Origin of the sequence: Actinophytocola sp. (genome assembly GCF_050699935.1) — a bacterium.
In the GTDB taxonomy this organism is placed as follows: Bacteria; Actinomycetota; Actinomycetes; order Mycobacteriales; family Pseudonocardiaceae; genus Actinophytocola.
Window position 1 is genome coordinate 1 of record NZ_JBOHGB010000039.1, and the last position, 48,103, is coordinate 48,103.

Here is a 48,103-nt window from a genome sequence, read left to right on the forward strand (position 1 = left end):
CCTGGGCCTGCCCGCGCAGGGGCTGGCCGACCCGTACGTCCCGTCCGTGCTGCGACTGCCCCTGCAGACCGTGGCCGGCGGTGCCGCGGCCGGCTGCTTCGCCCTGGCCAGCTACGCCACGCCGCGTGCCGTGCTGGTCGCCGCGGTGGCCGGCGGCGCGGGCGCGGGCGGCTACAGCGCGCTCGTGCTGGCCGGGGTCGGCCCGATCGCCTCCTCCGCGGTCGCCGCCACCGTGATCGGCTTCTCCGGCGGCGTGATCTCCCGGCGGCTGCGGATCCCGCCCCTGGTCGTCGCCGTGTCCGGCATGGTGCCGCTGCTGCCCGGCCTGACCACCTACCGCGCGCTGTACGAGCTCGCCGTGGAGCGCTCGATCAGCGGGCTGCCCACGCTGATGATCGCCGGGTCGGTGGCGCTCGCGCTCGCGTCGGGCGTCGTGCTGGGGGAGTTCCTCGCCCAGCCGGTCCGCTACGGCCTCGGCCGGCTGGAGCGGCGGCTGTCCGGGCCCCGCATGGCCGGCCCGCTGCGCCCGACCCGGCGCCGGCTCGACTGAACGCCGCGAGCGAGCGCGTTCGCGCGCGTACGGAGCGTGCCGCGACTCCCGTGGACTTCCTTGTGTGACCCGGCACTTCTCATCACCCATGCCGGTCACAACGTGACTAATGTCGGGGTTCGAACGGGTTTCGAGGGAGGCATGCCCGGCATGAGCGCAGGCGCGTACCGCGCGACCGACGGATCGACCGAACTTCCCGAGAGTGGCGGGGCGGACTTCATCGTCGTCGCCAACCGGCTGCCGGTTGACCTGGAGCGCTTACCCGACGGCACCGAGCGGTGGAAGCACAGCCCGGGCGGTCTGGTCAGCGCGCTCACGCCGTTCCTGCGCTCACACAGCGGCGCCTGGGTCGGCTGGCCCGGCGTGCCCGACGTGGAGGCCGACAAGTTCACCGACGACGGCATCTGGCTGCACCCGGTGACGCTGTCCTCCGACGACGTGCGCGACTACTACGAGGGCTTCTCCAACGCCACCCTGTGGCCGCTCTACCACGACGTCGTGGCGACCCCGGTGTTCGACCGCGGCTGGTGGGACAGCTACGTCAAGGTCAACCGACGATTCGCCGAGGCCTGCGCCCAGATCGCCGCCGAGGGCGCGATCGTCTGGGTGCAGGACTACCAGCTGCAGCTCGTCCCGGCCATGCTCCGCGACCAGCGACCGGACCTGCGCATCGGCTTCTTCCTGCACATCCCGTTCCCCCCGACCGAGCTGTTCATGCAGCTGCCGTGGCGCGCGGAGATCATCCGCGGGCTGCTCGGCGCGGACCTCGTCGGCTTCCACCGCCCCGGCGGCGCGCAGAACTACCTGTGGCTCGCCCGCCGGCTCATCGGCCTCGAGCCCAGCCGCGGCGCGGTCGGCGTGCGCACCCGGCCGGGCGTGGTCCAGGTCGGCGACCGCTCGGTGCGGGTCGGCGCGTTCCCCATCTCGATCGACTCGTCGGGCCTGGACACGATGGCCCGCAGCCGCGACTGCATGGTGCGGGCCAAGCAGATCCGGGCCGACCTGGGCAACCCGAAGAAGATCATCCTGGGCGTGGACCGGCTCGACTACACGAAGGGCATCGACCTGCGCCTCTACGCGCTGCAGGAGCTGCTCAGCGAGGGCCGGGTCGACCCGGCCGACGTCGCGATGGTGCAGCTGGCCACCCCGAGCCGGGAGCGGGTCGAGCACTACCAGCGGATGCGCGGCGAGATCGAGCAGGTCGTGAGCCGCATCAACGGCGAGTTCGCCCGCGTCGGCCGGCCCGTCGTGCACTACCTGCACCAGTCCATCGACCGCGAGGAGCTCGTGGCGTTCTTCTCCGCGGCCGACGTCATGCTGGTCACCCCGGTCCGGGACGGCATGAACCTCGTCTGCAAGGAGTACGTCGCGTGCCGCCACGACCTCGGCGGCGTGCTCGTGCTGAGCGAGTTCGCGGGCGCCGCGGCGGAGCTGACCAGTGCGTTCCTGGTCAACCCGCACGACCTCGACGGGGTCAAGAACGCGATGCACGCCGCGCTCACGATCGACCCGGCCGAGGGCCGGCGGCGGATGCGCGCGCTGCGCCGCCAGGTGCTCACCCACGACGTCGACCGGTGGGCCCGCTCGTTCCTCGACGCGCTGCACCCAGCCACGCAGGAAGCGGTCACCTGATCTTGCCGAGGGCACGATCCCGGGCCGTGGACGGGCGATACAGTTCGGCTCTGCCGCCGTGTGCCAGGCTGAGACACGAGCGAGTGCACCCCCACCCTTCGCGAGAGAGTCGAACGACAGTGATCGTTGAACCCCTGCGCGCGGGCACGAGGTCCGCGCCATGACCGCTGAGGCCCTTCCCGCGGACCTGCGGCGCGCGATCGTGCAGATCGCCCGCACACCCCGCCTGCTGGTCGCCTGCGACTACGACGGCACGCTGGCGCCGATCGTGCCGGACCCCGAGCGGGCCCGGCCGATGACCGAGTCGGTGGGCGCGCTGCGCTCGCTCGCCGGCCTGCACGAGACCACGACCGCGGTGATCTCCGGCCGGGCCCTGCGCGACCTCGCGACGCTGTCCCGCCTGCCGTCCGAGGTGCACCTGGTCGGCAGCCACGGCTCGGAGTTCGACATCGGCTTCGTGCACGCGCTCGACGACCACGCCCGCCGGCTCCACCGTCGCCTCGAGACCGAGCTCGAGCGGCTGACCGCCGACGTCGAGGGCGTGTACCTCGAGGTCAAGCCGGCCAGCATCGCCATGCACACCCGGCGCGCGCGCCCCGAGGACTCCGAGCGCGTCCAGGCCACCATCCGGTCCGGGCCGTGCTCGTGGGAGGGCGTGCAGGTGACCGAGGGCAAGCAGGTCATCGAGCTCGCCGTGGTGCAGACCGACAAGGGCCGCGCGCTGGACGTGCTGCGCCACCAGGTCGGCGCCACCGCCGCGGTGTTCCTGGGCGACGACGTCACCGACGAGAAGGCGTTCGCCCGGCTGTCCGGCCCCGACCTGGGCGTCCGGGTCGGGCCGGGCGAGACCCTCGCCGGGTTCCACATCGCCGACCCGGCCGAGGTCGGCATGGTGCTCGCGTTCCTCTTGGAGGAGCGGCGCAACTGGCTCTACGGCGAGCAGGCCCCGCCGATCGAGCGGCTGACCATGCTCGCGAGCGAGCGGTCGGTGGCGTTGCTGACCCCGGACGCGCGGCTCACCTGGCTGTGCCACCCCGAGCCCGACTCCGCCGCGGTGTTCGCCGACCTGCTCGGCGGCCCCGGCGCCGGCCACTTCTCGATCATGCCCGAGCGCGACGGGCTGCCGCTGGGCCAGCGCTACCTGCCGGGCACGATGACCGTCGAGACCCGCTGGTCGGGCCTGTTGGTCACGGACTACCTCGACCACTACTCCTTCGGCCACCGCACGGACCTCGTCCGGGTCGTGTCCGGCACGGCGCCGGCGGTCGTCGAGTTCGCGCCCCGGCCGGAGTTCGCCCAGGTACAGGTCCGGCTGATCCCGTCCGACAGTGGTGACAGCGCCGGCCTGCGCGTGCTCGGCACCTCCGACCCGGTCGCGCTGCGCGCCCCCGGTGTCGCCTGGGAGATCACCTCCGACGGCATGCACGACACCGCCCGCGCCGTCGTCACGCCCACGTCCGAGGCGCCGGTCGTGCTGGAGCTGCGCTGCGGGACCAACGACCTCGACCCGCACCGGGTGCCGGAGCGCGAGCGGGCCGCGCGGTCGGCGGTGTACTGGACCGAGTGGCTGGACAGCCTGACGCTGCCACCGGTGGAGAAGGACCTGGTGGCGCGCTCGGCACTGACCCTGCGCGGCCTGTGCCACTCGGAGACCGGCGCGATCATGGCGGCGGCCACCACGTCGCTGCCCGAGGAGCTCGGCGGCATCCGCAACTGGGACTACCGCTACTGCTGGCTGCGCGACGGCGCGATGACCGCCAAGGCGCTCGTGTCGGTCGGCTCGACCGCCGAGGCCGAGGGCTTCCTGCGCTGGCTGCACGGCGTGCTCGCGACGCTGCCCGGTCCGGAGCTGCTGCACCCGCTGTACACGATCGCCGGCACGACGCTGCCCGCCGAGGCCGTGATCGACACGCTGCCCGGCTACGCCGGCTCGCGCCCGGTGCGGGTCGGCAACCTCGCCAACCAGCAGGTGCAGCTGGACGTCTTCGGCCCGGTCGCGGACCTCGTGGCGGCGCTGTCCGAGGCCCGCGGCAAGCTCACCGACGACGACTGGCGGATGGTCTGCGCGATGGCCGAGGCGGTCTCGCGGCGCTGGCACGAGCCCGACCACGGCATCTGGGAGGAGCGGCACCGGCCACGCCACCACGTGTACTCGAAGGTCATGTGCTGGCTGACGATCGACCACGCGGTGCGGCTCGCGGAGGCGTACGGCCGCGACATCGAGCCGAGCTGGCCGGGCCTGCGCGACCGGATCGCCGCGGACGTCCTCACGAACGGCTGGAACGAGGAGGTCCGCTCGTTCACCACGGCCTACGACGACACCGACCTGGACGCGGCGACCCTGCTGATCGGGATGGTCGGCCTGCTGGACCCGGGCGACGAGCGCTTCCACGCCACGGTCACCGCCACCGAGGCCGAGCTGCGCAGCGGCTCCACGGTCTACCGCTACCACCGCGACGACGGCCTGCCCGGCAACGAGGGCGGCTTCCACCTGTGCGCGGCGTGGATGATCGAGGCGTACCTGCTGACCGGTCGCCGCACCGAGGCGGAGGACCTGTTCGCCCAGATCGTCGACGCCGCCGGCCCGACGGGGCTGCTGCCGGAGGAGTACGACCCGGTGGCCGAGCGCTCGCTGGGCAACCACCCGCAGGCCTACTCCCACCTGGGCCTGATCCGCTGCGCGCAGCTGCTGTCCGGATAGCGCGAGGCGGGCATGAACGCGCACGGGGGCATCGGGCAACACAAGATGTGAGGACGATGCCCCAGCACTCGCTGGACGAGGTACCGGCGGAGCGGGATCGCCCCGACCTGGGCGGACCCGAACCGGCGGTCGAGTTCGGCAGGCTGTTCGACGACCACGCCCTGCCCCGGCACCGCTGTCTCGCCCGGCGCGTGGGCTCCGACGCCGCGCACGACCTGGTGAGCGAGACCTTCCTGGTGGCCCTCAACCAGCGGCACGCCTACGACCCCCGCCGCGGCGAGGTGCGCTCGTGGCTCTACGGGATCGCCACCAACCTGCCGCGCAGGCACGTGCGCCAGGAGAACCGCGATCTGCGGGGCGATCGCGCGCAGTGCCGGCCGCACGTCCGACCGAACCGCGAACCACGACAGCCGGGTCGCGGACCGGGTGGACGCCGCGGTGCTGGCCGCCCGCCACGCCGGTGCGCTGGCCCAACTGTCCGAGGGAGACAGAGATGTGCTGCTGCTGACCTGCTGGGCCGGCTTGAGCCAGATCGAGGTCGCCGACGCGCTCGCCATCCCCGCCGGAACGGTCCGATCACGACTGCACCGGGTGCGGAAATGGTTGCGCGCCAGCGCCCCCGCCACACCGAGGGCCGAGAGGAGGCCGACGATGCCTGAGGGGAACGTGCGCGAGATGTGGTCCGACGAGCAGCTGGACCACGCCCTGGCGACCTTGCGCTCCGATGTGGACACTGATGCCGAGAGGCTGGCGAAGGCCCGCGCGGACCTGGTCGCGGCGGGTGCGGGAGACGGAGCCGAGCCGGTCGTCCCCGCCGCGGCGCGGACCGCGCCCAGGCGTTGGCGGCGCTGGGCCACCGCGGCCAGCACCGTCGCGGCGGGCGTCCTGGTGGCCCGTTCGGCATCGGGGCCCGCCGGGGACGGTCCGCGCGAGCGGCAGCCGGTCGCCATGTCGAGCCACCCGAGTGCTACACCTGGCAGGCGGAGACCCTCCTGGAGACCTGGGTGCCGGCGGACGAGAAGCGGGTGTGGACGTGGCGCCGTGGCGAGACCGGCAAGCGCAAGTGGTTGCGGGGCACCGAGGCGCAGGCTCGCGCCGACGGCGTCGTCGGCGACGTCACGTGGCCCGAGGGCGTGTGGCGCGCACCGTGCGGTGACTGGTTCGCCGTGGAGGACGGCCGCGAGCCGTGCGGCAGGATCCCCGACTGGGGATCGCCGAACCAGGAGTTCATGGCGTCGCTGCCGCGTGACCCCGACAAGCTCCTGGCCCTGATCCGCGAGAGGTTCGAGGGAGCCACGAAGCACACGCCCGACCTGCTGGTGATGTTGACCGCCAGCGAGTTCCTGGGCACCGGGCTGGTGCCCGCCGACCTGCGGGCGACGGTGTACCGGATGCTGGCGAAGCTCCCCACCGTCGAGGTGACCGAGCAGTTCGCCAACGTCGACGGCCGCGAGGGCACGGCGTTCGGTGTCTCCGACGGCCGGGTACGGCTCGACGTGATCATCGACCCGAAGACCGGCCGGTACATCGGCGAGCGCAATGTCCTGGTGGCCCCCCGGAACGGGGTCGAGGCGGGGACCGTGTTCGACTACTCCGCCGTCGACATCGCGATCGTGGACGGCATGGGGGAGACGCCGGCCGGTTGAGCCGGTCGCGTAGAGGCCCGCACGCGCGTGCGGGCCCTCTCATGTCCGCCGGCGCTGCTTCTTGCCGCGGGCGACCTCGGTGGCCAGCGCGTCCAGGTGCGGGGTCCAGAAGCGGCGGAAGTGGTCGAGCCACCGGTCGGCCTCGCGCAGCGGCGCCGGGTCCACCGCGTAGAGCCGCCGCGTTCCCTCGGCGCGGACCCGGGCGAACCCGTTCTCCCGGAGTACCTTCAGGTGCTGGGAGACCGCGGGCTGGGTGATGCCGAACTCCTCCTGCACGACCGCCGAGACCTCGCCCGCCGCCCGTTCGCCGCCGGCGAGCAGCTCCAGGATGCGTCGGCGAACCGGGTCGCCGAGGACGTCGAAGGCGTGCATCCCACCAGAATAACAGTCTTGTCTTATATAAGGAGGGTACTGTGCGAGTCGTCGCCCTCGCCGACACGCACGCGCCGCGCCGGTGGCGGTCCTGCCCACCGCGCGTGGACGAGGAGCTGCGCGGCGCCGACGTGATCCTGCACGCCGGTGACGTGTGCGTGCCGTCCGTGCTCGACGAGCTGGCCGAGTACGCGCCGGTGCACGTGGTGGCCGGCAACAACGACGGGCCGGACGTGGTGACGTGGGGCGCGCCGGAGGCGCTGTCGCTGGAGCTCGACGGCCTGCGGGTCGCGATGATCCACGACAGCGGGCACAGGATCGGGCGCACGGCCCGGATGCGCCGCCGCTTTCCCGACGCCGACCTCGTGGTGTTCGGCCACTCGCACATCCCGCTCGACGAGACCGGCGACGGCGTGCGGATCTTCAACCCCGGTTCGCCGACCGACCGCCGCCGCCAGCCGCACGGCACGGTCGGCGTGCTCGACGTCGCCGGCGGCGAGCTGGTGTCCGCGCGGATCGTCGAGGTGACCTGAGCCGGTCTCGAGGGGGTTTCGAGTCGCGCGCGATGTCATGGTCGAGCGGTTCTCGACTCGACCAGGAGGTGCGGACATGGGACCGACGTTCGTCGACGTGCTGCGGGAGCGGGCCGCGGCGCCCGGCCCGGCCTTCGAGTACGTCGACGGTTCCGGGAGCGTGTTCCTCGGCCACCCGGAGCTGGACGCCCGCGCGCGCTCGATCGGCGCGTCGCTCACCGCGCACGGCCTGTCGGGGCACCGGATCCTCGTCCTGCTGCCGCGCGACCTGGACTACGTGGCGGCACTGTTCGGCTGCTGGTACGCCGGGGCGGTCGCGGTGCCGCGGCCGGACCGCGACCTGGCCGCCGTGCTCGAGGACGCCGACCCGGCGGCCGCGATCGTGCCGCCGGACACCGTGCTGCCGGGCGTGGCCACGCTGTCCATCGAGGAGCTGGCGGCCGCGCCGGACGACTGGCGCCGGCCGGACCTCGGGCCGGACTCGCTCGCGTTGCTGCACTACGCGGGCGAGCACGCGGTGATGGTGTCGCACGGCAACCTCGTCGCGGGCACGCGGCAGACCGGCCGGTGCTTCGGTGCCGGGCCGGACGCCGGGGTCGTGAGCCGCCTCGCCGAGCACCGGGACCTGCTGACCGGTGTGCTGCACCCGATCCTGGCCGGCAGCCGCGCCACGTTGCTGTCGCCGCGCGCGGGCGCGGCCGACTGGCTGCGGGCGATCTCCGACCGGCGCGCGCGGGTCAGCGGCGGCTCCGAGCGGGACTTCGCGCAGGCCGCGGTCACCGGCGGCCTCGACGAAGTCGACCTGTCCACATGGGACGTCGCGTTCACCGACGGCAGCACGTCGACGATGGACGCTTTCACGGATCGGTTCGCGCGCAACGGCTTCCGCCGCTCGTCGTTCTTCTCCTGCTACTGGCTGCCCGAGGCCACGGCGCTGGTCGCGGGCCGCCGCGGCCCGGTCGTCAGGTCGTTCGACGCGGACACGCTCGCGCCCGGCCGGCTGGCCCGGCCGCGTGCGGAGGGCACGCCGGTGCTCGACCGCGGGCGGCCCGCGGACGAGCTGGAGGTGGTGATCGTGGACCCGCTGACCGCGACCCGCTGCCCGGACGGCACGGCGGGGGAGATTTGGGTCGCCGGCCCGAACGTGGCGGCCGGCTACCTCGGCCGGCCGGGCGCGAGCGAGCGCACGTTCTGCGCGCGGTTACGCGGCTCCACGGACAACTTCCTGCGCACCGGTGACGTCGGGTTCGTGCACGACGGCGGCCTGCACGTCACCGATGCGCTCGCGGCCGCCTAGGAGTCGCGGCTAGAAGTCGAACACCACGCCGGTCTCGGAGTGCAGCGTGCACGGGTTGGAGAACTCGTGGCGCCAGCGCACCAGGTCACCGCGCCATATGCCCCGCGCGACGGCGACGACCGGCCGGTACTCGAGCGTGCAGGCCAGCACGTCCGGCGGGCCCGGTAGGTGGTCGAAGTCGCCGTCCGCGGCGGCCACGGCGACACAGGCGCGCAGTGGTTCGGGGTGCGAGCCGCCCGCGGGCCGGCAGTCCAGGCGCACGGTGCTGCTCGCGCCCGCCGAGGCGCGCACCGTGAGGTACAGCCTGGACTCCGGATGTTGGTCGGCGGTCGCGGCGCCGGTCGGGGTGTGGGTCGGCGCGTGGGTCGGCGTGCCGGTGGCGGTGCCGGTGAGGATCGTCGACAGCAGGGTCGCGGCGGCCAGCAGCGCGCCGCCGAGCCGGTACGAAGTCATGCCTCCACAGTGGACCTCCGGTTCTCGGAACGGCAGACCGACTGATCGGTAACGCCCGATCGTGTCGCGGTACGCGAAAACGGCTGGCGGAGCGTGACATGCTTGTGGCATGCGGATTCGTGGGGTCGCCAGCGAGGATTGGGTGCGGATCTGGCCGTTCCTGCGGGAGATCGTCGCCGCCGGGGACACCTATACGTGGGACCCGGACGTCACCGAAGAGCGTGCCCGCGAGCTGTGGATGCCGACGCCGCCGTGGCGGACCGTGGTCGCGGTGGACGGCGACACGGACGGCGACACGGTCCTCGGCACCGCGAAGCTGGGCCCGAACCACATGGGCCCGGCGTCGCACATCGCGAACGCGAGCTTCATGGTCGCGCCGGCGCACAGCGGTCGCGGGGTGGGCCGCGCGCTCGGCGAGTATGTGCTGGACCTGGCGCGCGCGGACGGCTACCGGGCGATGCAGTTCAACGCGGTCGTGGAGACCAACACCCGCGCGGTCGCCCTGTGGCGGTCCCTGGGGTTCGACGTGGTGGCGACCCTGCCCGAGGGGTTCGAGCATCCCACGAAGGGCTTCGTGGGGCTGCACATCATGTATCGGAGACTGTAGGCATGAGGATTTCGGTTGCCGCGGACGAGCGGGTGGGCGTGGCCGAGACGATCGTGGCGGAGCTGCGAAGCCGGGGCCACGACCCGGTCCCGCACGGTGCCCTGAACGACGCCGAACGGGACGACTGGGCGTGGGCGAGCGAGGCGGCGGCCCGCGACGTCGCCGAGGGCAGGGCCGAGCAGGCGATCGTCGCGTGCTGGACCGGCACGGGAGCGTCGATGGCGGCGAACAAGGTGCCCGGCGTGCGCGCGGCCCTGTGCGCCGACGCGGAGACCGCACGCGGCGCCCGCCGGTGGAACGACGCCAATGTCCTGGCGTTGTCGTTGCGGCTGACCAGCGCACCACTTCTGGCGGAGATCCTGGACGGCTGGTTCGCCGGCACCCCCAGCGACGACGACACCGACGTGGCCAACATCCGCCACGTCGACGACATCCAGTAGCCGTCCACAGCCCGCCGCAGCGCCACCGATTTCTGTCAGTGGTCACGAATAGACTGGAACGCGGGGGGCCCCGCGTGTCCGGGGTTGTCCACAGGCCGAGCCCTCGCGCGCTCGGTTCTGTCAGTGATCACCGGTAGCGTGGAAAGCAGGGGACCCCCTCGCGTTTGTCCACAGTGCGCGCGGCTGTCCACAGATTTCGTTGCGCCGGCCGGAATCGTCGGTGGTCGTCGGTACGCTGGGATTCGGGGGGCCGGAGGCCACGGCCGGGGTGAGCGCCGGGTCAGCCCATGGCCGGTGTCACGGCGTGCGGCCGGTACGGGGCCTCGAGCCTCGCCCGTTCCGCCTCGTCCAGGTTCAGCTCCGTGGCCGCGACCGCGTCGTCGACGTGATGCGGCTTCGTCGCGCCGATGATCGGGGCCGCCACCGCCGGGTCGCCCAGCAGCCACGCCAGCGAGACCCGCGCCGTGGGCACCCCGCGCTCCGCCGCCACCGCACGCACCGCGTCGACGACGTCGAAGTCGTCATCGGTGTACAGCTCCTCGGCGAGTTGGTCGCTGCCGGCCCGAGTCGTGCTCCGCACGCCGCCGCGTTCACGGTTGCCGGCCAGCATCCCGCGCGCGAGTGGGCTCCACGGCACCAACCCGACACCCTCGTCCACGCACAGCGGGATCATCTCCCGCTCCTCCTCGCGGTACAGCAGGTTGTAGTAGTTCTGCATCGACACGAACGGTGTCCACCCGTGCGCCCGCGCCGTGTACTGCGCCTTCGCGAAACGCCACGCCGGCATCGTCGACGCGCCGAGGTAGCGGGCCTTGCCGGACCGCACCACCTCGTGCAGCGCCTGCATGATCTCCTCGACCGGCGTGTCCACCTCCCACCGGTGGATCTGGTACATGTCCACGTCGTCCGTGCCCAGCCGGCGCAGCGAGCCGTCGATCGCCGACATCACGTGCTTGCGGGACAGCCCGCTGTCGTTCGGACCCGGGCCCGTCGGGAAGTAGACCTTCGTCGCGAGGACGTAGTCGTCACGGTTGGGCAACAGGCGGCCGAGCAGGCGGCCGGTGATCTCCTCGGTGAGGCCGTTCGAGTACATGTCCGCCGTGTCGAAGAAGTTGACCCCGGCCTCGACCGCGCGTTTCACGATCGGTTCGCCCTGTTCCTCGGTGAGGAACCATGCCCGCCGCCGCGGGTCGCCGTAGCTCATCATCCCGAGGCAGATCGGCGACACCTTCAGCCCGGACCTGCCCAGCCGCACGTACTTCACGTGCCGTTTATACCGGGACGATCACGCAGCCGCACCGCATTGCCGAGCAGCTCACCCGCCGCCGGGGTACGTGCTCGTTTGCGGGCGGCCTGCCGGCGCTATCGGCGCGGACGCTGTCGGAGCGGCGGTGGTGGCTCGCGATGCCGCTGCTCGACTCGCTGGCAATCAACAGTCTGGTGTCCACGGGCGTGTTCGACGCGTCCCGGGCCGGCACTTGCTCTACCTCACGCCGCCGACGACGATGCGGTGGGCACCCGGCGAGCGGGAGGTTCCGGTGGATCCCAGGCGAAGGCGACGCGGCTCCACGAGGCACGCCGTACCGGTGTCCCCGTCCCGCCGTTCACCGACGCGGAACCCACGCCCGGCGCGGACGAGGGTTACCTGATCCAGCAGGAGCTGGTGCGGCTGCTGCTGGCGGACGGCGACCGGATCGTGGGCACAAGGTCGGGTTGACGTCGAAGCCGATGCAACGGATGTTCGGCGTGGACTCGCCGGACTTCGCCCTGGTGTTCGAGTCCACTGTGTACCCCGACGGTACGGAGATCTCGGCCGGAGCGTTCATCCAGCCCAAGATCGAGGCGGGGATCGTGTTCGTGATGGGCTCGCGGTTGCGGGGGCCCGGCGTGACCGCCGCCGACGCGCGCGCCGCGGTCGCCGGGGTGGGCGCGTCCGTGGAGATCGTCGACTCGCGCATCGTCGACTGGCGGATCGTCGACTGGCGGATCAAGCTGGCCGACACCGTCGCCGACCTGGCGTCCAGCGGCGCGGTGGCCCGGTCCAATCGACTCGTCTCCTTGTCCGATGTGGACACGCGGCTCGTCGGGATGGTGTTGAGCCGCAACGGAGAGCTGGTGGACACGGGCGCCGGCGCGGCCGCGCTCGGCGACCCGGTCGACGTGGTCGCGTGGCTGGCCGACACGCTCGGGGATAGCGGCGTCGCGCTGGAACCGGGCCAGCTGATCATGACCGGCGCCCTGCACTCGGCCGTCCCCATGGCCGCGGGCGAGACGTACGTCGCCGGGTTCGACCGCTTGGGCTCGATCACCGTCCACATCGTCGACTAGACCCTGGTCGTCCACTTCGGACATCGCCCGGGAGTGGCCGGGTTGTCCACAACCGGCCGAGCTGTCCACAGCCGACCGCGCCCACCCCAGTTTGTCGGCGGGCGCCGGTAGGCTGGCACGTGAGGGTGGCCCCCGGGACAGGGTGGGGCTTTCGGTACTCGCGTTCCGCACGCGCGTGCGTGCGCGCGGGGGTTGTTGTGGGTCAGGTTCACGTGCTCGGGATGGGGGGTTGGGTCAGGGCGTCGGTTATCGCTTGGGTGTCCTGGTATTCGCGCCAGTGCACGATCAGCCCGTCGCGCACGCGCATCACCGCGATGAACGGGGCCGATGCCCGCCGGCCGGTCGTCAGCACCGTGCCGCCCAGCTCGTACTCCAGCACCGTCACCTCCGGGTCCGCCGTCCTGTGCGCGGCCGTCACCCGGAACGTCTCGAAGCGCACCGGCAGCGACTCCCGGCTCACGCGCGTCGCGGCCAGGAACTCCGCCGCCCCTCGAACCGCCGCGGTTGGCCGGGGCGGGCGAACGGCACCTCCACCACCACGTCCGGCGCCCACGGCTCGCTGTCCGCGCGGCCCAGAAAGTAGTCCTCGATCTCCTTGATCACCTCGGTCGTCATCGATCACTCCAGCTCGTTCGCTTAAGATGAGTGAGCGCTCACGTTAAGCATCATGAGTGGAGACTCACTTTGTCAAGCAAGCCGCTGCGGGCCGACGCCCGGCGCAACCGCGAACGGATCCTCGCCGCCGCCGAGGAGGTGTTCGTCAGCCGGGGGGCCGCGGCGTCCACGGAGGACGTCGCCGCGCGCGCCGGGGTCGCGATCGGCACCGTGTTCCGGCACTTCCCGACCAAGCGGAACCTGCTGTCGGCGATCGTGAAGGATCTGCTCGCCCGCCTCACCAGGGAGGTCACCGAGCTGGCCGACGGCGACCCGGCGACGGCGCTCTTCGACTTCTTCACCCGGGTCGTCGAGCAGGCGGCGGCGAAGCGGGCGGTGGTCGAACTCCTCGCGCGCCGCGGCGTCGAGGTCGGCGTGGCGGACCCGGTCAGCACGTTGCGCGACGCGATCGGCGTCCTGCTCGAGCGGGCCCAGCGGGCCGGGGCGGTTCGCGCGGAGGTCCGGCTCGACGAGGTCATGGCACTGCTCACGGCCGCCGCGCAGGGCGCTCTGCAGGGCGACTGGACCGCCGACCTACGGCGGCGGACGCTGGAGGTGATCTTCACGGGGCTGCGGCCGTAGGGCGGGTGGCCTCCGGCCCCCGATCACCAGCCTACGCGGGGGGCCGACGGTTTCGGTCGTGTGGCGTGGGCCTGTGGACAACCGCTACGAGCGAGCGCCCGTGTGCAGTGCCAGCATGCTGTTCGCGCCCACGGTCGCGGTGAAGCGGCCGTCCGCGCCGACCTGGACGGTCGGGCACGACGCGCCCGGGTCGCCCTGGGCCACGTCGCAGTACGTGCCCGCCGGAAGGCTCGTCTGGAACGCCTGCGACAGCGGTCCGCCCGAACGGTTGAACACCACGAAACCCTTGTCCCCACGGCCAAACGCCAGCTGATCGCCGCCGTTGGTCCACCAGTTCGTCACGTCGGTGCCCCACACCTCGTTGCGGAACCCGACCAGGTTCGCCGTCGTCCGCCAGCGGTGCTCGCACTCCCAGCCGTTGCCGCACGACACCGGGGAGGTCCGGCCGGAGGCGTCTGCGGGCGGGCCCTGGTCCGTGGCGCCGAAGGAGAAGCTCGACATGACCTTCGCGTGACCCCACGGCCAGGCCAGCATGAACGCCTCGGCGAGGGCGTAGGTCGAACCATCCTTATAGGACAGAACCGGACGGCCGTTGCGTTGGGTGTCGTGGTTGTCGACGAACGCGACGGCGTCGTCGCTCGCCAGCAGCATCGAGTCGGCCACCGACGCGGCCCGTGGCAGGTTGCCGTCGCGGAACGCGGCGCTCACGACGTCGCCGTACCGGAACTCGGTCACGTTGCCGACGCCGACGTACTCGGTCGGGCTGATCTCGCCCGGGCCGCCCTCGATGACCTCCTGGTAGATGTACGGGTCCCCGTTCAGCATGCCGTGCAACGCCGACAGGTCACCGGCTGGCATGTGCTTCGCCGCGTCGACCCGGAAACCGTCCACGCCGAGCGAGATCAGGTCGTTCAGGTACGCGGCGAGCTTGTCGCGCACATACTGCGCCTCGGTCTCCAGATCGGACAGGTCCACGAGCTCGCAGTTCTGCACCTCCCACCGGTCGCCCCAGTTCACGATGTCGTCGTTGCCGTTGCGGCCGCAGTGGTGGAAGTCGCCCTCGCCGTAGGGCACCGCCGGGTAGGCGTAGTGCGAGTACGTCGACCCGCCGCTGCCGGGCCCGCTGGACGCGCCGCCCGCCATGTGGTTGACGACCGCGTCGACGTAGATCTTCACGCCCGCCGAGTGGCACGTCTGCACCATCGACGCGAACGCCGCCCGGTCGCCCCGCCGCGTGTCGAGCTGGTAGCTCACCGGCTGGTAGTCCTGCCACCACGGAAATCCTTGCACCACAACGTGTTCCTGTGGTGGCGACACCTGCACCGCCGCGAAGCCCTTGGGCCCCAGCACGTTCTGGCACTCCGAGGCCACGGAATCCCACGGCCACTGGAAAAGGTGCACGATCACGTCGGTCGCCGGCGCCGCCCGCGGCACGGGTGCGGCGGACGGGGACGACGTGGTGAGCACGGTGGCCACGATGGCGGCGACCGCCCCGAGAGCGGCCATGGCGTGACGACGCATGGTTGGAACGTAACGCGACGCAAACGCCTGCCGTAACCGTCAAACGGCGGTATCGGCGACCAGCCGGTACCCGGTGACGATCTCCGGGTAGATCCGGATCGTCTCCACGCCCTCGGCCGCGACCAGCGGCGTCAGCCGCGCCTCGTACGCGGCGATCTCCTCCGGGTCGAGCACCCGCCGGGCCACACCCGTGACCGTCACGGTCCAGCTCACCGCGCTCTGGCCGAGCACGAGCTCGTCGGCCTGGTAGGCCACGACGGAGCCGGCGCACTCGGCGCCGACGTGCGTGCGCACCACGACCATGCCGTTGTCGACCAGGTGGCTCACCGGCACGATCGCCGGCAGCGCGCGGACGGTGTACACGATCCGCCCGATCGGCACCTGGTCCAGCAGCCGCAGGGACTCCGGACGCGACAGCTCCGCCATCGTGAGCGGCTGGCCGCGCAACCGGTCACCTCCCTTTTCCGTTCCCCGGGATCGCTAGAGCATGAGCGGGGAAGGGGGCCCGCACCAGGGCACAAGTACATCGTGCCAGTCGTGACCTTCGACCCTGGCGTTACGTCGCGGGCCGTACACCGATGACCGCGAAGCGTTCCACATCGGCGATGTGCCCGCCGGTGGATGCCACGATCGTGAGCACCGCACCGCTCGCACCGCGGTAGGTCACCGGCGTCGACCACGGGCTGTTCTCGCCGCCGGCCGGCAGGCAGCACGCCTCGCCGACCGGCCGCTGTGCGGCCGGGTCCCGCATCTGCACGCGGATGCTCTCGTCCACCCCGCTGATCAGCCCGCCGACGCGCACCGGCGAGGTGACCTCCACGCCCGGTGCGGGCTCGGTGATCGACATCGTGTCGTCGACCGTGCCGACGACCTCCCACGGCGCCTGCGGCCCGTCGCCGAAGCGGACCAGTGCAAGCGTGGCCGCGGGCGCCGGCCGGCCGCTCTCGCCCTGGTAGCCGACCTTGACGAGCGCCTCGGTCGCCTCGATCTCGCTGCGCACCACGGTGTCCACGTCCGTGAACCCGAGGTAGCCGGTGGTGAAGGCGAGCGCGGTGGCCTCGGCGTCGGCGTGCCAGGGCGAGTGGCCGGCCGGCGCCTGCTCGACCTGCCAGCGTCTCGCCTCCTCGAGCGTGCGGAACGGCCAGAGCGGCGGCTCGGCCTGGTCCGCGGGCGTGGTCGAGGTGGTCGGCGGGGCCGTGGTCGACGGCGGGTGGGACGGCGCCGACTGGTTCGCGGCGGCCCTCCTCGCCCGCGGCTCGTCGCCGAACACCCGGATCGCGAGCACGGTCCCGGCCGCGATGACGACGAGGATCACCAGCACGATCGGCAGCGCGGATCCGCGGCGCCGGCTCATGGTCACCACCCCCGAAATGGCGTCGTACACCAGGATGAGCGACCGCGGACGGGTTCGCAGCGCGACGCCGGCCGGCCCACTCGGACACGTTCCGTAGTCTTCGTAACGCTGCGTTGATATTCGCCGATAGGTGGATTGCCGGGAGTCGGCCTTTTCGAAAGGGCCGGCTCCGTCGTTACCTTCCCTGGACTGTCGGGGTCGCCATGCCGGACCAGCAGGTTCGATCGTCAGCCCGCGAGCGCGCGGACGCGCAGCCGGACGGGTTGATCCTCGATGGTCTGTTGGGCGACCTGCAGAACCGGCTGGCCGAGATCGTCCGCACCCGGGACCGCCTGCAGGGCCTGCTCGACGCCGTCGTGGCGGTCGGCGCCGGCCTCGAGCTCGAGGGCACGCTGAACCGGATCGTGCGGACCGCGGTCGAGCTCGTGGACGCCCGCTACGGCGCGCTCGGGGTGCTCGGCTCCGACGAGCGGGAGCGGCTAGCCGAGTTCGTGCACATCGGCGTGGACGAGGAGACCAGGTCGGTGATGGGCGACCTGCCGGAGGGCCGCGGTCTGCTGGGTGTGCTGATCGAGCACCCGTATCCGATCCGGGTCGCCGACCTCACCGAGCACCCGGCGTCGGTCGGCTTCCCGCCCAACCATCCGCCGATGCGCAGCTTCCTGGGCGCGCCGATCCGTGTCCGGGGCGAGATCTTCGGGAACCTCTACCTGACCGAGAAGCGCGGCGCCGGCGAGTTCACGTCCGACGACGAGGTCGTGCTGCAGGGCCTCGCCGCCGCGGCCGGTGTCGCGGTGGAGAACGCGCGGCTGTTCGAAGAGTCGCGGATGCGCGAGCGGTGGCTGGAGGCGTCGCGCGAGGTCAACGCGCTGCTGCTCGGTGGCGCGTCGAGCCAGGACGCGCTGGACATGATCGCCGAGAAGGCCCGCGTACTGTCCCAATCGGACTGTGCGCTGATCCTGCTCGCGGACCTGACCGGTCACGTGATGGTCCGGGCCGGCGCGGGGGAGCGCGGCGCCGAGCTGACGGGTGTGCGGATCAACGCGGCCGAGCCGGTGGTGGCGGGCGTGTTCCGCAGCCGGACGTCGGAGATCGTTCCGAACCTGGCGCACGTGGCGCCCGACGGCTGGGCCCCGGCCGGCGGCGACTTCGGTCCGGCGGTCGTGGTCGCGTTCGGCGCCGGGAACGTGGTGCGCGGCGTGCTGCTCGCGATGCGCGAGAAGGGGGCGCCACAGTACGTGCGTAACGGGGTGCCGCTGCTCGCGTCGTTCGCCGACCAGGTCGCGTTCGCGCTGGAGCTGGCGGAGAAGCATCGGGCGCAGCGGCAGCTCGACGTGCTCGCCGACCGCGACCGGATCGCCGGTGACCTGCACGATCACGTGATCCAGCGGCTGTTCGCGACCGGGATGAGTCTGCAGGGGACGGTGCGCCGGATCGTCGACCCGCAGGTGCGCGGGCGGGTGACGCGGGCGGTCGAGCAGCTGGACGAGACGGTGCGCGAGATCCGTACGTCGATCTTCGACCTGCAGACGGCGGGCTCGGACTCGCAGGCGAGCCTGCGCCGCCAGCTGCTGGACGTCATCGACGAGCTCTCGGCGGGTACCGAGGTGTCGCCGTCGGTGCGGATCTCGGGTGCGGTCGACACGCTGGTCGGCGAGGAGCTGGCGACACACGCGACGGCGGCGCTGCGGGAGGCGGTGAGCAACGCGGTGCGGCACTCGCACGCGGGCTCGATCGTGGTCGCCGTCGACGCGGACACGGACCTGGTGATCGAGGTGGTGGACGACGGCGTCGGCGTGCGGCCAGACGCCGCCCGCTCGGGCCTGCTGAACATCGAGCGCCGCGCGGCCAAGTTCGGCGGCTCACTGGCGGTGACGCCGGCTCCGGAAAGCGGCACCCACCTGACCTGGCGAGTCCCCCTACCACCCGAGTAAACCAAGCCCACCACCCCCGATGGACCTGGGCCACAACCTCCCCCGCGCGCACGCGCGTGCGGAACGCAAGAAACGAAAGCCCCACCCTGTCCCGGGGGCCACCCTCACGTGCCAGCCTACCGGCGCACGCTGACAAACGGGGATGGGCGCGGTCGGCTGTGGACAACCTCGTCGGTTGTGGACAAGTCCTGTCAGGAGTCGGGTGGCCGGCGGGACTTGAGCTCCGCGGCCAGGACCGCGGCCTGGGTACGGCGCTGCATACCCAGCTTCGCGAGCAGGTGCGACACGTAGTTCTTGACCGTCTTCTCCGCGAGGAACAGGCGCTCGGCGATCTGGCGGTTCGTCATGCCCTCGCCGATCAGGTCGAACACCGCCCGCTCCTGGTCGGTGAGGTCCGCGAGTGGGCCGTCTCCGTCGCGGCCGCGGCGCAGGCGCTTCATCAGCGCCTCCGTCGTCCGGCCGTCGAGCAGCGAGCCGCCCGCGCCGACCCGGCGGATCGCGCTGATCAGGTCGTTGCCGAGGACCTCCTTCAGCACGAATCCGGATGCGCCGGCCATGATCGCGTTGAGCAGTGCCTCGTCGTCGGAGTACGAGGTGAGGATGAGGCAGCGCAGCTCGGGCAGCTGCGAGCGCAGGTCACGGCACAGCTCCACGCCGTTGCCGTCGGGCATGCGCACGTCGAGGACGGCCACGTCGGCACCACTCGCCGGGATCCGTGCGGTGGCTTCGGCGACCGATGCCGCCTCGCCGACGATCTGGAGGTCCGAATGGTCCTCGAAGAGGTCCGCGATCCCGCGCCGGACGATTTCATGATCGTCAACGAGGAAGATCCTAATGGCCACTCGGCTATATACCATGTTTGTTGTTGTGATCGCAACAATCCTGCGAGGGTTGTCACAGGGTATATTCCGAACCCGCAGGTGATCCGCCCTCTCTGACCTGCCCCTTCTGAGCGCGGGAAAATTCTCTGTTACGTTCCTTTGATATGTCCGGAAAGCACGCCAACCGTGCCAACGGTGACATACGGAGGCCGTCGGGACGAGAGATCAACAAGCCGTCCACAAAGGATGGAAGGGCAATCTGGCGAATCGCTCGCGATTCCGGAAAGCTCGATCTGAACTCTTCCTACGCGTACCTCATGTGGTGCCACGATTTCGCCGACACATCGCTCGTCGCCCGGGTGGGCGATGACGTCGTCGGATTCGTGATCGGCTACCGCAGACCCACCGCACTCGACACGGTCGTGGTGTGGCAGATCGCGGTGGATCGCTCCCAGCGCGGCCGGGGCACGGCCGGTGCGCTGTTGGATGCGCTGGTGACCCGCCTCGCCGACGACGGCGTGCGGTACATGGAGACCACGATCACGGCTGACAACTCCGCCTCCAACGCCATGTTCGCCTCGCTGGCGCAGCGCTGGGGGGCGAGCATGGACCGGGCCGGTGTGTTCGACGCGGCTGAGTTCCCGGACGAGCACGAGTCCGAGCTGCGCTTCCGCATCGGACCGTTCGTCAATGCGCCGGGCATCAGATCAGTGTCCGCCTAGTCACCATTCCGCTAAATGGACGTCTGATCACGCGCCGAAAGCGCATCCATCATATGTCCCTGCGTTTGAGGAGAAACGTGAACGTTTTCGAGACGCTCGAGTCGGAGGTCCGCAGCTACTGCCGATCTTGGCCGGTCGTGTTCGACCGCGCCGTCGGTTCGTGGCTGTACCGGGAGGACGGCGAGCCCTACCTCGACTTCTTCGCCGGAGCGGGAGCGCTCAACTACGGCCACAACAACCCCGTGCTGAAGCAGGCCTTGATCGACTACCTGCAGCGCGACGGCGTCACGCACGCCCTGGACATGCAGACGGTCGCCAAGCGTGACTTCCTCGAGACTTTCACCGAGGTCGTCCTACAGCCGCGCCGGCTGGACTACAAGATCATGTTCCCCGGGCCGGCCGGGGCGAACGCGGTCGAGGCGGCGCTCAAGCTCGCCCGCAAGGTCACCGGCCGCGAGTCGATCATCAACTTCACGAACGCGTTCCACGGCATGACGCTGGGCGCGCTGTCGGTCACCGGCAACTCGATGAAGCGCGGCGGCGCCGGCATCCCGCTCGTGCACGCCACCCCGATGCCCTACGACAACTACCTCGACGGCAAGGTCGAGGACTTCCTCTGGTTCGAGCGGCTGCTCGAGGACAGCGGCTCGGGGCTCAACGAGCCGGCCGCGGTGATCGTCGAGACGGTGCAGGGCGAGGGCGGCGTCAACGTCGCGCGCGACGAGTGGCTGCGCGGCCTCGCCGCCCTGTGCAAGCGCCACGACATACTGCTGATCGTCGACGACGTGCAGATGGGCTGCGGGCGTACCGGCCCGTTCTTCAGCTTCGAGTCCGCCGGCATCACCCCGGACATCGTGTGCCTGTCCAAGTCGATCGGCGGCTACGGCCTGCCGCTCGCGCTCACGCTGTTCCGCCCGGACCTCGACATCTGGGAGCCCGGCGAGCACAACGGCACGTTCCGTGGCATCAACCCCGCGTTCGTCGCCTCGACAGAGGCGCTGCGCACGTACTGGAGCGACGACAAGCTCGAGAAGAGCACGCTCGCGAAGGGCGAGCAGGTCGACCGCGTGCTGAACGGGCTCGTCGAGGCGTTGCCGGGCACGCCGATGCGCGCCAAGGGCCGAGGGCTTGCCCGGGGTCTGTCGTTCGAGACCGGCGAGCTCGCGTCGACGGTCTGCCGCGCCGCGTTCGACCGTGGCCTGCTGATGGAGACCTCCGGCCCCGAGGGCGAGGTCGCCAAGGTCATGCCGCCGCTCACCGTGACCGACGAAGAGCTGGGTGACGGGCTCGACCGGCTCGTCGCCGCCGTGAACGAAGTCTGCGCCTGAGGAGGAGTAGTACATGCTGGTCAGATCGGTGCGGGAACTGGACGACACCGACCGCGACATCAAGACGCCGAACTGGCGCAGCAGGCGGCTCGTGCTGGCCAAGGAGGGCGTCGGCTTCTCCGTCCACGAGACGACGCTCTACGCCGGCACGGTCAACGACTTCTGGTACGCCAACCACGTCGAGGCGGTGTTCGTCATCGAGGGCGAGGGCGAGCTGCTCGACAAGGCGACCGGCACGACCCACGAGCTGCGGCCCGGCAGCCTCTACCTGCTGGACAAGCACGACCACCACCAGCTCCGGCCGCGCACCGACATGCGCACCGTGTGCGTGTTCAACCCCCCGGTGACCGGCCGCGAGGTGCATGACGAGAACGGCGTCTATCCGCTGATCAAAGAAAAACCCGAGATGGAGGGGACGAGCGCATGACGCTCACCGACACCGGGACCGCCGATCCGTATCCCACAAGGATGGCCGGCGAGCCCGACCTGCTCGACCGCACGGAGCCGACCGTGTGGACCACCGCGGCGGTCGGTCCGCTCGACCCGGCGACCCTGGCGGGACACGACAGCCGGGGCTACTCGATCCACAACGACCTGCTCAGCCCGCCGGAGGTAGACGCCTTCCGCCACGAGCTCGACCGGCTAGCCGCCGAGCGCCCGGCCGACGGCGTCGTCGTCGAGGACGGCGAGGTGCGCACGATCTTCGGCGTGCACCGGGCGTCCGCGCTCGTCGCCGAGCTCGTGCGGGACCCGCGGGTGCTCGACCGCGCCCGGCAGATCCTCGGTTCGGACGTGTACGTGCACCAGAGCCGGGCGACGTACCTCTCGGCGTTCGAGGGGCGCGGGCACTACTGGCACTCGGACTTCGAGACGTGGCACGCCGAGGACGGCATGCCCACGCCGCGGGCGGTCAGCATGTCGATCGCGCTGACCGACCACCACCCGTTCAACGGCGGGCTGATGCTGATGCCGGGCTCGCACCGGACGTTCGTGCCGTGCGCGGGCCGGACGCCGCCGGAGCACTACCGGACCGCGATCACCGACCACGAGATCGGGGTGCCGAGTGCCGAGCACCTGACCAACCTCGCGAGCGCGTACGGCATCGAGCAGTTCACCGCACCGGCGGGCTCGGCGATCATGTTCGACGCGAACCTGATGCACGGTGCGGGCAACAACATCACGCCGTTCCCGCGGTCGCACATCTTCCTGGTGTTCAACAGCGTGGAGAACACGCTGGTGGCCCCGTACGGCGGCACCCCACCACGCCCGGCGCACATGGCGGACCGCGACTTCACTCCGCTGAGCCGCTGAGCCGTTTAGGCGGACCGACGGACGGCCGGCGCACTCCACTCGCGCCGGCCGTTTGTCCCCAGCCGAGCCGCACCGGCCGAAACCGTCAGACCCGCCGAATAGACTGGAAATCGGGGGGCCCCCGCGTGCCGGCGGCACCTGCGGCTGATCGGCAGCGGGATCGCGCCAGCGAGAAACGACCCGTACGGCGTGATCCGTGGCGACGCGTGGGCGAGACGCGCCGAGGGAAGGACCAAAGCGGACAGAAGTGCTTGTCCACAGGGCCGGCTGTCGCCGGACGGGAGTGTCGGTCCCTCCGCGTAGGCTGGTGAACCGGGGGCGGAGGCCAAGCCGGCGCCAGTCACGCGCAGTCGTCGCGGCCGTTAGGCCATCTGGAGGACGCGCCTACCACGGAGATCGCTTCGCGGCGGGTTAGCCCGTACCTTGTGCACATCAACCGGGCGGAAGCGCCCGGTGTCACTGGGGGTGGTGACGTGGCCGACGACAACGGCTCGCGAGCCGCCGCGACGGTCGCCGGGCTGAGGTTCTGCCTGCTCGGTCCGGTGCAGGTCCTGGTCCACGGTCGCAACGTGCCGATCGGCGGGCCCGGCATGCGGGGCGTGCTCGCGATGTTGCTGCTCGAGCCGAACCAGGTGGTGCCGCTCGACCGCATGGTCGACGTGCTGTGGCGCCACGAGCCGCCGGCGAGCGCGCGGACCATGGTGCAGGGCTACGTGTCCCGGCTGCGCCAGCGCCTCGCGGAGATCGACGGCGGCACAGGCACGGGCACAGGCGCCGGGAGCGACGTACGGATCGCGACGGCCTCGCCGGGCTACCGGATCGAGGTGGACGAGGCGCTGATCGACGTGACCGTCGCGCGCTCGCTGCTCGCCGAGGCGCGCGGCACGCCCGCGGTGCGCCGGGCCGACCTGCTGCGCCAGGCGCAGGCGCTGTGGCGGGGCACCGAGCTCGCCGACCTCGGCGGCCGGCTCGTCGCGCCCGAGCTGACCGAGCTGCGACTCGCCGTGCTCGAGGCGCGCTTCGACGCCGACCTCGAGCTCGGCCGGCACCACGAGATCATCGGTGAGCTGACGCATCTGGTCGACGAACAGCCCTATCGCGAGCGGCTCGTCGGACAGCTCGTGCTCGCGCTCTACCGCTCGGGGCGCCGGGCCACCGCGCTCGCCGCGTACCAGAGCTTCGCGCACCGGGCCGCCGAAGAGCTGGGCATGGACCCCGGACCGCAGCTGCGCGGCCTGCACCTGCGGGTGCTGCGCGACGACACGACGCTGCTCGAGCCCTCGCCGGAGCCGGTGATCACGCCGCGGATCGGCGTGCTCGTGCCCGCGCAGCTGCCGCGCGCGCCGTCCGGGTTCGCCGGCCGGGAGGAGGAGCTCGCGTGGCTCGCGCGGCTGCTGCCGGGCGAGACGAAGCCGGCCGAGTCCGCCGTCGCCGTCCTCGCCGGACCGGCCGGGGTCGGCAAGACCGCGCTCGCGGTGCTGTGGGCGCACCGGGTCGCTGACCGGTTCCCGGACGGGCAGCTGTTCGCGAGCCTGCGCGGGTTCGACCCGCAGCACGCGCCGGCCTCCGCCGCCGACGTGCTCACGCAGTTCCTGCTGGCGCTCGGCGTGAGCGTGGACGACGTGCCGGTCGACGTCGACGACCGGGCGGCGCTGTACCGGTCGATCCTGGCCGACCGCCGGGTGCTGGTGGTGCTCGACGACGCGCGGGACTCCGAGCAGATCCGCCCGCTGCTGCCCGCGGGCTCGTCGTCGCTCGTCGTCGTGACGACGCGGGTACGGCTGGACGCGCTCGTGGCGTGGACCGGGGCGCGGCTGCTCGTGCTCGGCACGCTCGCGGCGGACGCGGCGGAGTCGCTGCTCGAGCACATGGCCGGCACGCCCGCGCAGGGCCGGGACCGTGAGCTGCGGCGTCGGCTCGCCCGGTTGTGCGGGCACCTGCCGCTCGCGCTGCGGATCGCGGGCGCGCGGCTCACCGGCGGTCCACAGTGGTCGGTCGCGGACCTGGTCGAGGAGCTCGCCGACGAGCGCGGCCGGCTGTCCGCACTGGACCTCGAGGAGGCCGACACCAGCGTGCGTGCCGCGCTCGACGTCACCTACCGCCGGCTGCGGCCCGAGCACGCGAAGACCGTGCGGGTGCTGGGGCTGTTCCCCGGCACGATGATCGGCCCGTACCCGGTGGCGGCGCTGTGCGGTGTGGACGTCGAACAGGCCCGGCGGTGGCTGCGGATGCTGGCCGGGTCCTTCGTGGTCACCGAGACCAGTCGCGACGTGTTCGTCATGCACGACCTGGTCCGGCTGCACGCCCAGGAGCTCGCCGAGCACGAGCTGTCCGGTGTGGACAAAGAGGCGGCGCGGGCGCGGCTGCGCCGTTACTACCTGATAGGTGCGGACCTGGCGAAACGTCAGCTACGCGCGGGAGCCGCTGACGAGAAGCCCGTGAGCGAGCGGTTCCCGGACGTGCCCTGCGCGGCGATGTCCTCCCCCGCGGACGCGATCGACTGGATCGACCAGGAGTGGGCGAACCTGCTCGCGGTGGTCGAGGCCGGACTGGAAACCGGGCAGGAGCAGGAGATCGTGTGGCTGGCGCGGCTGGCGAGCGAGTTCTCCGAGGGCACCCGGACGCTGGGGCCGGCGGTGATCGGGCGGACCGTGCGGCTGGTCGTTTAGCGAACGTTTAGCCGATCGGCGCCCCGGAGTGGGAGGCTGCGCGCGGGTGCTCGACGTCCGGAGCCTGATGTGAGCGCCGCGGCGGCACTACCAACGTGGGGGTGTGCTGCCCAGCGAGCCGGCCGGCGTGGATGGGGGACTGTGCCGGCCGGTTCTCGCTGCGGAAATGCCAGGAAGGACGCCTTCCGAGATCGCGGCCGCCCGGCCGTTTCCCGTGTTCTGGTTGACGAACGGCTCGAGCTCGGGCCGTTTGGGGACCAGTCCGTCGCCCATGGACTCGCCCCGTAACTGCCTGCGTACCCACGGCAACAGATGCGTGCGGGTCCACGCGAGATCGGCCTGGCGCGAGCGGAACCACGGCGTGGGATCGACCGGCGGCCAGGGCTCGCGCCAGTCCTCGGTGACCGCGACGCCCAGGACTTCCGACGTACGCAACGCGATCCGCCGGTGACCTTCCGAGGAGAAGTGCAGCCGGTCGTCGCTCCACGCGCGGAGGTCGATGAGCACGGGCATGGCCCAGAGGTCGACGAGCTTGGCGCCGTGCCGGTCGGCGATCGCGCGCAGGTGGGCGTTGTAGATGGCGACCTTGCCCCGGACGCGGCGTACGACGGGCTGCCCCTTCGGGTCCGGCCCGGTGAAGACGACGACCTCGCATCCGGCCTCCCGCAGCGTGATCACGGCCTGCTCGAACTGGTCGGCGAGCTGGTCGACGTCGCTGCCCGGCACGATCAGGTCGTTGCCGCCGGCGCAGATGGTCACCAGGTCGGGCCGTACCTGCCGCACCACCGGCACCTGCTCGTCGATGACCTCCCGCAGCAGCTTCCCGCGCAGGGCCAGGTTGGCGTACTGGAACCGCGGGTCCCGCACGGCAAGCGTCCGCGCCAGCCGGTCCGCCCACCCCACATAGGAGCCGTCCGGTGCGACATCGCTCAGTCCCTCGGTGAAGCTGTCCCCGATCGCCACCCAACTCGACAACCCTGGCACGGTCGCCTCCCCTCCCGGTTCCCCATCCTTTCGCAACGCTCAGGATGCCGTGTGATTCCCGACCTACGCCACCGTCGGTTGGCGGCACTCCACCGTGCGCCTGCCGGGGCTCCACACTGGCGCATCCACCTCGTACAACATTGGCACTTCGTCGTTCGGTCCGCGCCCGAATTTCGCGCGAACCGGCGGCGTCTCGTGACCGTCCGGTTACCGCGGCGAAATGCTCGTGGTCCGAACGGACCACTCGAGCCGAACGGACGAACCTACGCCAGCTCCAGGCCGCCGCGGACCAGGGCCATGGCCTCGGCCCGGGAGGACCCGGGCGGCGCGCGGTCCGGGTCCGACAGCATCAGGCTCGACACCAGCACCCGGCCGTCCGCGGTGCGGGCCAGGTGGTTCAGCGTCAGCACGCCCGGTTCCGAGCCACCCTTGAACCAGACCTCGGGAAAGCTCGCCCGGTCCAGACCGATGCCACCGTCCGTTATGGACAGTGCATGGCCCACCGCGGGGTCACCGGCCGTCCGGAGCCCGGCGAACGCCTCGCACATGTCGTGCGGGGAGCCGAACCACTCGATCTCCAGCGTACGCGGTTCGGTCCACGGCCGGATCCCGTTGCGGGGCACCGAGTCCACGACCGGCAGCAGGGCCGCGCGCAGCCCCGGGCGGCCGCGCGAGGTACGTCCCGGCGAGCACCTGGTAGCGGTAGCTGCGGGAGATCATCAGGTTCGCGTAGTCGCGTCGTCGCGCAGCGGCGACCGCGTCCCGGGCGGTTCGTCCTGCGGCGCGCCGCTCGGCAGGCTCTTCCGATCCTCGCGGATCGCGAGCTCCCGGTCCCAGCTCGGCCGCCCCTCGGCGACCGCGCCCAGCACGTACAGCTTGAAGGCCGAGCCCATTGGGCGGGCGTGCCGTCACGGCAGCCGCCGGTGAGGTCGTAGGTGCCGAAGGAGACCCGCGTGTCCGCGGCCGACTGTCCAGTTCGGACCACGACGCCGGTGACGGCACGTACGGGACGAAGCGCAGCGTGTGGATCAGGCCGCGCTCGTCCACCGACAGCGCGACCAGCCACGACGCCGACAGGTGCTCGCGTTGCTCCGCCTCGGAAACCGGCGGCCGCGTGGACGCCGACACCACCCAGTCCAGTGCCGGCAGCGGGTTCGCCACCGGAACCGAGGGCGCGGGCAGCGCCACGACGAGCATGCCCAGGACCAGCGATCGCCTCACGAGTACCTCCCACCTCGACAACGGACGTGAGGGAGGTCAGGCGGGCAGCAGGTACAGCCCGCCGACGCTGCCGTCGGCGTTGAACGCGACGCGACCGAGCACCTCGCCCGCCTCGCAGTGCAGCGGCACGTTGACCACGGTGAGCTCGCCGGCCCGCAGCGCGTACGGCTCGCCCATCCGCTCGTACCTCCCGACGCCGGCCGCCACCTGCGCCCACACCTCCGCCAGCCTCTCCGGCGTGATCTCCGCGAGCATCCGCTCGTCGAAGTCCGCCCGGACCGCGCTCCACCGCAGCGCCGCGACGTCGGCGAGCAACACGATCGCGCGCTCCACCACGCCGGACGGCACCGGGGGCCCGGCCGGCCGCCCGAAGCGCTGGAACACCGCCTGCCGTGAAGTACCGAGCACGTCGCCGATCTCCTGCCAGGTGTGGCCGGTCTCCCGGGCCCGCTCGACCGCCCGCCGCAGGGCCTCCTCGGCACTGCGCGCCCGATCGCGGGCCCGGGACACCCCGTCCAGCGGCGCCGGGCAGCGGCCTCCCTCGCCGTCAAGGTGCGTTTGACGCGGCGAATACGTCAAGCTGTCTTTGACAGAGGCGGCGCGAGAACGCCGCGCGGCACTACGGCAGGTCGCCGAGCAGTATCGGCGTCTCCTGCCCTTTCCGTGCTGTGCGGGAATTCGCCGACCGCAGACCGCGCAGGCCGACGAGGACGCGTTCGCCATGGACACCGCCAATTCCGTGCTTCGGGCACCAAGCACGGAATAACAAGACGTGCCACGTGGCAAGTTAGGGCTACCTAACTACGAGGCCATGAGGCAGGCTGGACACCGTGACCGACCAGGCGACCGGGACCTCCCTGCGCGAGCTGCTCGGCGGCCGGCGCGGAGCGGTCGACGCGACCATCCCACCGGCCGTGTTCGTGCTCGGCTGGCTCGCGTCGGGCCGGTCGATCGCCTGGGGTGCGCTCGCCGCGGTCGTCGCCGGCGCGCTGGTCGGCCTGCTGCGGCTGCTCCGCGGCGGCCGGGTGACCGCGGTGCTCGCGAGCGTCGCCGCCGTGTCCGCGGCCGCCCTGGTCGCGCTCTACACCGGGCGCGCGCAGGACTTCTTCCTCGTCCAGCTGCTGTCCAATGTGGCCAGCGCGCTCGCCTGGGCGGTCAGTATCCTGATCCGCTGGCCGCTGCTCGGCGTCGTCGTCGGCGTGCTGCTCGGCCAGAAGACCCGATGGCGCCGGGACCCTGACCTGCTGCGCGCGTACGGGCTGGCGAGCTGGGTGTGGGTGTTCGGCCAGTACACGCTGCGAGTCATCGTGTTCGGCCTGTTGTGGTGGTCCGGCTGGGTGGTCGCGCTCGGTGTCGCCCGTGTCGCGCTCAGTTGGCCGCTCGTCGCCGCGACCGTCGCGGCCAGCGCGGTTGTACTGCGAAGGTCACTTCCGGCGGACCATCCGGGGCTTCGGCACCCTAGGATGCGTTCGTGAGTGCGTTAACTGGGGCCCTCGGTAGCGAGGTCGGTCGCCGCTATCGGGCGAACTTCGATGTCGCGCACCTGGACCTCGACCCGCTGCTCGCCGTCGTCGTGGACGGCATGGGGGACAGCGACGGGAGCGCGCTCGCCGGACGGACCACTGTGGACACGTTCGTCGAGGGGATCACGGCCGCGCGGGGCAAGCTCGGGCCGCGGTCGATCCGCGAGGCGGTCGCCGCCGCGCAGGACCAGGTCTCCGAGATCGCGCGGCGCGACGTCGGCATGGCCGGCTGCACGCTGACCGCGCTGCTCGCCGCGGACGCGGAGGACGCGGAGGGCGTCGATGCCACGCTCTGGATCGCCCAGCTCGGCGACTCGCGCGTCTACCGATTCCGCGACGACCTGCTGGAGCTGCTGACCGTCGACCACACGATGGCCTGGCTCGGCGTGGCGCACGGGCTCTACCCACTCGACTCGCCGCAGGCCGACGCCGCCCGCTACCACCTGACCCGCTACGTCGGGCACGCCGCGCGGCCGGAGCCGGACGTGCTGAGCGTGGTGCCCGCGCCCGGCGACGTCTACCTGCTGTGCAGCGACGGCGTCGCCGAGCAGGTGCCCTACCCGCGCATCCGGGAGATCCTGCGGCTGCACATCGAGCCGGGCGCGATGGTCGAGCGCATCCTGGCCGCCGCGGACGTGGCCGGCGGCCAGGACAACGCCACCGCGATCGTGCTCAGGATCCCGTTCTAGGCCGCGGCGCGTCGGGACCCGAGACGTCGAGAGCGGCCAGCCACGCCGCGCCCACCGCCCCGTCCGGTGCGAACTCCACGGGCACCGGCGTGTACGCGGCGAGCGTGCGGCGCAGCGCCACGCCGACCGGGCTGTCCGGCCCGACCACGCTGCCGGCGAGCACGATGGGCGTGCGCTCGTCGGCGGGGCGGGCGTCCATCGCGAGCCGGGCGAGCAGCTCCGCGGCGTCGTCGACGATCTTCGCCGCCACCGGGTCGGTCTCGCAGTACTCGCTGACCGTCGACGCGAAGCGGGCCAGCCGGATCGGCGGCTCCGCGTTCGCCGCCGTGATCAGCTGGTTCGCCAGGCGGGGTCCGTCGGTCGACGTGCGCCCGGGCAACGACGCCCGCAGCACGGCCTCGCCCAGCGGGCTCGGTGGCTCCAGCGTCTGCAGTCGCCGCAACGTCACCCGCACCGCCTCGCGGCCCATCCAGTACGCCGAACCCTCGTCGCCGAGCATCCAGCCGAGGCCGCCGACCCAGGAGACCAGTTGGCGATCCACGATGCGGGCCGCGATCGAGCCGGTGCCGCCGATCAGCACCACGCCGTCCGGCTCCGCGGTGCCCGAGGCGAACGCCACCTCGGCGTCGCTCACGATCTCGATCCGGCAGCCGACACCGACCTGCCGCAGCGACGAGATGTAGGTCTCGACCACGTCCGCGTCGGTGAACTTGCTGACGCCGGCCATGCCCAGCACGCACGCGAGGACCTCGCCGCCACCGGCGATCGCGTCCCGGGCCGCCTCGGCGACCCGCTTGCCCGCGAGCTCCGGCGGGTGCGAGTTGGGGTTGCCGCCCCCGGCCGCCCCGCGCCCGACGACCGCGCCGTCCAACCCGATCGCGAGCGCCCGGGTGGACGTGGCACCGGCGTCGACCCCGACCACGCACATGCCAGGAAGGACGCCTTCCTGACGTTGAGTGTCCGGAAGGCGTCCTTCCATGCTTTCGCTCACGGTGCCTCCACAGTGGACAGTCCGGGGCCTGGCTCGAAGACCACCCGGTCCGCGTCGAGCGTGCCGCCGCAGTGCGCGCAGTGCACGTGGGCGGTCGTGTGCCGGTCGCAGTCGAGGTGGCGCAGCAGCGCGGGCGGGCCCGCGCCACCGTCGAGCCACTGGTCGCCCCACCGGATGATCGCGGCGAGCGCCGGGAAGAAGTCGCGGCCCATGTCCGTCAGCGGGTACTCGTAGCGGGCCGGGCGGTCCTGGTAGCGGACCCGGTCGAGCAGGCCGGCGCCGGTGAGGCGATCCAGCCGCTCGGTGAGCGTGTTGCGGGCGATGCCGAGCGAGGCCTGGAACTTGTCGAAGCGGCGGACACCGTAGTACGCCTCGCGGAGCACGAGCAGCGTCCACTGGTCACCGAGAAGGTCCATGGTTCTTGCGACGGAACACGGCCAGCGGGCGAACGATGTCCTTCGCACCCCGGAAAGTGTAGGGGTCGCCGCCACCGCGGGTAAGTAGTTGGTCACCGGGTTCGGGTCACCTTGCTCAGCCCGCGCGGCTGGTCCGGGTCGCCGCCGCGGGCCAGCGCGAGCTCCAGCGCGAGCCGCTGCAGCGGCAGGATCTCCAGGATCGGCGCGACCTCCTCGGCGGTCGCCGGCACGTCGATCCGCGCGGACGCCGGCACGTCGGCGGCCGCCGAGCCGACCGCGAGCACGTCCGCCCCGCGGTCGCGGACGGCGGGCACCACGTCGCGCATCGCGTCGCCGCCGCGGCCCCGGCTGGTCACCGCTATCACGCCGGTGCGCGAGTCGATCGCCGCGACCGGGCCGTGCAGCAGGTCCGCGCCGCTGTACGCGCGGGCGCCGAGGTAGCTGGTCTCCGCGAGCTTGAGCGCCGCCTCGGCCGCGGTGGCCGACGAGTAGCCGCGCCCCGTGGTCACCAGCCGCTCCACGTCCCGGTACCGCTCCATCGCCGCGGTCACCGCGCCGGCCGAGCCCGCGAGCGTGGCGCGGGCGAGCTCGCCGATGTTCGCCACCTCCTCGCCCGAGCCCCCGCGCGCGGCGTCGACCAGCAGGTAGGTGGTGAGCAGCGTGGCCGTGTAGGTCTTGGTGGCGGCGACCGCGCGCTCGGTGCCCGCGCCGATCTCCACCGCGTGCTCGGCGATCCGCGCGAGCGGCGAGTCCGGGGTGTTGGTCACCGCGACGGTCAGCGCGCCGCGGGCACGGGCCGCCTGCGTCGCCTCCACCAGGTCCGGCGAGCCGCCGCTCTGGCTGACGGTCACGTACAGCACGCCGGCCAGGTCCGGCTCGGCGCCGTAGAGGGTGGTCGTGGACGGGGACACGAGACCAGAGGGAAGTTGGAGGAGTACTTCGATCAGGTACTTCGTGTACAGCGCGGCGTGATCGCTCGAACCCCGCGCGGCGAGCAGCGCGAACCGCGGCCGGTGCGCGGCCAGCCGCTCGGCGACCGCGGCCAGCTCCGCGCGCCGCGTGACCACGGCGTCGAACACGGCCGGTTGCTCGGCGATCTCCGCGGCCATCAGCGCGCCCGCACCGGGCATTCGTCCTCCAGCTGCCGTCGTGCTCGTTCCTTGACCGGCGAGTAGGTCTAGACCAATCATGCTATCGCTGTAGGGTGGGCCAGCGCCATGGGAGCAGCCACGGGAGTAACGGATTTCCCACATCCGGCGGGTGTGATCGCGCCGCGGGCCGTTGGGAAGGCATCCTGTAGCAGGGAAGTCGTCGTCTGGAGGAGCCATGCTGGAAACGTCGGCCGCGCACGAGCCCGACACCGGTCGTGCGCTGCGTGAGCCCAAGTACTGGGGGCTCAAGCGGCACCTGTTGGAGCTGCTCAGCTCGCTGCCACCGGGCTCGCCGATCCCGACCGAACGTTCCCTGGCCGCCGAGTTCGACGTCTCTCGGACAACCGTTCGCCAGGCGCTCGCCGACCTGACGGTGGAAGGCCGGCTACTGCGGGTGCAGGGCAAGGGCACGTTCGCGGCGGAACCGAAGGTGGCGCAACGGCTCCAGCTGTCGTCGTACACAGAGGACATGCGCGCGCAGGGCCGCGAGCCGTCGTCCCGGCTGCTCGACATCGCCGAGATCCCGGCCGAGGGTGAGCTCTCGACGCTGCTCGGTGTCCGTACGGGTGCGAAGATCCTCCGCATGCAGCGGCTGCGCCTCGCCGACGGCGAGCCCATGGCGATCGAGACCTCGCACCTGCCGCTCGGCCGGTTCCGCGGCCTGCGAAAGTACGTCTCCGCGGGCGGCTCGCTGTACCAGGTGCTGCGCGAGCGCTACGACGTGGAGATGGGCCACGCGGAGGAGACCATCGAGACCGCGCTCGCCGGCCCGCACGAGGCCGAGCTGCTCGGCGCGGACGTCGGGATGCCGATGCTGCTGCTGTCCCGGCACTCTTACGACATGACGGAGCGCCCGGTGGAGTGGGTGCGCTCGGTGTACCGCGGCGACCGGTACAAGTTCGTGGCGGAGCTGAACCGGCCGACATGACCCGTGAGCGGGAGCGACGGAGCGTTCGCCGTCTGGACTGACGATCGCGCGCAGGTGCGTCAGCGCCGAGCACGTGAGGAGGGAAGACGGCGAGTAGCGGAGGAGTGGAGCGAACCGTGAGCGCCGTGAGCGGGAGCGACGGAGCGTTCGCCGTCTGGACTGACGATCGCGCGCAGGTGCGTCAGCGCCGAGCACGTGAGGAGGGAAGACGGCGAGTAGCGGAGGAGTGGAGCGAACCGTGAGCACAGCGCTGAGCCGGGGTGAGGTCCGCTGGGGCAGTCCGGCGGCCCGCGGCGTGCTCGCGGCGACGATCCTCGGCTCGGGGATGGCGTTCCTCGACGGCACGGTGGTCAACATCGCGCTGCCGCGGATCGGGCAGGAGTTCTCCGCGTCGGTGTCCGGGCTGCAGTGGATCCTCGACGGGTACCTGCTGTCGCTGGCCGCGCTGATCCTGATCGCCGGTTCGCTGGGGGACCGGTACGGCCGGCGGCGGATCTACCTGCTCGGCGTCGCCTGGTTCGGCGTCTCGTCGGTGCTGTGCGGGCTCGCGCAGTCGACGGAGATGCTCGTCGTGTCGCGCGTGCTGCAGGGCATCGGCGGTGCGCTGCTGACCCCGGGGGCACTCGCGATCATCCAGTCGTCGTTCGTGCGGACGGACCGGGCGCGGGCGATCGGCGCGTGGTCGGGGCTCGGTGGGATCGCCGGCGCGGTCGGCCCGCTGGTCGGCGGCATGCTGGTGCAGGTGTGGTCCTGGCGGCTGGCCTTCCTCGTGAACGTGCCGATCGCGCTGCTGTGCGTGTGGTTCACCCGGCGGTTCGTGCCGGAGTCGTGCGACCAGCAGATGGGCGGGCGCCCGGACCTGGCTGGCTCGGTCCTCGGCGCGCTCGGGCTGGCCGGGCTGACCGCGGCGCTGGTCGAGGGGCCCGGGCGCGGGTTCGCGGATCCGCTCGTGCTGGTGTCGGTGGTGGTCGGCGTCGGGTGCCTGGCCGCGTTCGTCGTGGTGCAGCGCCGCTCGCACGACCCGCTGGTGCCGCCGGACCTGTTCGCGAACCGGACCTTCCTGGTGTCGAACGCGCTGACGTTCGTCGTGTACGCGGCGCTCGGTGGCGTGATGATGCTGTTCGTCCTGCAGCTGCAGATCTCGCTCGGTTACTCGCCGACCGCCGCCGGGCTCGCCGGCCTGCCGATCTCGGCGCTGATGCTGTTGCTGTCCGCGCGCTCGGGCAAGGCGGCGCAGCGGTTCGGGCCGCGCTGGTTCCTCGTGGTGGGGCCGTTCCTGATAGCGGCGGCGATGCTGTGGTACACCCAGGTCACGCCGGGCGCGTCGTACCTGCTGGTGGTGGGGCCGGCGACGGTGCTCTTCGGGTTGGGCCTGGTGACGGTGGTGGCACCGGTGACCGCGACGGTGCTGGCGTCGGCCGCGGACCGGCACGCGGGCGTCGCGTCGGGCGTGAACAACGCGATCGCCCGGACCGGCAGCCTGCTGGCGGTGGCCGTGCTCCCGGCCGCGGCCGGGCTCAGCGGCGCGGCGTACGCGGACCCGGTGGCGCTGACCGCGGGCTGGCAGACGGCGATGTGGCTGTGTGCCGGCCTGTGCGTGGTGGGGGGCGTACTGGCGCTGGGCGTCCGCAACGACGTCCTGGGGCCGGCCGCTCCCGAACCTCGCCAGGCCGAGCCGCGCGCGGCCGAGTCGCGCCCGACCGAGCCGGTGTCCGCCGAGCAAGCGACCGAGGAGCCGGTTCCCGCGGAGCCGGCACCTGCCGAGCCCGAGCCGTTGGTGGCGGCCGGCCTTGCTCCGGAGACGGCGGCCGAGGCGCCGCGGCCGGGAGAGTGCCTCAGCTGTGGCATCGTCGGCCCGCCGACCCACATCGTCCCGCAGCGCCGCCGCTCGGCACCCGCGGCCAAGCCCGACGAGGCGGCCTGACCGAACCCGGGCGTCAGGTGGCGAGCAGGGCGGCCAGGTCCGTCGGGTCGATGTTGCCGCCCGACACGACGGCCACCGTGCGGCCGCGTGGTAGGTCGGCGGCGCGGTGCAGGTACGCGGCCGTCGTCACCGCGCCGCTCGGTTCCGCGACCAGGTGGGCTCGGCGGGCCAGCAGCGCCACCGCCGCGCGGATCTCCTCCTCCGACACCGTCACGATGCCGTCCACGAGCGTGCTCAGGTGCGCGAACGTCAGCTCCGACGGCTCGGCCCGCAGCCCGTCGGCGATCGTCCGTGCGCGGTCGGCCGCCGGCCAGCGCACCAGCCGGCCCGCGGCCAGGCTCTCCGCCGCATCGGCGGCCAGTGCCGGCTCGACGCCGACCACGCGCGCCGCCGGGCAGCGGGCCTTGATCGCCGTGGCGATGCCCGATGCCAGGCCGCCACCGCTCACCGGCACCAGCACCAGCTCGACGGACGGCAGCTCGGCGGCGATCTCGAGACCGATGGTGCCCTGGCCGGCGATGACGTCCGGGTGGTCGAACGGCGGGACCAGCGTCGCGCCGCGCTCGGTGACCAGCCGCTCGGCCACGATCTCCCGGTCGGTGATCGCCGCGACGACCACCTCCGCGCCATGCGACCGGGTGGCCTCGATCTTCACCGCCGGCGTGTTCTCCGGCACCACGATCGTCGCCGGCAGGCCGAACCGCTTCGCCACGTAGGCAACCGCCTGCGCATGGTTGCCGCTGGAGTAGGCGACCACCCCGCGTGGCCGCGCGGACTCCGGAATCCGAGCCATGGCATTGGCCGCGCCGCGGATCTTGAACGCGCCGATCGGCTGCAGGTTCTCCGGCTTGAGCCATAATGGACGGTCGGCATCCGCCCAGTCGCACGGCAGCAGCGGGGTGCGTACCGCGGTATCCACGATCCGCTCGGCAGCCGCGGCGATCTCCTCGACGGTCACCAGGTCCATCCCACGAGTATGCACTGTCCATAGTGGACTGTGTTGCTGCTCACCACGAGCCAACCCGGGGAGCAAACCGCCCGTCCTCGTCGTTGGGGAACGGTGGAAGTGGCGACCAGGCAAGGGATCATGAGCGAGAAGTCCGACACCGACAGCATCCGGTTCACCCAGGTCCTGGCCGGGGCCATGGCCGCGGTCACGGCGGCGGTGCTCGGCTCGACCATGGGCGTCGCGGGCACGGTGGTCGGGGCCGGGCTCGCGAGCGTCATCACCACCGTGGGCGGCGCGCTCTACCTGCGATCCATCCAGCGCACCAAGCAGAGCGTGCGCACCGTGCGGAACCTGGTGGTCACACGCGCCGGCCCGACCCGCGTCACGCTGGTCGAGGAGAAGGCCGAACCCGAGCCCGAAGCGCCGGCCGCCGCGGGAGCGGCGCCCGACCACGAGGCCGAGACCCTGACAGAGAATGAAGAGGAAGCCGGGGAGGACGAGAGCGACCAGCCACCGGCGCGGCGCCGGCTGCGCTGGCCGGCCCTGATCGCCGCGAGTGTGCTGGCGTTCGTGGTCGGCATGCTGGTGGTCACCGGCGTCGAGTGGGTGCGCGGCGAGCCGCTGTCCGGGGGGAACGGAACGACCGTCGGCGGCATCGTCCGGCAGCAGCCGGACGAGGGCGGCGTACGTGATGACGCGCCGGCGCCCACCCGTGAGTCGACGACGCCGCCGGCCACCGAGACGGTCACGGTCACGCCGCCACCGGCCGGCGAGGGCGAGGAGCCGACCGATCCGCCGAGCGAGCCGGGTGAGCCGAGCGAGCCCGGGACGAGTCCGCCGAGCACCACGACCGGCGCCGAGCCGACCGGTTCGGTGCCGGTGCCGGTGCCGCCGACCGGTCAGTCGGGCTGACTGTTAGTAGCGCGGCGGAGGACACAATGGCAATTGTTGTCCCCGAACGGCCGATATCCGAAAACAGCTTCGAGAAATAGTTTCATTATCGTCATCCGTCCCGGATGGCGAAAAAACCAGATCCCTCTTGCCCCGGGAGCGGATCTATCCCTTGCCGCTTTCGGGTTCCCTGCTACCCAAGTCGAGGGAGAACCGATGAAACGCAATTCTCTCCTGCGCTGGGCGGGCGCGGGCCTGCTCGCCGTCGGCGTGGCACTCTCCATGGCCGCACCGGCGACGGCCGGAGCGGACACCTCCGCCCGCACCGTGGCGGACCTGTCCGTCGCCCAGGTCAAGCTGGACAAGGCGGCCGCGACCCGGCCGGGCTCAGTGACCGGATGGTACGTCGACAAGGCGAGCAGATCGCTCGTCGTCGAAGTGCACGGATCGGACGCGGCCGTCTCGGACTGGGCGTCCACGCTCGGTGCGGGCGCCGTCATGATCAAACACGTGCCGCAAGCCTACGAGCCGATGTGGAACATCATCGGTGGCCAGGCGATCCGGACCAGTTCCGGCTCCCGGTGCTCGGCGGGCTTCAACGCCCGGACCAGCTCCGCCCGGTACGTGATCACGGCCGGCCACTGCACCGATCTCGGCGGCACCTGGTCGGGCCCCGGCGGCACGATCGGCCGCGTCGCGGGCTCGTCGTTCCCGGGGAACGACTACGGCGCGATCCACGTGGCGTCGTCCTCCGCGGTGTCGACCCCGCGCGTCGACCGGTACTCCGCCGGCAGCGACGTGACCGTCACCGGCGCCGCCTCGGCGTTCGGGGGCATGGCCGTGTGCCGTTCCGGCTCGACGACGGGCTGGCACTGCGGCAGCGTCACCGCCACGAACCAGACGGTGTGCTACGCACAGGGCTGCGTGTTCCAGATGATCCGCACGAACGTGTGCGCGGAGCCGGGTGACTCCGGCGGCTCGCTCGTGACCAACCCCGGCTCGGGCTCGCGCGTGCGGGCGGTCGGCCTGACCTCCGGCGGCTCCGGCAACTGCCGCACCGGTGGCACGACGTTCTTCCAGCCGATCACCGAACCACTGAGCGTGTGGCGCCTGACCCTGTACACGGGCTGAGCCACACCCTCGAGGGCACCGCACTCGTGCCCGCGGCGGACGGGCCGAACCCTGCCGGCTCGTCCGCCGCCCATGTCCCGCCTCCCCGCGCGTACCGGGTCAGCCGCCGGTCAGCGCCGAGCTCAGGCGGGAGGCGGCGGTCTGGGGGTCCGCCGCCTCCGTGACGGCGCGGACCACGACGACCCGCGTGGCGCCCGCCGCCAGCACCCGCGGCAGCCGGGCCTCGTCGATGCCGCCGATCGCGAACCACGGGCGGTCCGGGCCGGCCGCCGCGGTCGTCCGGACCAGGTCCAGGCCCGGTGCCGGGCGGCCCGGCTTCGTCGGCGTCGGCCAGCACGGGCCGGTGCAGAAGTAGTCGACGCCCGGCTCCGCGGCGGCCGCGGCGGCCTGTCCCCGGTCGTGCGTCGACCGGCCGATGACGATCTCGTCGCCGACGATTCGGCGGGCCCACGGCACGGGCAGGTCGTCCTGGCCGAGGTGGAGGATGTCCGCCCCGGCCGCGAGTGCGACGTCCGCCCGGTCGTTCACCGAAAGCAGCGCGCCGTGCCGCGCGCAGATCTCCGCCAGCGTCGCCAGCGCGGCCAGCTCGTCGCGCGCCTCGAGCCCCTTCTCCCGCAGCTGCACCACGTCCACGCCGCCGGCGAGCGCGGCGTCCGCGAACTCCGCCAGGTCCGGCCGCAGCCCCGTGCACAGGTACAGCCGCGCGTCCGCGAGCCGGCGGCGGACGCGGGTTCCGTCGAGTCCAGGCACGGCTCAACGCTAACCGGTGCGCTACCGTGGAGGGTGGTCCGCACGGGAGTCCGGAGGCACCGGGCTGAGAGGGGATCCGCCGATCCCGACCGTCGAACCTGACCCGGATCATGCCGGCGCAGGGAGCGTGAGATGCCGTGAGTGAGATCGTCCGCGAGATCGTCGTCGTCGGGGGCGGCGTCATCGGGCTGTCCGTCGCGTGGCGCCTGGCCGTCTCGCACGAGGTCACCGTCGTCGATCCGGCGCCCGCGCGGGGCGCGTCGTGGGTCGCCGGCGGCATGCTCGCGCCGGTCACCGAGTCCTGGCCGGGTGAGGAGGCCCTGCTCGACCTGGGCGCTGCCTCGCTCGACCGCTGGCCGGAGTTCGCCGCGCGGCTCGACGTCCCGCTGCTGACCGGTGGCACGGTCGTGGCCGCGGTCGACGCCGCGGACGCCGCGCAGCTGGACGTCCTCGCCGAGCACCTCGCCTCGCTGGGCCGCGCGGTCGACCGGCTGACCGGGCGAGAGCTGCGCGAGCGCGAGCCGGCCGCCGGCCCCGGTGTCCGAAGTGGACTGATGGTGCCCGGTGACCTCGCGGTGGACAACCGGGAGCTGTTGCGCCGCCTGGAGTCCGCGGCCCGGCGGGCGGGTGTCCGGTTCGACCGGCGGCGCGCGCTGGGTGTCGAGTCGGGGGCGGTCCTCCTCGACGGCGGCGTGCTGGAGACCGGCACGGCGGTGATCGCGGCCGGCGCGTGGAGTGCCGCGCTGCATCCGGCGCTGGACACGCTGGTGCGCCCGGTGAAGGGGGAGATCCTGCGGCTGCGCGAGCGGGCGGGTGCGCTGCCGCTGACCCGCACGCTGCGGGCGCTGGTCGAGTCACGCCCGGTGTACCTGGTGCCCCGCGCGGGCGGGGAGGTCGTCCTCGGCGCCACGCAGTACGAGGCCGGCTTCGACACGGAGGTCACCGTCGGCGGCGTGCGCGACCTGCTCGCCGACGCCGAGCGGGTCGTGCCGGGCATCGCCGAGTACGGGTTGACCGAGGCCGCCGCCGGGCTGCGGGCCGGCAGCCGGGACAACCTCCCGCTGGTCGGCCCACTGGAGCCGGGCGTGCTGGTCGCCGCCGGCCACCACCGCAACGGGCTGCTGCTCGCCCCGATCACCGCGGACGCGGTGTACGCCATGGTCGCCGGTGAACAGCCGCCGGCACCGGCGCGGGCGGCGGACCCGGCCCGACACGTCCCGACGAGGAGGTGACCGCTTTGCGGGTTCGAGTCAACGGTGCCACGCGGGAGATCGCCGACGGTGCCACGGTCGCCGACCTGCTGGCCGCGCTGGACCGGCCCGCCACGGGCATCGCGGTCGCGGTGAACGGCGAGGTGTGCACGCGTGCCCGCCACGACCGGACCGTGCTGCCCGCGGACGCGGACGTCGAGATCCTCACGGCCGTCCAAGGAGGTTGACGTGGACGATCCACTGGTCATCGCGGGTCGCGAGTACTCCTCGCGGCTGATCACCGGCACCGGCGGGGCGACGAACCTGGCGGTGCTAGAGCGCGCGCTGATCGCGTCCGGCACGGAGCTGACGACCGTGTCCATCCGCCGCGTCGACGCCGCCGGCGGCACCGGGGTGCTGGACCTGTTGCGGCGCCTGGGCATCGACCCGCTGCCGAACACGGCGGGCTGCCGGACCGCGGCCGAGGCCGTGCTCACCGCGCGGCTGGCCCGCGAGGCGCTGGGCACGGACTGGGTCAAGCTCGAGGTCGTCGCCGACGATCGCACGCTGCTGCCCGACCCGGTGGAGCTGCTCGACGCGGCGACGACCCTGGTCGCCGACGGCTTCACGGTCCTGCCGTACACGAACGACGACCCGGTGCTGGCACTTCGCCTGGAGGAGGCCGGCTGCGCCGCGGTGATGCCGCTGGGTTCCCCGATCGGGACCGGGCTGGGGATCCGCAACCCGCACAACATCGGGCTGATCGTCGCGCGCGCCGGCCTCCCGGTGATCCTGGACGCCGGCATCGGCACGGCGTCGGACGCGGCGCTGGCGATGGAGCTGGGCTGCGCCGGCGTCCTGCTGGCGACCTCGGTGACCCGCGCGAAGGACCCGGAGAAGATGGCCGCCGCCATGCGCCACGCGGTCGCCGCCGGCCGGTTGGCGAGGCAGGCCGGCCGGGTGCCCCAACGGTTCTGGGCCGAGGCTTCGAGCCCACCCCGCTGACGCGCGCCGGTCCTCAGCGACGCCGGAGCCGGTCACGCAACCGCAGCAGCGACCCGGCTCCCAGGTGCGCGGCCGCGATCGAGGCCGGCACCAGCGGCAACGCCGCCGCGGGCAGCGGGGCCGGGGGCACGCCGGCCTCCCGCAGCCGGCGCGACGACCACCACCAGAACGGGGCCACCACCGTCACCGCGGTGACCAGGCCCGGCGTGTAAGTACGGGTCAGGGCCGCGGACAGCACGTGGGGAACGGAGTGCGCACCGAACCCGTACAGGACGGCCTGGTACATGCGGCTTCGGCCGTCCGTGCGCGCGCCGCGGGCCGCCGCCGTCGCCATGAGGCAGGCCATCAGTCCCATCGCGACCGCCACGTGCTCGCCGCGGCCGAGGTCGTCCGGGCGCCGCGTCACGGCGGTCGGCAGCCTCCCGTCGAGGTGCCGCCGGACCCGCCTGACCCACGCCGGCATCGTGGCGAGCTCCTCCGCGTCGTGGATCACCCACGCCGCGAAGAGCCCCCACGTCGCGGCCTTGCCGAGCTCCAGCTGGGCAGCCATCGCCACCTCCTCCGGTGGGGTCGGGCTTCGCGAGTCTCGCGGAGTCCGGCCAGCTCCGCCAGCTCCGCTCGCTGGGCGGCGAGCTCCGAGCGCAGGAACGCGAGCTCGGCCATCAGCTCCGCGTGGTGGTCGCGTTCCTCCTTCTCCTCCTTCGCCGCCGCGGCCTCGCTCACCTGGCGTTCCATCGCGTTGACGATGACCGCGATCAGGAGGTTCAGCACGATGAACCCGGTGACCACGATGTAGCCGACGAAGAACATCCAGCTCAGCGGGCGCGCGTCGAGCACCACGTCCGTCACCGGGGGCCAGCCCTCGATCAGTACCCGGAACATCGTCAGCAGTGCCACGCCCAGGCTGCCGAACTCCTCCGGCGCCACCGTGCCGAACATCTGCACGGCCGCGACCGCCGACGTGTACAGCACGAGCATCAGCAGCAGGAGGATCGACACGAGCCCCGGCACCGCGGTGAACAGCGAGTTCACCACTCGGCGCATGGACGGGATCACCGAGATCAGCCGGAACGTCCGCAGGATCCGCACGGTCCGCAGCATCAGCAGCGTCCCCGACGCCGGCACGATCGACAGGGCGATCACGATTAGGTCGAACCAGTTCCACCCCCCGCGGAAGAACGACCGCCCGTACGCGGTGACCTTGATGGCGATCTCGACCACGAAGATCGCCACCACGGTGACCTCGATCGACACCAGCAGCGGGTCCAGCGACGCCGACACGGACCGCGCCGTCCGCAGGCCGATCGCGATCGCGTTGACCACCAGCACGCCGACGATCAGCCGGCTGAACCACGGCGCGTCGGCCAGCGCCCGGGCACGCGACCTCACGACCGCTCCCCGTGCGGGGCCGCGACCTCGTCCCGCGACGCCCGCGCCCGCGCCGGGCTCGCCACCGGCGTGCGAGCCGGCCGCGGGGTGGGCGTGGCGGCACGCACGGTCACGTCCGTTCCGGGGCCTGGCCCGAGGCGGCCCGCAGCTCGGCGACCTCCGCGCGCAGCGCCCGCAGCTCGTCGAGGATCAGCCGGTCCGACGCCGCCTGGTCGGCCGCGTGCCGGTCCTCGGCCTCCACCAGGTCCTCGGTGACCTGCTTCTCCATCCCGCTCACGATCACCGCGATGAACAGGTTCAGCACCGCGAAGCTCGACACGAGGATGTAGACGACGAAGAAGATCCACGCCATCGGCGCCTCGGCCATGACCTCGCGCGCGACGTCCGGCCACGCCTCGCCGGTCATCGTCTGGAACAGGGTGAACAGCGTCCTGCCGAGGTCGCCGAAGTAGTCCGGCGAGATCTCGCCGAACAGCTTGGTCGCCATCACCCCGGCGACGTAGATGACCAGGCCGAGCAGCGCGCCGATCGACGCCATGCCGGGCACCGCGGCGAGCAGGCCGGACACCACCCGGCGCATCGCCGGTACCGCCGAGATCAGCCGCAGCGCGCGCAGCACCCGCAACGCTCGCAGCACCGAGAACGGTCCACTCGCCGGCACGAGCGAGATGCCGACGATCAGGAAGTCGAACACGTTCCACGAGTCGGTGAAGAACCGCCAGCCGTGGGCGTAGAGGCGCAGCGCCAGCTCGACCACGAAGATCCCGAGCACGATCCGGTCCGTGGCGTCCAGCAGCCCGCCGAACTCGGCCATCACGTGCCTGGACGTCTGGAGACCGAGCGTCACCGCGTTCAGCACGATGATCCAGATGATGGACTGCTGGAAACGCTTGTGCTCCACCAGGGCACGCGCTCTGTCTCGGGTCCGCACGTCCCGAAGACTAAACGGCGTCGTTGCCCGGCCAGGGGGATTTCGTCTATATCTCCGGTAGCGGTCTGACCCGCCACAGCGGTGACACCGGGCCCACACCGCCGCCCAGCGGGTAGGCGTGCTGGACCGACCGCGTCACGAACGCCTTGCCGAACCGGACCGCGTCCGGCACGTCCATGCCGTGCGCGAGCGCCGCGGTGATCGACGACGCCATCGTGTCGCCGCCGCCGTGCGTGTGGACGGTGGCGACCCGCGTGGCGGGCAGCTCGAGGAACGTCTCGCCGTCGTGGAGCAGGTCGACGCACTCCGGGTCGTCGCGCAGGTGGCCGCCCTTGACCAGCACCCACCGCGGGCCGAGCGCGTGCAGCGCCCGCGCCGCCTCGCGCGCGCCCGCCCGGTCGGTCACCGTGATGCCGGTGAGCAGCCGGACCTCGTCGAGGTTCGGCGTGACGAGCGTGGCGCGGCCGAACAGCTCGGTGCGCAGCGCGTCCAGCGCGTCGTCGTGCAGCAGCTGGTCGCCGTGCATGGACGCGGCCACCGGGTCCACGACGAACGGGACCGCGCCGTCGCGTCCGATGTGGACCTTGTCGCACGCCTTGGCCACCGCGGCGATGATCTCCGCGGTGGCCAGCATGCCGGTCTTCGCGGCCTGCACGCCGATGTCCTCGGCCACCGTCTCGATCTGGGCGGCGACGACGTCGGCCGGGATGACCGAGACCCCGCTGACCCCGAGCGAGTTCTGCACGGTGACTGCGGTGACCGCGGTCATACCGTGCGCCCCGCAGGCGAAGAACGTGCGCAAGTCGGCCTGTAGGCCCGCACCGCCGCCGGAGTCGGAGCCGGCGATCGTGAGCACCCGTGGTGGCGTCGTGCTCACTCGGGCACCACGGGTACGTAGACCCGGTCGCCGTGCTCGTGGAACCGCTCGGCCATCTCCGCCATGCCCGTCTCGATCGCGTCCACAGTGGACAGCCCGTGCTCCTCGGCGTACCTGCGCACGTCCTGCGTGATCCGCATCGAGCAGAACTTCGGGCCGCACATCGAGCAGAAGTGCGCGGTCTTCGCCGGTTCCGCGGGAAGCGTCTCGTCGTGGAACTCGCGTGCGGTGTCCGGGTCGAGCGAGAGGTTGAACTGGTCGGTCCAGCGGAACTCGAAGCGCGCCTTCGACAGCGCGTCGTCCCACTCCTGCGCGCGCGGGTGACCCTTGGCGAGGTCGGCGGAGTGCGCGGCGATCTTGTAGGTGATCACGCCGGTCTTCACGTCGTCGCGGTTGGGCAGGCCGAGGTGCTCCTTGGGCGTGACGTAGCAGAGCATCGCGGTGCCCGCCCAGCCGATCTGCGCGGCGCCGATGGCCGACGTGATGTGGTCGTAGGCCGGCGCGATGTCCGTCGCGAGTGGACCGAGCGTGTAGAACGGTGCCTCCCCGCAGAGCTCCTCCTCGAGGCGGACGTTCTCGGCGATCTTGTGCATCGGCACGTGGCCCGGGCCCTCGATCATCACCTGTACGTCGTGCCCGCGCGCGATGTGGGTGAGCTCGCCGAGCGTGCGCAGTTCCGCGAACTGGGCCTCGTCTCCTGCGTCCGCGATGCTGCCCGGCCGCAACCCGTCGCCGAGGGAGAACGTGACGTCGTAGCGGCGGAGGATCTCGCACAGCTCCACGAAGTGCTCGTAGAGGAACGACTCGCGGTGATGCGCGAGGCACCAGGCGGCCATGATCGAGCCGCCGCGCGAGACGATCCCGGTGACCCGCCTCGCGGTGAGCGGGACGTAGCGCAGCAGCACGCCGGCGTGCACGGTCAGGTAGTCCACGCCCTGCTCGCACTGCTCGACCACGGTGTCCCGGTAGACCTCCCAGGACAGCCTCGCCGGGTCGCCGCCGACCTTCTCCAGCGCCTGGTAGATCGGCACAGTGCCGATCGGCACGGGGGAGTTGCGCAGGATCCACTCGCGGGTCTCGTGAATCCGCTTGCCGGTGGACAGATCCATCACTGTGTCCGCGCCCCAGCGGGTCGCCCACACCATCTTCTCCACCTCGTCCTCAATGGACGACGAGACGGCGGAGTTGCCGATGTTCGCGTTGACCTTGACGAGGAAGTTCTTGCCGATGATCGTCGGCTCGGACTCGGGATGATTGCGGTTGACCGGGATCACCGCCCGGCCACGCGCGACCTCGTCGCGGACGTAGGACGGATCGACGCCCTCGCGCGTGGCGACGAACCGCATCTCCTCGGTGATGAGGCCGGCCTTCGCGTAGGCCAGCTGGGTGACCGCGCCGCCCACCGGCTCCAGCCCCCAGCTCGCCCGGAGCCGCGGAAGTCCACTGTGGACGTCGATGCTCGCGTTCGGATCGGTGTACGGGCCGGAGGTGTCGTACAGGTCGACGTGCTCGCCGTTCGTCAGCTGGACTCTCCGGAACGGGACGCCGTCGCGGTACACCTTGACCGAGCCCGTGACGGGCCTGGTGGTCACGCTCGGCCGCACGGTTCGGTCCTCGAGAGCAGACATGAAAAGCCTCCCTACGCCGGCATTACCCGGTCAGGTTCAGGCGGTCGGCAAGGCCGGGTCCTCGGATGGACACCACTTGCCCTCTCAGCCCGCTGTGGCGCGAGCTCCCGCTTCGTGCCCTCGACGATAGCCACGCGCTCGGGGCGGTGCCAAGGGTGGCGTGCGGCGAGCCAGTACGGTGCAGACGTGTCGATGTCGGCTGACGAGCGCTTGCCGCACCGGTCGCCGGATCGGCCGGCGGTGAAACCGTGCTCGACCTGTGGCGAGCTGACGGGCCGTGGCTACCCGTCGTGCCTGGGCTGCGCCGAGGTCGTCGACGAACGCTGGCTCGCCGACTGGCGCGAGCTGCTGGCCGCCGAGCGGGCGAGTGCGGGCAGCGAGTCCGAGCGTTCGCTAGCCGCCCGGGTGCTCTCCGCGGAGGCCGGCACGTTCGCGTGGACGTGCGGCGACTGGGCGCTGCGGCTGCGGCGTTGCGAGGAGTGTGGGGGCGAGCTCGGTGCGGGTGACCCGGTCTGCCTGCACTGCGCGGCCGCGGACGCCGCCCGCTGGACGACCTCGGCCGCCGCCGACCACATGCTGCGGCTGGCCGTGCTGGCGCTGCGCGCCCCGCACCGCCGGCGCATGTCCGTGGTGTACTCGCTGCGGCTGGTGCTGCCGTTCCTCATCGTTGGCTCCGCGGTGACCCGGTCCCAGCTGCGCGCGGTCCGGTCGGGCGTGCTCGCGGGCCGGTACGCGGACCTCGCGGAGCTTGATCACGTCGTGGCGCTGGCGAACCTGCCGCTCGCACCGTGGCGGCGGCTGCCCGCGGATCCCGAGGGTTAGGGTGGCGGCCGTGGTCGACAGGGACACCGACACCCCGTGGGAGCCGCCCCTGGCCGGCAGCGAGCTCGAGCACCTCGTCGGTGCACTCGAGCGCCTGCGCACGACGTTCCGCTGGAAGGCCGACGACCTCGACGCGTCCGGGCTGCGGGCCCGCGTCGGCGCGTCCACGCTGACCCTCGGCGGGCTGCTCAAGCACCTCGCGGTCGTGGAGGATTTCAGCTTCACCGTCAAGCTGGCCGGGAAGCCGATCGGCCCGCCGTGGAACCCGGCCGAGTGGGACGACGAGTACGAGTGGCCGTTCACCTCGGCCGCCGACGACACGCCCGAGCAGCTCTACGCGTTCTGGGACGACGCCGTCGACCGGTCCCGCGTTCGGCTCGACGCGGCCCTGGCCGACGGCGGGCTCGACCAGCTCGTGCACGTGTCCGGGCCGGACGGGCAGCACGCCAGCCTGCGCCGGCTCGTCTACGACGTGATCGAGGAGTACGGCCGGCACGGCGGGCACGCCGACCTGCTCCGCGAGGCGGTGGACGGCCGCGTCGGCGAGGACCCGCCCCCGGGCTGGCGCCTCCGCTCAGGCCGCTCTCGCTAGGCCGCCCCGCTCTTGCCGGCCCCGCATCGGACCGTCCCTGTTCCAGCCGTCCCCGCTTGGGCCAGCCGCGCCCGGGCCGCTCTCGCCCCAGCCGGCCCCGCTCCGGCGGTCCCGGCTCCGGCTGGCCCCGCTCGGGCCGGCCCCGCTCCGGCTGGCCCGGCTCCGGCTGGCCCGCTCGAGCCGCTCTCGCTTGGGCTGGCCGCGCTCGGGTCGGCCGCGAAGCTGACCTGTCCACAACCACCCGAACTGTCCACAGCCGACCCCGCACACCCCTGCTCCGTCGGCCCCCGCCGGTAGACTGGCATGGCGGGACGCCCCCGGGAACGGGTGGGGGTTGGGCATCGCGCGCGCGAGGTTTTGGTCGGGTTGTGCGGGGTTTGGTCGGGGTGCGGGGTCAGCCGATCGTGAGTTCCGTGGGGCGGGCGTAGACGTCGACCATCGCGCCGTTGCGCAGGACCGTGACCGCGAGGTCGGTACCGATCACCTCGGCGAAGAGCTTGCGCTGGATGCCCTGCGCGTCGTGGACCTGCTCGCGCGCCACCGTCAGCACGAGGTCGCCCTTGCGCAGGCCCGCGCGGTCCGCGGGGCCGCCACCCACGACCTCGATCACCCGCAGCCCGGCGCGCTGCCCGGTCCGCTCGGCGACGTCGTCCGGCAGCGGGGCGG

General features: G+C 72.3%; 52 protein-coding genes, 1 pseudogene and 1 riboswitch. Of the genes and pseudogenes, 29 read left to right on the top strand and 24 right to left on the bottom strand.

Translation table 11 applies throughout. The features are described from left to right. From ACRDTB_RS15255 to ACRDTB_RS15275, 5 genes and pseudogenes are all read left to right on the top strand, one after another. A partial coding sequence (locus tag ACRDTB_RS15255) for a threonine/serine exporter family protein (RefSeq protein ID WP_431430929.1) occupies nt 1-550 on the top strand: 550 nt, incomplete at its 5' end. A 150-nt stretch (nt 551-700) separates the two neighbouring features. Continuing rightward, nucleotides 701-2,182, top strand: a complete 1,482-nt coding sequence (locus ACRDTB_RS15260) for an alpha,alpha-trehalose-phosphate synthase (UDP-forming) (protein ID WP_431430930.1) — start codon at nt 701-703, stop codon at nt 2,180-2,182. 160 nt (nt 2,183-2,342) lie between these two features. After that, the gene (gene otsB / locus ACRDTB_RS15265) at nt 2,343-4,883 is read left to right on the top strand and encodes a trehalose-phosphatase (protein WP_431430931.1); all 2,541 of its coding nucleotides are present in this window, start codon (nt 2,343-2,345) and stop codon (nt 4,881-4,883) included. Nucleotides 4,884-4,939: 56 nt separating this feature from the next. After that, a pseudogene (locus ACRDTB_RS15270) lies at nt 4,940-5,522 on the top strand (RNA polymerase sigma factor); the annotation flags it as partial. A gap of 365 nt (nt 5,523-5,887) precedes the next feature. Then, the gene (locus tag ACRDTB_RS15275) at nt 5,888-6,529 is read left to right on the top strand and encodes a hypothetical protein (RefSeq protein WP_431430984.1); all 642 of its coding nucleotides are present in this window, start codon (nt 5,888-5,890) and stop codon (nt 6,527-6,529) included. A 39-nt stretch (nt 6,530-6,568) separates the two neighbouring features. Here the strand turns inward: ACRDTB_RS15275 and ACRDTB_RS15280 are convergent, their stop codons facing one another. After that, nucleotides 6,569-6,901 (bottom strand): ArsR/SmtB family transcription factor, encoded by a 333-nt coding sequence (locus tag ACRDTB_RS15280; protein ID WP_431430932.1) that lies wholly within the window; start codon nt 6,899-6,901, stop codon nt 6,569-6,571. Nucleotides 6,902-6,942: 41 nt separating this feature from the next. Between ACRDTB_RS15280 and ACRDTB_RS15285 the strand changes: the two genes are divergently transcribed. Further along, nucleotides 6,943-7,434 carry a metallophosphoesterase family protein gene (locus ACRDTB_RS15285; RefSeq protein WP_431430934.1) on the top strand — a complete coding sequence of 164 codons (492 nt, stop codon included), beginning with the start codon at nt 6,943-6,945 and terminating at the stop codon, nt 7,432-7,434. Nucleotides 7,435-7,510: 76 nt separating this feature from the next. Continuing rightward, nucleotides 7,511-8,731 carry an AMP-binding protein gene (locus tag ACRDTB_RS15290; RefSeq protein WP_431430935.1) on the top strand — a complete coding sequence of 407 codons (1,221 nt, stop codon included), beginning with the start codon at nt 7,511-7,513 and terminating at the stop codon, nt 8,729-8,731. 9 nt (nt 8,732-8,740) lie between these two features. On the opposite strand, the gene ACRDTB_RS15295 is transcribed toward ACRDTB_RS15290, so the two are convergent. After that, complete coding sequence (locus ACRDTB_RS15295; RefSeq protein WP_431430936.1) at nt 8,741-9,184, bottom strand: SSI family serine proteinase inhibitor; 444 nt, start codon at nt 9,182-9,184, stop codon at nt 8,741-8,743. A gap of 109 nt (nt 9,185-9,293) precedes the next feature. Here ACRDTB_RS15295 and ACRDTB_RS15300 point away from each other — a divergent pair, with 109 nt between their 5' ends. Together ACRDTB_RS15300 and ACRDTB_RS15305 are read left to right on the top strand one after the other, a co-directional pair. Continuing rightward, nucleotides 9,294-9,791 (top strand): N-acetyltransferase family protein, encoded by a 498-nt coding sequence (locus ACRDTB_RS15300; protein WP_431430937.1) that lies wholly within the window; start codon nt 9,294-9,296, stop codon nt 9,789-9,791. Between the two features lie 2 nt (nt 9,792-9,793). Then, the gene (locus ACRDTB_RS15305) at nt 9,794-10,231 is read left to right on the top strand and encodes an RpiB/LacA/LacB family sugar-phosphate isomerase (RefSeq protein WP_431430938.1); all 438 of its coding nucleotides are present in this window, start codon (nt 9,794-9,796) and stop codon (nt 10,229-10,231) included. 280 nt (nt 10,232-10,511) lie between these two features. Here the strand turns inward: ACRDTB_RS15305 and ACRDTB_RS15310 are convergent, their stop codons facing one another. After that, nucleotides 10,512-11,495 (bottom strand): aldo/keto reductase, encoded by a 984-nt coding sequence (locus ACRDTB_RS15310; protein WP_431430939.1) that lies wholly within the window; start codon nt 11,493-11,495, stop codon nt 10,512-10,514. Nucleotides 11,496-11,741: 246 nt separating this feature from the next. Between ACRDTB_RS15310 and ACRDTB_RS15315 the strand changes: the two genes are divergently transcribed. Beyond that, nucleotides 11,742-11,948, top strand: coding sequence for a hypothetical protein (locus ACRDTB_RS15315; RefSeq protein WP_431430940.1), 207 nt, complete (start codon nt 11,742-11,744; stop codon nt 11,946-11,948). Further along, complete coding sequence (locus tag ACRDTB_RS15320; RefSeq protein ID WP_431430941.1) at nt 11,945-12,559, top strand: 2-keto-4-pentenoate hydratase; 615 nt, start codon at nt 11,945-11,947, stop codon at nt 12,557-12,559. The genes ACRDTB_RS15315 and ACRDTB_RS15320 overlap by 4 nt, the downstream gene beginning before the upstream one ends. 208 nt (nt 12,560-12,767) lie before the next feature. Here the strand turns inward: ACRDTB_RS15320 and ACRDTB_RS15325 are convergent, their stop codons facing one another. Together ACRDTB_RS15325 and ACRDTB_RS15330 are read right to left on the bottom strand one after the other, a co-directional pair. Then, nucleotides 12,768-13,019, bottom strand: a complete 252-nt coding sequence (locus ACRDTB_RS15325) for a nuclear transport factor 2 family protein (protein ID WP_431430942.1) — start codon at nt 13,017-13,019, stop codon at nt 12,768-12,770. After that, nucleotides 13,016-13,174: a hypothetical protein gene (locus ACRDTB_RS15330; protein WP_431430943.1), complete on the bottom strand. Its 159-nt coding sequence runs from the start codon at nt 13,172-13,174 to the stop codon at nt 13,016-13,018. Before ACRDTB_RS15330 ends, ACRDTB_RS15325 begins: the two co-directional genes overlap by 4 nt. A 69-nt stretch (nt 13,175-13,243) precedes the next feature. Between ACRDTB_RS15330 and ACRDTB_RS15335 the strand changes: the two genes are divergently transcribed. Further along, on the top strand, nt 13,244-13,795 hold the full coding sequence (locus ACRDTB_RS15335) for a TetR/AcrR family transcriptional regulator (protein WP_431430944.1): 552 nt from the start codon (nt 13,244-13,246) through the stop codon (nt 13,793-13,795). Between the two features lie 84 nt (nt 13,796-13,879). Here ACRDTB_RS15335 and ACRDTB_RS15340 read toward each other — a convergent pair whose 3' ends face one another. From ACRDTB_RS15340 to ACRDTB_RS15350, 3 genes are all read right to left on the bottom strand, one after another. Beyond that, on the bottom strand, nt 13,880-15,316 hold the full coding sequence (locus ACRDTB_RS15340) for an alpha-amylase (protein ID WP_431430945.1): 1,437 nt from the start codon (nt 15,314-15,316) through the stop codon (nt 13,880-13,882). 39 nt (nt 15,317-15,355) lie between these two features. Beyond that, nucleotides 15,356-15,763, bottom strand: a complete 408-nt coding sequence (locus tag ACRDTB_RS15345; RefSeq protein ID WP_431430946.1) for a pyridoxamine 5'-phosphate oxidase family protein — start codon at nt 15,761-15,763, stop codon at nt 15,356-15,358. Between the two features lie 109 nt (nt 15,764-15,872). Continuing rightward, on the bottom strand, nt 15,873-16,670 hold the full coding sequence (locus ACRDTB_RS15350; RefSeq protein WP_431430947.1) for a hypothetical protein: 798 nt from the start codon (nt 16,668-16,670) through the stop codon (nt 15,873-15,875). A 203-nt stretch (nt 16,671-16,873) separates the two neighbouring features. Between ACRDTB_RS15350 and ACRDTB_RS15355 the strand changes: the two genes are divergently transcribed. Further along, a complete protein-coding gene (locus tag ACRDTB_RS15355; protein ID WP_431430948.1) occupies nt 16,874-18,604 on the top strand; it encodes a GAF domain-containing protein in 1,731 nt (576 codons plus the stop codon). Nucleotides 18,605-18,795: 191 nt separating this feature from the next. Here ACRDTB_RS15355 and ACRDTB_RS15360 read toward each other — a convergent pair whose 3' ends face one another. Then, nucleotides 18,796-19,446 (bottom strand): response regulator, encoded by a 651-nt coding sequence (locus ACRDTB_RS15360; RefSeq protein WP_431430949.1) that lies wholly within the window; start codon nt 19,444-19,446, stop codon nt 18,796-18,798. Nucleotides 19,447-19,589: 143 nt separating this feature from the next. Between ACRDTB_RS15360 and ectA the strand changes: the two genes are divergently transcribed. From ectA to ACRDTB_RS15385, 5 genes are all read left to right on the top strand, one after another. After that, on the top strand, nt 19,590-20,147 hold the full coding sequence (gene ectA, locus ACRDTB_RS15365; RefSeq protein WP_431430950.1) for a diaminobutyrate acetyltransferase: 558 nt from the start codon (nt 19,590-19,592) through the stop codon (nt 20,145-20,147). Nucleotides 20,148-20,224: 77 nt separating this feature from the next. Further along, a complete protein-coding gene (gene ectB / locus ACRDTB_RS15370) occupies nt 20,225-21,475 on the top strand; it encodes a diaminobutyrate--2-oxoglutarate transaminase (protein WP_431430951.1) in 1,251 nt (416 codons plus the stop codon). Nucleotides 21,476-21,488: 13 nt separating this feature from the next. Beyond that, nucleotides 21,489-21,902 carry an ectoine synthase gene (locus ACRDTB_RS15375; protein WP_431430953.1) on the top strand — a complete coding sequence of 138 codons (414 nt, stop codon included), beginning with the start codon at nt 21,489-21,491 and terminating at the stop codon, nt 21,900-21,902. Then, entirely contained in the window at nt 21,899-22,786 is an 888-nt protein-coding gene (gene thpD / locus ACRDTB_RS15380) for an ectoine hydroxylase (RefSeq protein WP_431430954.1), read from the top strand. The genes ACRDTB_RS15375 and thpD overlap by 4 nt, the downstream gene beginning before the upstream one ends. Nucleotides 22,787-23,259: 473 nt before the next feature. Continuing rightward, a complete protein-coding gene (locus ACRDTB_RS15385; RefSeq protein ID WP_431430955.1) occupies nt 23,260-25,455 on the top strand; it encodes a BTAD domain-containing putative transcriptional regulator in 2,196 nt (731 codons plus the stop codon). 87 nt (nt 25,456-25,542) lie between these two features. Here ACRDTB_RS15385 and ACRDTB_RS15390 read toward each other — a convergent pair whose 3' ends face one another. From ACRDTB_RS15390 to ACRDTB_RS15405, 4 genes are all read right to left on the bottom strand, one after another. After that, nucleotides 25,543-26,439 carry an SGNH/GDSL hydrolase family protein gene (locus ACRDTB_RS15390; protein WP_431430956.1) on the bottom strand — a complete coding sequence of 299 codons (897 nt, stop codon included), beginning with the start codon at nt 26,437-26,439 and terminating at the stop codon, nt 25,543-25,545. Nucleotides 26,440-26,702: 263 nt separating this feature from the next. Continuing rightward, nucleotides 26,703-27,071 (bottom strand): hypothetical protein, encoded by a 369-nt coding sequence (locus ACRDTB_RS15395; RefSeq protein WP_431430957.1) that lies wholly within the window; start codon nt 27,069-27,071, stop codon nt 26,703-26,705. Between the two features lie 87 nt (nt 27,072-27,158). Further along, a complete protein-coding gene (locus ACRDTB_RS15400) occupies nt 27,159-27,332 on the bottom strand; it encodes a hypothetical protein (RefSeq protein ID WP_431430958.1) in 174 nt (57 codons plus the stop codon). Between the two features lie 364 nt (nt 27,333-27,696). Next, nucleotides 27,697-28,170, bottom strand: coding sequence for a DUF3887 domain-containing protein (locus tag ACRDTB_RS15405; protein WP_431430960.1), 474 nt, complete (start codon nt 28,168-28,170; stop codon nt 27,697-27,699). Between the two features lie 320 nt (nt 28,171-28,490). On the opposite strand from ACRDTB_RS15405, the gene ACRDTB_RS15410 reads away from it, so the two are divergent. Further along, complete coding sequence (locus tag ACRDTB_RS15410) at nt 28,491-29,135, top strand: DUF3159 domain-containing protein (RefSeq protein WP_431430961.1); 645 nt, start codon at nt 28,491-28,493, stop codon at nt 29,133-29,135. Beyond that, on the top strand, nt 29,132-29,872 hold the full coding sequence (locus ACRDTB_RS15415) for a PP2C family protein-serine/threonine phosphatase (RefSeq protein ID WP_431430962.1): 741 nt from the start codon (nt 29,132-29,134) through the stop codon (nt 29,870-29,872). The genes ACRDTB_RS15410 and ACRDTB_RS15415 overlap by 4 nt, the downstream gene beginning before the upstream one ends. Here ACRDTB_RS15415 and ACRDTB_RS15420 read toward each other — a convergent pair. The 3 genes from ACRDTB_RS15420 to ACRDTB_RS15430 are packed head-to-tail and all read right to left on the bottom strand — an operon-like array spanning nt 29,856 to nt 32,409. Further along, nucleotides 29,856-30,863, bottom strand: a complete 1,008-nt coding sequence (locus ACRDTB_RS15420; RefSeq protein WP_431430963.1) for an N-acetylglucosamine kinase — start codon at nt 30,861-30,863, stop codon at nt 29,856-29,858. The two genes, ACRDTB_RS15415 and ACRDTB_RS15420, sit on opposite strands and share 17 nt — an antisense overlap. Next, entirely contained in the window at nt 30,860-31,327 is a 468-nt protein-coding gene (locus ACRDTB_RS15425; protein WP_431430964.1) for a winged helix-turn-helix transcriptional regulator, read from the bottom strand. The genes ACRDTB_RS15420 and ACRDTB_RS15425 overlap by 4 nt, the downstream gene beginning before the upstream one ends. Nucleotides 31,328-31,371: 44 nt before the next feature. Continuing rightward, nucleotides 31,372-32,409: an SIS domain-containing protein gene (locus ACRDTB_RS15430; RefSeq protein WP_431430965.1), complete on the bottom strand. Its 1,038-nt coding sequence runs from the start codon at nt 32,407-32,409 to the stop codon at nt 31,372-31,374. A 196-nt stretch (nt 32,410-32,605) separates the two neighbouring features. Between ACRDTB_RS15430 and ACRDTB_RS15435 the strand changes: the two genes are divergently transcribed. Both ACRDTB_RS15435 and ACRDTB_RS15440 read left to right on the top strand, forming a co-directional pair. Continuing rightward, complete coding sequence (locus tag ACRDTB_RS15435; RefSeq protein WP_431430966.1) at nt 32,606-33,358, top strand: GntR family transcriptional regulator; 753 nt, start codon at nt 32,606-32,608, stop codon at nt 33,356-33,358. 238 nt (nt 33,359-33,596) lie between these two features. Beyond that, nucleotides 33,597-35,282 carry an MFS transporter gene (locus ACRDTB_RS15440; protein WP_431430967.1) on the top strand — a complete coding sequence of 562 codons (1,686 nt, stop codon included), beginning with the start codon at nt 33,597-33,599 and terminating at the stop codon, nt 35,280-35,282. Between the two features lie 13 nt (nt 35,283-35,295). Here the strand turns inward: ACRDTB_RS15440 and ACRDTB_RS15445 are convergent, their stop codons facing one another. Then, nucleotides 35,296-36,249 carry a threonine ammonia-lyase gene (locus ACRDTB_RS15445; RefSeq protein WP_431430968.1) on the bottom strand — a complete coding sequence of 318 codons (954 nt, stop codon included), beginning with the start codon at nt 36,247-36,249 and terminating at the stop codon, nt 35,296-35,298. Between the two features lie 120 nt (nt 36,250-36,369). Here ACRDTB_RS15445 and ACRDTB_RS15450 point away from each other — a divergent pair, with 120 nt between their 5' ends. Then, on the top strand, nt 36,370-37,143 hold the full coding sequence (locus tag ACRDTB_RS15450; RefSeq protein ID WP_431430969.1) for a hypothetical protein: 774 nt from the start codon (nt 36,370-36,372) through the stop codon (nt 37,141-37,143). Nucleotides 37,144-37,338: 195 nt separating this feature from the next. Then, nucleotides 37,339-38,253, top strand: coding sequence for a S1 family peptidase (locus ACRDTB_RS15455; RefSeq protein WP_431430970.1), 915 nt, complete (start codon nt 37,339-37,341; stop codon nt 38,251-38,253). A gap of 99 nt (nt 38,254-38,352) precedes the next feature. Here ACRDTB_RS15455 and thiE read toward each other — a convergent pair whose 3' ends face one another. Then, nucleotides 38,353-39,003 (bottom strand): thiamine phosphate synthase, encoded by a 651-nt coding sequence (thiE, locus tag ACRDTB_RS15460; protein WP_431430971.1) that lies wholly within the window; start codon nt 39,001-39,003, stop codon nt 38,353-38,355. A gap of 32 nt (nt 39,004-39,035) precedes the next feature. Continuing rightward, a riboswitch (TPP riboswitch) is annotated at nt 39,036-39,145 on the top strand. Here thiE and thiO point away from each other — a divergent pair. The 3 genes from thiO to ACRDTB_RS15475 all read left to right on the top strand — a co-directional run bounded on the left by thiO (nt 39,141) and on the right by ACRDTB_RS15475 (nt 41,198). Next, nucleotides 39,141-40,235 (top strand): glycine oxidase ThiO, encoded by a 1,095-nt coding sequence (gene thiO / locus ACRDTB_RS15465; protein ID WP_431430973.1) that lies wholly within the window; start codon nt 39,141-39,143, stop codon nt 40,233-40,235. Its footprint overlaps the riboswitch before it by 5 nt. Beyond that, the gene (gene thiS, locus ACRDTB_RS15470) at nt 40,232-40,441 is read left to right on the top strand and encodes a sulfur carrier protein ThiS (protein ID WP_431430974.1); all 210 of its coding nucleotides are present in this window, start codon (nt 40,232-40,234) and stop codon (nt 40,439-40,441) included. The genes thiO and thiS overlap by 4 nt, the downstream gene beginning before the upstream one ends. Nucleotide 40,442: 1 nt before the next feature. Beyond that, on the top strand, nt 40,443-41,198 hold the full coding sequence (locus ACRDTB_RS15475; protein WP_431430975.1) for a thiazole synthase: 756 nt from the start codon (nt 40,443-40,445) through the stop codon (nt 41,196-41,198). Between the two features lie 13 nt (nt 41,199-41,211). On the opposite strand, the gene ACRDTB_RS15480 is transcribed toward ACRDTB_RS15475, so the two are convergent. From ACRDTB_RS15480 to thiC, 5 genes are all read right to left on the bottom strand, one after another. Beyond that, entirely contained in the window at nt 41,212-41,748 is a 537-nt protein-coding gene (locus ACRDTB_RS15480; RefSeq protein WP_431430976.1) for an HXXEE domain-containing protein, read from the bottom strand. Then, nucleotides 41,688-42,587 (bottom strand): ion transporter, encoded by a 900-nt coding sequence (locus ACRDTB_RS15485; protein WP_431430977.1) that lies wholly within the window; start codon nt 42,585-42,587, stop codon nt 41,688-41,690. Before ACRDTB_RS15485 ends, ACRDTB_RS15480 begins: the two co-directional genes overlap by 61 nt. Nucleotides 42,588-42,696: 109 nt before the next feature. Beyond that, complete coding sequence (locus tag ACRDTB_RS15490) at nt 42,697-43,518, bottom strand: ion transporter (protein WP_431430978.1); 822 nt, start codon at nt 43,516-43,518, stop codon at nt 42,697-42,699. 46 nt (nt 43,519-43,564) lie between these two features. Further along, nucleotides 43,565-44,395 carry a bifunctional hydroxymethylpyrimidine kinase/phosphomethylpyrimidine kinase gene (gene thiD, locus ACRDTB_RS15495; RefSeq protein ID WP_431430979.1) on the bottom strand — a complete coding sequence of 277 codons (831 nt, stop codon included), beginning with the start codon at nt 44,393-44,395 and terminating at the stop codon, nt 43,565-43,567. After that, nucleotides 44,392-46,023 (bottom strand): phosphomethylpyrimidine synthase ThiC, encoded by a 1,632-nt coding sequence (gene thiC, locus ACRDTB_RS15500; protein ID WP_431430980.1) that lies wholly within the window; start codon nt 46,021-46,023, stop codon nt 44,392-44,394. The genes thiD and thiC overlap by 4 nt, the downstream gene beginning before the upstream one ends. 192 nt (nt 46,024-46,215) lie before the next feature. On the opposite strand from thiC, the gene ACRDTB_RS15505 reads away from it, so the two are divergent. Further along, nucleotides 46,216-46,845, top strand: coding sequence for a hypothetical protein (locus ACRDTB_RS15505; RefSeq protein ID WP_431430983.1), 630 nt, complete (start codon nt 46,216-46,218; stop codon nt 46,843-46,845). Nucleotides 46,846-46,855: 10 nt separating this feature from the next. Further along, on the top strand, nt 46,856-47,437 hold the full coding sequence (locus ACRDTB_RS15510; RefSeq protein ID WP_431430981.1) for a DUF664 domain-containing protein: 582 nt from the start codon (nt 46,856-46,858) through the stop codon (nt 47,435-47,437). Nucleotides 47,438-47,831: 394 nt separating this feature from the next. Here ACRDTB_RS15510 and ACRDTB_RS15515 read toward each other — a convergent pair. Beyond that, nucleotides 47,832-48,103 (bottom strand): PDZ domain-containing protein (locus ACRDTB_RS15515; protein WP_431430982.1); only part of this gene is annotated, 272 nt, incomplete at its 5' end.

Excerpts from the sequence above, each read along its gene's own strand:
- ACRDTB_RS15260 (WP_431430930.1), top strand. The coding sequence starts at position 701 with ATGAGCGCAGGCGCGTACCGCGCGACCGACGGATCGACCGAACTTCCC.
- otsB (WP_431430931.1), top strand. The coding sequence starts at position 2,343 with ATGACCGCTGAGGCCCTTCCCGCGGACCTGCGGCGCGCGATCGTGCAG.
- ACRDTB_RS15280 (WP_431430932.1), bottom strand. The coding sequence starts at position 6,901 with ATGCACGCCTTCGACGTCCTCGGCGACCCGGTTCGCCGACGCATCCTG.
- ACRDTB_RS15290 (WP_431430935.1), top strand. The coding sequence starts at position 7,511 with ATGGGACCGACGTTCGTCGACGTGCTGCGGGAGCGGGCCGCGGCGCCC.
- ACRDTB_RS15295 (WP_431430936.1), bottom strand. The coding sequence starts at position 9,184 with ATGACTTCGTACCGGCTCGGCGGCGCGCTGCTGGCCGCCGCGACCCTG.
- ACRDTB_RS15300 (WP_431430937.1), top strand. The coding sequence starts at position 9,294 with ATGCGGATTCGTGGGGTCGCCAGCGAGGATTGGGTGCGGATCTGGCCG.
- ACRDTB_RS15305 (WP_431430938.1), top strand. The coding sequence starts at position 9,794 with ATGAGGATTTCGGTTGCCGCGGACGAGCGGGTGGGCGTGGCCGAGACG.
- ACRDTB_RS15330 (WP_431430943.1), bottom strand. The coding sequence starts at position 13,174 with ATGACGACCGAGGTGATCAAGGAGATCGAGGACTACTTTCTGGGCCGC.
- ACRDTB_RS15340 (WP_431430945.1), bottom strand. The coding sequence starts at position 15,316 with ATGCGTCGTCACGCCATGGCCGCTCTCGGGGCGGTCGCCGCCATCGTG.
- ACRDTB_RS15350 (WP_431430947.1), bottom strand. The coding sequence starts at position 16,670 with ATGAGCCGGCGCCGCGGATCCGCGCTGCCGATCGTGCTGGTGATCCTC.
- ACRDTB_RS15355 (WP_431430948.1), top strand. The coding sequence starts at position 16,874 with ATGCCGGACCAGCAGGTTCGATCGTCAGCCCGCGAGCGCGCGGACGCG.
- ectA (WP_431430950.1), top strand. The coding sequence starts at position 19,590 with ATGTCCGGAAAGCACGCCAACCGTGCCAACGGTGACATACGGAGGCCG.
- ACRDTB_RS15375 (WP_431430953.1), top strand. The coding sequence starts at position 21,489 with ATGCTGGTCAGATCGGTGCGGGAACTGGACGACACCGACCGCGACATC.
- thpD (WP_431430954.1), top strand. The coding sequence starts at position 21,899 with ATGACGCTCACCGACACCGGGACCGCCGATCCGTATCCCACAAGGATG.
- ACRDTB_RS15400 (WP_431430958.1), bottom strand. The coding sequence starts at position 27,332 with ATGGGCTCGGCCTTCAAGCTGTACGTGCTGGGCGCGGTCGCCGAGGGG.
- ACRDTB_RS15430 (WP_431430965.1), bottom strand. The coding sequence starts at position 32,409 with ATGCCCGGTGCGGGCGCGCTGATGGCCGCGGAGATCGCCGAGCAACCG.
- ACRDTB_RS15435 (WP_431430966.1), top strand. The coding sequence starts at position 32,606 with ATGCTGGAAACGTCGGCCGCGCACGAGCCCGACACCGGTCGTGCGCTG.
- ACRDTB_RS15445 (WP_431430968.1), bottom strand. The coding sequence starts at position 36,249 with ATGGACCTGGTGACCGTCGAGGAGATCGCCGCGGCTGCCGAGCGGATC.
- ACRDTB_RS15450 (WP_431430969.1), top strand. The coding sequence starts at position 36,370 with ATGAGCGAGAAGTCCGACACCGACAGCATCCGGTTCACCCAGGTCCTG.
- ACRDTB_RS15455 (WP_431430970.1), top strand. The coding sequence starts at position 37,339 with ATGAAACGCAATTCTCTCCTGCGCTGGGCGGGCGCGGGCCTGCTCGCC.
- ACRDTB_RS15480 (WP_431430976.1), bottom strand. The coding sequence starts at position 41,748 with ATGGCTGCCCAGCTGGAGCTCGGCAAGGCCGCGACGTGGGGGCTCTTC.
- thiC (WP_431430980.1), bottom strand. The coding sequence starts at position 46,023 with ATGTCTGCTCTCGAGGACCGAACCGTGCGGCCGAGCGTGACCACCAGG.
- ACRDTB_RS15505 (WP_431430983.1), top strand. The coding sequence starts at position 46,216 with ATGTCGGCTGACGAGCGCTTGCCGCACCGGTCGCCGGATCGGCCGGCG.